Here is a 57,671-nt window from a genome sequence, read left to right on the forward strand (position 1 = left end):
TCGTCCGGAACATCACGGAGCTGTACGAGTGCGCCGAACGCGGCGAGGAACTGCCGACCGCGCTGCGTACCCGCACCCGCCGCGACCAGGTGCTGGCCACCGAGCGCGCGGTCGCCGCCGTCGACCTGCTGATGGAGAACGCCGGCGGCAGCGCCATGCGGACCGGCGGCAATGCCATCCAGCGCGCCTGGCGCGACGCCCACAACGCCCGCGGCCACGCCGCCAACGACCCCGAGCGCGCGCTCGTCCTCTTCGGCCGTGGAGCCCTCGGCCTCGACACCCAGGACACGATGCTGTGATCGACGACGCCTCCACCTCACGCACCGCCGAAGCCGCCGGACTCACGCTGCACTACCACGAGGCGGGCCCCGCAGGCCCCGGCGCGCCCGTCGTGATCATGCTGCACGGCGGTGGTCCGGGCGCCTCCGGCTGGTCAAACTTCGGCGGCAACCTGCCGGTCTTCGCCGAGCACTTCCGCACCCTTCTCGTCGACCAGCCCTGCTTCGGCGCATCCGACAAACCCGAACTCGACAAGGACTTCTTCAGCTACAGCGCGGACGCCGTGGCCGCCCTGATGGACGAACTCGGCATCTCCCGTGCCCACTTCATCGGGAACTCGCTCGGCGGCGGCACCTCCGTACGGATGGCGCTCGACCATCCGGGCAAGGTCGACAAACTCCTGCTCATGGGACCCGGCGGGATCTCCCTCAACCTCTTCGCCGCCGACCCCACCGAAGGCATCAAACGGCTCTTCGAGTTCAGCGCCGCGGCGGAGCCGACCAAGGACCAGCTGCGCACCTTCCTCACCACCCTCGCCTACGACCCGGCCATCGTCACCGACGAACTGATCGAGGAGCGCTGGGTACAGGCCACCGGCCCCGGCGCCAAGCTCGGCAACGCCCGGATGGCGGCCTCCTTCGCCAACCCGGCCTGGCAGCAGGACACCATGCTGTGGCGCGAGGCCCACCGCATCACCGCGCCCACCCTGCTCACCTGGGGCCGCGAGGACCGGGCCAACCCGCTCGACGGGGCACTGGTCGCGCTCAAGGCGATCCCCGACGCCCGGCTCCACGTCTTCCCGCACTGCGGCCACTGGGCGCAGACCGAACAGGCCGACGAGTTCAACCGGCTCGCCGTCGACTTCTTCACGCACTGAGAGGCACCTGGGTCATGGAAATTCGCGCACTGGGCTATCTGCGTCTGGAAACCGCCAGGTTCGACGAATGGAGTGCCTTCACGCTCGGCGTCCTCGGCATGATCGAGGCACCCGGCTCGACCGAGGACACCCTGCGGCTGCGCCTGGACGACCGCGCGCACCGCATCACCATCGTGCGCGGCGCCACCGACCGGCTCCTCGCCGCGGGCTGGGAGGTACGCGACGCCGCCGCGCTCGCCACCGCCCGTACGGAACTCGCCGCGGCCGGGGTCGAGGTCGAGGACGCCAAGCCGGACGAGCTCGCCGACCGGCGGGTGCAGGGCATGTTCCACTGCCAGGATCCGGCCGGCAACCACCTGGAGATCTTCTGGGGCCAGGCACAGGACCACACCCCTGCCGTCACCCCGTACGGCAACCGCTTCGTCACCGGAGACCTGGGCCTGGGCCACGTGGTGCTCCCCGCCCCTGCCATCGAGGAGGCGTACGACTTCTACGAGGGGCTGCTCGGCTTCACGCTGCGCGATTCGATGCGGCTGCCCGCAGCGATCGTGCCCGGCGCCGCCGGCGGCCGCGATTTCCACTGGATGCACTTCATGGGATGCAACCCCCGCCACCACAGCCTGGGGCTCTACCCGGGCCTGATGGAGCCCGGCATCGTGCACTTCATGGTCGAGGTGGCCACGCTCGACGATGTCGGCCGCGGGCTGGACCGCCTCCACGCGGCCGGCATCCCCGTCGCCTCCACCCTCGGCCGGCACACCAACGACCTGATGGTGTCCTTCTACGCCCAGGCTCCTGGCGGCTTCCAGGTCGAGTACGGCACCGAAGGCCGCCTCGTGGACGACACCACGTGGGTCGCCAAGGAGATGACGGCCGACAGCTTCTGGGGCCACCAGTGGAACGGCTGACCGGGCAGCCGGCCCCGGCTGTCTTCCGCGAGGTACTCGGCCGGTTCGCGAGCGGCATCACGGTCGTCGCGTCCGCCGACGGCAACGGCAGGCCGGTGGGCCTGGCCTGCCAGTCCTTCGCCTCGCTCTCCCTCGACCCGCCGCTCGTCATGCTGTGCGTCGGCAAGAGGTCGACCAGCTGGCCCCTCGTCGCCGGCACCGGCCGGTTCGCCGTCAGCGTCCTCGCCGAGGAGCAGCGCGAGGTCTGCGCCGCGCTCGGCAGCCGCGGCGGCGACAAGTTCGACGGTGTCGGCTGGACGGCTTCGGAGCACGGCACCGTACGGATCGACGGCGCCCTCGCCACCGTGGACTGCGCGCTGCACAGCGTCCAGGAGGCGGGCGACCACCTCGTCGTCACCGGAGAGGTGCTGGAACTGGCCGCCCGGCCGGACGGATCACCGCTGCTCTACTTCGGCAGCGCCTACGCGGCAGGTGACTTCCGATGAACCCCGGCGCGTGGCACCGCGGCGCGGAGCGGCCCGACGGCCGCGTCCGGCCGCCGCGCACCACAGCCGTGAAACGTGACCGGGCGCCGGCAGCGACCGGCGCCCGGCCGGAGAGGAAAACCGCCCCATGAACACCCGCTGGGACCACAGTTACGACGTGGTCGTCGTCGGATCCGGCGCCGCCGGACTCGCGGCGGCCATCACCGCACGGCTGCGCGGCCTGACCGCCCTGGTGATCGAGAAGACGGAGCTGTACGGCGGCTCGACCGCCCTGTCAGGCGGCGCGATCTGGGTACCGGGCAACTTCCATCTGGACGCCGCTGGGCTGGGCGACACCCCGGCCAAGGCGCGTGCCTACCTCGATGCGACCGTCGGCGACCGGGTGCCCGCCGAGCGCAAGGACGCCTATCTGGAGCACGGCCCGCGCATGGTCCGCGAGTTCCACGACCGCACCACGGTCCGGTTCGCCTACACCCCCGGCTACTCCGACTACTTCCCCGAGGCACTCGGCGGCTACCCGCAGGGCCGGTCCATCGAGCCGCTGGTCTTCGACTTCAAGAAGCTCCCGGCCGACCGCCGCGCCACCATGCGCCGGGCCGGCCTGCCCACCTACGGGCTCACCATCACCTCGTACGACTTCCGCTTCCTCAACATGGTCGCCCGCACCTGGAAGGGCCGGAGGACCTCGCTGAAGGTCGGCATGAAGGCGGTCGGCGCGCTGGCGTCCGGCGCGAAGCCGATCGCACTCGGGGAGGCCCTGATCGCGCGGATGCGCCAGTCGCTGGACGAGCTCGGCGGCGAGCTCTGGCTCTCCACCCCGCTCACCGGTCTGGTGGAGGAGGACGGCCGGATCGCCGGCGTACGCGCCGAGCGCGACGGCTCGCCCGTCACCATCCGGGCGTACGGCGGCGTCGTCCTCGCCTCCGGCGGCTTCTCGCACGACCAGCAGCTGCGCGAGAAGTACCTGCCCGCGCCCACCTCGACGGCCTGGACCTCGGCGTCGGACGGACAGACCGGCGACGCGCTGCGTCTCGGTGTCGAGGCGGGCGCCGCGACGGACCTGCTCGACAAGGTGTGGGGCGCACCGTCCGTCGTACCGCCCGGCTCCGGCGAGAAGCCTTTCTTCCTCGTCGCCGACCGGGGCATCCCCAGCATGGTCATCGTCAACGGAGCGGGCGAGCGGTACGCCAACGAGGCGGCCCCGTATCACCAGTTCGTCGACGAGATGTACGCCAACGACCGCCCGGACGCCTCCACGGTGCCGTCCTGGCTGATCCTCGACGCCCGGTCCAAGGCCCGCTACATCTTCATGGGGCTCTTCCCGGGACAGTCCTTCCCGAAGGAGTGGCTGGCGAGCGGTTTCGTCAAGAAGGCGGGCACGCTGTCCGAACTGGCCGCCCGGATCGGAGCGGAACCGGAACGGCTGCGCACCACCATCGGCCGGTTCAACGGCTTCGCGCGAACGGGCCGTGACGAGGACTTCCAGCGGGGCGAGAGCGTATACGACCGGTACTACGGCGATCCGACGCTGCTCAACCCCAACCTCGCCCCTCTCGACAAGGCCCCCTACTACGCCATCCCCGTCCACCCGGGCGACATCGGCACCAAGGGCGGTCTGGTGGCCGACGGGTCGGCGCGGGTCCTGCGCGAGGACGGCTCCGCCATCAAGGGGCTGTACGCATCGGGCAATGTGTCCGCGGCGGTGATGGGGGAGACCTATCCCGGCCCCGGAGCGACCATCGGGCCCGCCATGGCGTTCAGCTGGGCGGCCGTGGCGGAGATCGCGCGGGAACTGAAGGGCGTACGACGGCGGTGATCCCGGCCGGGCTGTGCGGGGGGAGGGGGCGGTCGACATGACCGGCCCCTCCCGCTTTTCGCACAGTGTGCAGTCGATACATCGGACAACTGGACTCCAGAGTAGCGAGATTGACCCGGCGTCACACCTCTTGACACCTGGATGGGGTGAATAGCAGAGTTCCGCCGACCGTTGAGTTCATCGATACATCCGATGAAAGTTCATCGAGGCAGAGATATCTGCTGGACAGTCCGCCCTACCGTGGCAGGGAGTCAGAAGTGCACCGAAGCTCGGACACCGGACCAGGAGGCAGGGCCGTCCCGAAACGGCGGCTCGCGACGGCGGCGGTCCTCACGGCCCTGACCGTGGCCGCGGCCCCCACGCTCACCGCGGGGACCGCGACCGCGGCCCGCACCCCGTCGGTCACGAACATCTACGTGTCGGCCTCCGGGAGCGACCGGAGCTCAGGGCAGTCCACCCGCACACCCCTGCGGACCCTGGCGGCCGCCCAGCTCTCCGCGCGAAAGGCGGCCAGGTCGGGCCGCCCGGTCCACGTGTGGGTCCGCGGCGGTACCTACCACCTCACGTCCACCCTCACGTTCGGCGCCGCGGACTCGGGCAGCGCGGCCGCCCCCGTGACCTACTCCTCCTACCCCGGCGAGCGGGCCGTGCTCAGCGGCGGCCGCAGGGTGACGGCCGCGTGGACCACCGACCGGCACAACAGCGCGGTCCGGGTCGCGGACATCGGGGCGCACCACAGGATCGACGGGCTGTTCGTGGACGGCGCCCGGCAAGTGCTCGCCCGTTACCCGAATTTCGACCCGGACACGGCCGTACTCAACGGCTCGACCACCATGGCCAACCTGAACACCCGTTCGGCACAGTGGAAGACCCCGGCCACCGGCGACATCCGCGGGCTGCACTCCTCCCACTGGGGCGGCAATGACTACACGATCACCGGACGCAACGAGTCGGGCCTGCAGCTGAAGTGGGTCGGTGACAACAACCGGGGCGGTGACGTGGACACCGCGCACGTCGTCGCGGAGGGCGAATTCGAGGAACTCGACGCGCCGGGCGAGTGGTTCTACGACAAGGACGCCGGGAAGCTGTACATGATCCCGCCGGCCGGCGTGGACCTCAACAGGTCCCCCGTGGACACCGCGGAACTGGACGAACTCGTCCGGGCCGAGGGCCCGTCGGCCAACCGCCCCGTCCATGACCTCACCTTCGACGGGTTCACCTACACCGCGACGCACCGGACCCTCTTCGACACACCGTACGAGCCACTGCAGCTCGGTGACTGGGCGGTGGCACGGGCCGGCGCCGTCCACATCAAGAACGCCAGGAACATCACGGTCTCCGGTTCCTCCTTCGCCCAGGTCGGAGGAAACGGTGTCTTCATCGACGGCTACAACAAGGACGAGGCCGTCACCGCAAACAGCTTCGCCGGCTCAGGCGCCAGCGATGTGCAGGTGGTGGGCTCCACCGCCGCTGTCCGGGACCCCTCGACCTGGGCGCACATGGTCGATCCCCCCACGGACCTGACCCCCGGACCCAGGACCGACGACTACCCGCGCGACATCGACGTCAGCCACAACAGCATGGCGGACATGGGCCGGTTCGAGAAACAGAGCGCCGGTGTCAACATCTCCATGAGCAGCCGGGTCACGGTCGCCCACAACACCATTCACGGCAGTCCCCGGTCCTGTGTCAACGTCAACGACGGCACCTGGGGCGGGCATCTGATCCAGTACAACGACATCTTCGACTGTGTGAAGGAGACGTCGGACCACGGGCCGGTCAACGCGTGGGGCCGGGACAGGTACTGGCCCATCGCCGGGCCGAGCGCCAACCCCAGCGCGGAGTCCGACGCCCTGCAGAAGAGCTACTCGCTGCTCGACGCCGTGCGGCCGATCACGATCAGCAACAACCGGATCTGGCACAACAGCGAATGGGCCGTCGACCTCGATGACGGTTCGAGCAACTACGTGGTGAAGAACAATCTGCTGCTGGGCGCGGGCATCAAACTGCGCGACGGTTTCAAGCGGACGGTCACGAACAACATCCTCGTGGGCGGATCGGTCTACGAGCAGATCTCGCACCGCGACAACGGTGATGCCATCACCCGCAACATCGTCCTGGCGGATACGCCCTACTCACTCACCGGCAGCGACCCGGCCGCCGCGAAGTACACGGCGGACCGCAATCTGTTCTGGGACAACGGCCGGGCGGTCGCACTGTCGGACATCTGGGGCGCCAGTGGTCTGGACGCCCACTCGGTTACGGCGGACCCGCGGTTCGCCGGTGGATCGCCGTGGGAATCGCCCGGTATGACGGACTACACGCTGCCCGCGGACTCTCCCGCGACGGCTCTGGGATTCGTCGACTTCCCGATGAACCGGTTCGGCACCGGGAGGAAGGGGGAGGCGACGCCGCCCCCCGTCAGCTGGCCGGCCGCCCCCGCACCGGACACGGTGATCGAGACCCAGCCCGAGCCGCTGATGGGCGCCACGGCCCGCCAGGTGTACGACAAGGCCACCCAGTCGGCCGTCGGCCTCGGCGACTTCGACGGGCTCTACCTCCAGAGCGTCCCGTCCGCCTCCTATGCCTACGGACAGGGGTTGCGCTCCCTCGATGTGATCCGGGAAGTGAACGGGACCGGAGTGACGGACCGCGCCAGCTTCTGGGCCGTCTACAACAAGCTGGCTCCGGGCAGCACCCTCACCCTCGGGGTGTGGCGCGCGCAGTCCTCCACCACCGTCACTCTGGTCAAGCCCACCGGGCCGCAGGAGTACAACAACACCGCGGGCGTCAGCTACACGGGGACCGGCTGGGGATGGCGGGGCGCCGAGGCCGGCGGCCAGGGCTCGTTCCAGAACGACATCGACGCCACCACCACCGTCGGTGACTCCTTCACCTTCACGTTCCATGGCACAGGAGCCGACTTCCTCACCGAACTGAACGCGGACGAGGGAGCGATCGACATCTCCGTCGACGGGGTGCACCGGGAGACCGCCGACGCCACGAGCGCATCCCGCCAGTACCAGCAGAAGCTCTGGTCGGTCAGCGGTCTGCCGGCGGGGGTGCACACTCTCACCGGAGTGATGAAGAGCGGGCAGTACATGATCGTGGACGGGTTCACCGTACGGAGCTGAGCTGAGCTGAGGGGCGGGCCGGGCTGGCCGGCCCGCCCCTCGCCGCCGGCCGGGCCGGAACGCGTCCGGCCGGCGGCAATCCGGCCGCCGGCAGCTCAGCCGGAGGAACGGACGGCGAAGGTGTGCGTCCCCGATCCGGTGCGGAAGACGGCGCAGCCGTCCTCGGTCCGCAGGAACTCCGCCTGTCCGTGGTCGACATCGGACGCCCGGTCCGCGGCGATCCACACCTCAGCGGACGTGTTGGCCGGCAGTGACACCGTGAGGCGGAACCCTCCGGAGGTCGTCCAGTGAGTGGAGATCGGCCCGTAGCGGGAGTCGAAGCGGCCCTCGGCCTCTGTCACCCCGCCACCGGGACGCGGCCGGATGACCGTCTTGCGGAATCCCGGTCCGCCTGGGGCGATGCCCGCGATGTTCGCGTACATCCACTCGCCGACCGATCCGTAGGCGTAGTGGTTGAAGGAGTTCATCGCGGCGTCCTGGAAGCTGCCGTCGGGCTTGATGGAGTCCCAGCGCTCCCACATCGTCGTGGAGCCCTTGTCGATCTGATACCCCCAGCTCGGGAACGTCCGCTGGAGCAGCAGGCGGTAGGCGACATCCGTGTGCCCGGTGGCGGTGAGCACGGGGAGGAGCCGCGGCGTGCCGAGGAACCCCGTCGAGAGGTGCCAGTCCCTGGCCTTGATCAGCTCGACCAGCCGGTCGGCGGCCGGCCCCCGTTCGGCGTCCGCCAGCAGGTCCATGGAGAGAGCGAGGACATAGGCGGTCTGGGTGTCACCCTTGACCCGTCCGGCGGCGGAGACGTATGCCGTGCGGAAGGCGTCGCGGATCTGCTGGAAGAGGGCTTTGTGAGGCGCCGGGTCCTTGCCCAGCGCCTCGGCCGCCTGGGCCACCAGGTCGGCACTGTGCGCGAAACAGGCTGTTCCGATGACGTCCTTGGGCGTCTCGTCGTCGGTGTTGAGCCAGTCCCCGTAGCCCTCGGCCGGCCTGAGGAGGCCCTCGCTGTGCTGCTGCAGATAGCCGATCCACTGGACCATGGAGTCCCAGGACTGCTCCAGCACCCGGGTGTCCCCGTACGCCTGGTAGAGCGCCCAGGGAACGGTGACCCCGGCGTCGCCCCAGCCCGCCGAGCCGTTGCCGATGTTGCCGACCAGGGGGGCCACATCGGTGAAGCTGCCCTCCGAGGTCTGGCTGCCGCGCATGTCGTACAGCCACTTGGTGAGGAACCGCGCCGACTCCATGGTGTACGTGGCGGTGGGGGCGAAGACGTTGATGTCGCCTGTCCACCCGAGCCGTTCGTCACGTGCCGGAGTGTCCGTGGGAACCGACAGGAAGTTGCCGCGCTGGCCCCAGGTGATGTTGCTGTGCAACTGGTTGAGCATCGGGACGTTCGTCCTGAACTCCATGGTGAACGGCGCCGATGTGTGGATGACCCGGCCGACCACAGCACTCAGCGGCGGCCGCCCCGGATAGCCCGTCACCTCGACGTAGCGGAATCCGTGGAAGGTGAACCGCGGTGCGTAGGTCTCGGTGCCGCGGCCCGCCAGGGTGTACGTGTCAGTGGCCGCCGCGGTGCGCAGGTTGGCCGTGTAGAGCGTGCCGTCGGGGTTGAGCACCTCGCCGTGGCGCAGCTGGACCGAGGTCCCGGCCTTGCCCGAGACCCGTAGCCGGACCGAACCGACCATGTTCTGGCCGAGATCGAAGATGAAGACGCCCGGCTTCGGCTCCGTGACATCACGTGCGGGGATCTCACGCTCCACGCGCGCGGGAGCGTCGACCTCCGCCACCAGCTGAGCCGTGACCTTGTCGACGACGGTGACCGGTTCCCACCCCGAGTCGTCGAAGCCGGCGCTCGTCCACCCGGGAGTCTCCCGGCGGGCGTCGTAGTGCTCACCCATCAGCAGATCGGCATCGGTCACGGGCCCCGTCGCGACGCGCCAGCCTCCGTCCGAACCGACACGGTCGGTCGTCCCGTCCGTGTACGTCACTTCCAGCTGGGCCAGTACCGCGGGTGTCTCGCCGTACTGGTGCGGACCGAACATGCCCACGTGCCCCGCGTACCAGCCGGCCCCGACGGTCAGCCCCAGCGCGTTGGTCCCGGACCTGACCAGCTTGGTCACGTCGTACGTCTGGTACTGGACGCGCCGGTTGTAGTCGGTCCAGCCCGGCGCGAGCTGGTCCTCGCCCACGCGCTCGCCGTTCAGACCGGCCTCGTAGACCCCCAGTGCCGTGGAGTACAGCCGTGCGCGGGCGACCGGCTTGCGCCGTACCGGGAATTCGTGGCGGAGCTGGACGGCCGGGGCCGAGGAAGCGGCCACCTCACCCCAGGGCGCCGCGCCCCATGCGCCGAGCGACTTCGCTGCGGACCATGAACTGGCGTCGAAACCGGCGGACGTCCAGTCGGTGGCGGGCTCCTCGGCGACCGTACGCCAGGTGCCGTCGGTGACGAAGGTCCGCGTGCCGTCCTTGGAGGTCATCTCCAGCAGGCCGAGCAGTCCCGCTGCGCCTGTCAGCGCGTTGACCGCGGCGACGGCCACCACATTGCCGCCGGGGCGCAACTGCCCGGTGACGTCGACGACAACGGGACGGCGCCAGTTCTCCGCGGGTCCGTCCGCCTCGGTGTGCGCGACCTGGGTGCCGTTCACGTACACCGTGAACGCGTCATCGGCGGTCATCACGAGGCGGGCCCGGGTCACGCCGTCGGCCACGTCCACGTCGGCGCGGAACCAACGGGTCCCCGCCGGGGCGCTGTCCGCCGGGTCACCCTCGGGGAACCAGATCCATGTCGCGCCGTGGAGCGAGGGGGAGGCCACCAGCGCGGCGGGTGCCGATATCCACTGTGCGGACCAGTCGGACGCCGCGGTCAGTCCGGTCTCCCACCAGGACGGCTCACTCCACTCGGACACCTCGCCCTTGTCGTCCCAGACACGCACCGACCAGTGGTAGCGCGTACGGGCGCGCAGCGGCGGACCCGCGTACGGCACCAGGAGTGAATCGGACGAGGCCACCCTGGCGCTGTCCCACACATCGGGTTCCGCCAGGCGCCGTGGGTCGGTCGCGACCCGGATCTGGTACGCGGTCTGCGACCGGTCCTGACCGCCGGACGCGAGCGGCCAGCTCAACCGCGGCCGTGCCACGTCGAGTCCGAGCGGCTGCCCGGCGTACTCCACGGTCGGCCCGGTGACGCGGAAGGCGTCCGCCGCGCCCTTGCGGCCTGAGGCGGCTCCGGCCGTCCCGGCGGCGCGGGCGGCCGGCGCCGCCCCCACGACCGCGGCCGCTGCCATGGCCGCTCCCGTGGTACTGAGCAGTCGTCTTCTGCTGATCATGTTCGGCTCCGTCCCGGCTCCGTCACGACTCGGCAAATGAATCGTTTCATGAACGGCGAAGCTAGGGTTGCGCCTCTGGCCTGTCAAGAGTTCTGTCCGAACTCCGGTAAACCTCTGGGATTCAATGCCTTGGGCGTTGACGGGCGGACTCAGGGCCACTAGCTTCCCCCGGTTGAAAGCATTCACTCCTGGCGGCTTCCATGGCTACCGGTTCCGGCCACACCCATGGAGTGGCAGGTGCGGCTGTCCTCCGGCAAGTAACGTGACGTACAGGGGGGTTGGAGCGCGACCCGTCCCGCTCGTCCCCGTGTGTCGTATTCCGGATGTTCCGCGGTTCTCCGGACGGAGCCCGGGTCTTCTACTGGGGGGTTCATGAAGAGATCAAGAACGCTGTCCGCCGCACTCGCCATGTCGTTCGCCACGGCCGGACTGGGAGTGATCGCGGCGCCCGGCGCTTCCGCCATCACACCGCCGGTGGCGTTCACGGCTGACGCGCTGCCGACATGGCAGACCAACGGGATCGTCTGGGCGCTCGCGCAGAGCGGCAGTGTGGTGTTCGCGGGCGGTACGTTCTCCGCGCTGCGGCCGCCCGCCGGAGTGTCGGGCAAGGCGCGGTCCGCCGTGAACTTCGCCGCGTTCAACGCCGCCACCGGCGTGCCCACGAGTTGCACCCTCTCCTTCACGGTCGGCAGCGGTACCGCCACCGTGCGGGCCCTGGCGGTGTCGCCCGACAAGAAGACGCTCTACGCCGGCGGGTACTTCGGCGCCGTCAACGGCACCAAGGTGTCCTCGCTCGCGGCGATCGACATCGCCACCTGCAAGCCCAAGACCTCGTTCCGGCCCGCTTTCGCCGCGACCGTGCGGGCGCTGACGGTGACCAAGGACACGGTCTACGCGGGCGGCGACTTCGGCACCGTCAGCGGACAGAAGCGCCAGCGGTTCGCCGCTGTCAAGACCTCCGACGGTTCCGTGCTCCCGTTCACCGCCGACGCGGACGAGCCGGGCCGCGCGCTCGCACTGACCCCGGACGGCAAGAACGCGGTGCTCGGCGGCGACTTCTTCAAGGTCAACGGTGCGGCGTCACACGCCCTGGCCGTGGTGGACGCCAAGTCGGGCAAGGTGACGAAAGCCTACCCGGGCTTCATCGAGAACAACTCGGTGGTCAAGACCCTCGACACGGACGCCACCGGAATCTACACCGGCAACGAGGGGACCGGGTTCGCCGTGTTCGACGGGCGGATCGCACTCGACGCCGGCACCCTCAACCAGCGCTGGCGCGATACCTGTCTCGGCGCCACCCAGTCCGTGAAGTCGTACAAGGGCGTGCTCTACAGCGCCTCGCACGCCCACGACTGCTCCAGCGTCGGGGAGTTCCCCAACGGACCGCGTCACCACTTCCTGGCGGAGCCCACCACCGGGACCGGCAAGCTCGGCTGGTTCCCGGACACCAACGACGGCAACGGCGAGGGGATCGGCCCCCGCGCACTGACCATCGCCGCATCCGGCTCCACCCAGTACCTCTGGTCGGGCGGGGAGTTCACCACCGTCAACAAGTCCGCGGCGCAGAGCCTCACCCGGTTCGCGTCCACCGGCGACAAGGGTGCGCCGACTGTTCCGGTGGGCGCCGCAGCCAGTGCGAAGCCGGGAGAGGTCCAGATCAGCTGGCGCGCCGCCTTCGACACCGACGACTCGAAGCTGACGTACAGGGTCTACCGCGACGGGGCCACCAAACCCATGGCGACCGTGCAGGCGGATTCACTGATGTGGGCCCGGCCCCAGGTGTCCGTCAAGGACACCGCGGTCACCAAGGGCAAGAGCTACAGCTACCGGATCACCGCATCCGACGCCGCGGGCAACACCAGTGCCAAGTCGGCTGCCGTCACCGCCACAGCCGCGACCGCCACCGAGCGCTACCCCACCGCGGTACTCGGTGACGGCGCGTCACTGTACTGGCGCTACGACGACGCCGCACAGCCGTACGTGGCGGACGCGTCGAGTGGAAACCGATCCGGGGTGGACGTCAACGCTCCCTCGCTGCGGCGGACTCCGGGAGCCGTCAGCGGCCCGTCCACCGCGCTCGGGTTCAACGGGACCAACCAGTGGGTGTACAGCGACCGCCGTTACGCCGCTCCCGTCAAGTACAGCCTGGAGACCTGGTTCAGAACGACCAGCACGTCGGGCGGGAAACTCATCGGGTTCGGCGACAACACGACAGTCGCCAGCAAGAAGTACGATAAGCAGGTGTACATGACCAATGCGGGCAAGCTTGTCTTCGGAGTGAGCGGAAGCGGGTTCAAGACACTCGTCAGCCCGAAGGCGTACAACGACGGCAAGTGGCACCAGGCCGTCGCGACCCAGGGCCCGACCGGTATGCGACTCTATGTCGACGGCCACCTCCTGGAGAGCAATACCGTGACGAAGAGCGAGAGCTCCAGCGGCTACTGGCGGATCGGGGGCGACACGCTGGCCGACTGGCCCTCACACCCCACGAGCAACTTCTTCAAGGGCGAGCTGGACGAGACAGCCGTCTACCCGGGGGTGCTCAGCGCCGCGCGGGTCGCCGACCACTACTCGCTCGGGAAGGGCACCGGATGATGAGCGGGGGAGACCAGGCCCGGCGCGACGCCAGAACGGTCGAGATCGGCTACGCGCTCGCCAGCGCGGGGTTTCTCGGCGCGGTGGCGTTCGGTGTGATCGCCGGCCCGGCGGCCGTGTGGAATCTGCCGCACCGTGTCACGACAGCACTGCTGCTGACCGGGGCGACGGCCGCCGGGCTGCTCGCCGTGGTCCGCGTGGTCCATGTGCTGCTCACGTACGAACGCGCGAGGGGCCGGAGAGGGTAGCGGGCGTCCCCTGCCGGGGCCCGCGGGGGCGGGCCCCGGCACCACCACCCTCGGTGGACCGGCGGGACACGGCCGCATGCCCTCGCCCCCGCGCCGGACCGACGGGGATTTGTGCATGTCACGGGCGTGCCATAAGAATGCGACGGCGCGCCCGCGACCAGCGGCAGGAGCACTCACTGCCGGCGGGCCCGGCTCCGTACCGCCCCGACCGCCCGATCCGACCCGTGAGGAACCCCGGCTGTGGCCCCCGCACCGCCCCCGACCCCCGCCCCGGCGCCGCACGTCACCGTCGTCGGCATCGGAGCCGACGGCTGGGACGGACTTCCCGCCGCGTCGCAGGACGCTCTGCTCAGCGCCCAGGTCCTGGTCGGCGGCGCCCGTCAACTGGCCCTGCTCCCCCCCGGATGCACCGGCGAGCGGGTCGAATGGCCCTCGCCGCTGCGCCCCGCGGTGCCCCGGATCCTCGCGGCGCATGCCGGGCGGCGTGTCTCCGTACTGGCCAGCGGCGACCCCATGTTCTACGGCATCGGGCGCGCGCTGACCGAGGTGCTCGGCGAGGGCACTGTCCACGTGCTGCCGTACCCGTCGTCCGTCTCGTATGCCTGTGCCCGGCTGGGCTGGCAGGTCGAGGACACAGAGGTCGTCACCCTGGTCGGCCGTCCCACCGCCCGGCTCACCGCGGCGCTGCACGACCGCCGGCGGGTGCTGGTACTCAGCGCGGGCGCAGCGACGCCGTCCGACGTAGCGGCCCATCTGAGCGGCCTCGGCTTCGGCGCGAGCCGGATGCGGGTCCTCGAACAGCTCGGCGGTGAGCGGGAGAACATCGCCGAAGGCACAGCCGCGGCCTGGCCGCACCCGCCCGGCGACCCGCTGAACGTGATAGCGGTCGACTGCCGCCGCGACCCCGGCGCTCCGAGAGCCGGCGCTGTACCCGGGCTGCCCGACGACGCTTACGAACACGACGGCCAGCTCACCAAGCGCCATGTACGCGCCGCCACACTCGGTGCGCTCGCACCCGCCCCGGGCGAACTCCTGTGGGACGTCGGCGGCGGTTCCGGGTCCATCGCCATCGAGTGGATGCGCACACATCCCTCCTGCCGTGCTGTCACCGTCGAGCGTGATCCCGTACGGGCCGAGCGCATCGCCCGTAACGCCGCGCGGCTCGGCGTGCCCGCGCTGCGTGTCGTCACCGGCGCAGCCCCGGACGCACTCGGCGGGCTCCCCGCGCCGGACGCGGTGTTCGTCGGGGGAGGACTGACCGTCCCCGGACTGCTGGACGCGTGCTGGGACGCCCTGCCCGACGGGGGACGGCTCGTCGCCAACACCGTGACGCTGGAGTCGGAGGCACTCCTGGCCGACCGCTACCGCAGACACGGCGGCGACCTGGTGCGTCTCGCCGTCGCGCATGCCGTACCCGTCGGGGGTTTCACCGGCTGGCGGCAGGCCATGCCGGTCACCCAGTGGGCTGTTGAGAAGAACCCGTACCGTCCCCTTCCTGGAGAAGACAGATGACCGTGCACTTCATCGGCGCCGGACCCGGCGCGGCGGACCTCATCACGGTGCGCGGCGCCCGTCTGCTCGCCGCCTGCGGCGTCTGCCTCTACGCCGGCAGCCTGGTACCGCGTGAGCTGCTCGCCGAATGCCCTCCTGACGCCCGGCTGATCGACACCGCGCAGCTCAACCTGGACGAGATCACCGCCGAGCTGGTGCGTGCCGACCGGGAGGGGCAGGATGTGGCCCGGCTGCATTCCGGAGACCCGTCGGTCTTCAGCGCGGTGGCCGAGCAGATGCGCCGGCTCGACGCGGCAGGCGTGGATTACGCGGTGGTGCCCGGCGTCCCCGCCTTCGCCGCCGCGGCCGCGGCGCTGAAGCGTGAGCTGACGGTCCCGACCGTCGGCCAGACCGTGATCCTCACCCGCGTCGCGCAGCGTGCCACGGCGATGCCGGACGGTGAGGACCTGGCCACACTCGGCCGCAGCGGCGCCCTGATCGTGCTGCATCTGGCGGCCCAGCACGCCGAGCGGGTCGTGGCCGAACTGCTGCCGCACTACGGTGCCGACTGCCCGGCCGCTGTCGTGGCCCTGGCCAGCCGGCCCGACGAGGTCATCCTCCGGGGCACCCTCGATACCATCGCGGGCCAGGTCGAGCAGGCGGGCATCCTGCGTACGGCGGTCATCATGGTCGGCCGCACGCTCGGCGCCGCAGAGTTCCGCGACAGCCACCTCTACTCGGCGGAGCGGGAGCGTCACGTCTCCTAGGCCGTGCCCGCGAAGTCGCGCCCGGCGTACGACGCCCGGTACGCAATCCCGCCGCACCGGACGAATGCCCGAGTGCTACGAACGGGCCGTGCTCCGGCCAACGACGTTGCCCGCCCGGTCGATACAGATGACATCGACCGCGACAGGTGCGCCCCGCAGTACCGCCAGTGCCTGGTCGCGGGCGGTTGCGGCCACCAGGTCGCCCAGCGGGACACCCGCCGCGCGGCACAACTGCAGGGCTGCCAGTCCGGTGTTCGCCCCGGCGACCTCCGCGGCCAGCGCTTCGCCCGCGCCGCCCCGCCGGGCCAGGCCGGCCAGGAACGCCTTGTCGACCTGGGAGCGGCCCGAGTGCAGATCGAGGTGTCCTGCTGCCAGCTTCGAGAGTTTGGCGAAGCCACCGCAGACGGTGAGCCGGTCCACCGGATGGCGGCGCACGTACTTGAGCACGGCCCCCGCGAAGTCGCCCATGTCGAGCAGGGCGTCCTCGGGGAGCCCGTACTCGGCGACGACCGTCCGCTCCGACGTGGAGCCGGTGCACCCGGCCAGATGCGTACGCCCGGCGGCCCGTGCGACGTCGACACCACGCCGGATCGAGTCGATCCATGCCGAGCACGAATAGGGCACCACGATGCCCGTGGTCCCGAGGATGGAGAGACCACCCAGGATGCCTAGCCGGGGATTCCAGGTGGAGCGGGCGATCTCCTCGCCATGATCGACGGACACGGTGATCTCGGCGTCCGCGCCGGCGCCGTAGCGCTCGGCGACGCGCGCGATGTGTTCGCGCATCATCTGCCGCGGCACCGGGTTGACGGCAGGCTCGCCGACATCCAGCGGCAGCCCGGGGCGTGTGACGGTGCCTACCCCAGGGCCCGCTCTGAACGCGACGCCCGAGCCCGGCGGCAGCCGCCTGACGGTGACGCGTACCAGTGCCCCATGGGTGACGTCCGGGTCGTCGCCCGCGTCCTTGACCACTCCCGCGGTGGCCCGTCCGTCACTCAGCTCCTCGACGGCCAGCGCGAACGACGGCGTCTGCCCCTTGGGCAGGGTGATCGTCACGGGGTCCGGGAAATCGCCGCTCAGCAGCGCGGTCCAGGCGGCCGTGGCGGCAGCCGTCGCACAGGCACCCGTGGTCCAGCCGGGCCGCAGCCCGGTGTGCTTGAGTTGGGCGCTGCGGCCACCAGTTCCCTCAGTCATGAAAGGCTCCGATGCACGTACTGATACTCGGCGGCACGACCGAGGCCCGCCGTCTTGCCGCGGCGCTGCACCCCGTCGTCCGTGTCACCAGTTCACTGGCCGGGCGGGTCGCACAGCCCGTGCTGCCGCCCGGAGAGGTCCGTATCGGCGGGTTCGGCGGGGCCGGGGGACTGGCGCAGTGGATGCGCGAGCACGAGGTCGGCGCGCTCATCGACGCCACCCATCCTTTCGCCGGAACCATCAGTTTCAACGCGGCCTCAGCCGCTGCCACCGCCCATGTTCCCCTGCTCGCTCTGCGCAGGCCCGGGTGGGTGCCGGGCAGGGGTGACGACTGGCATCCGGCGGACTCCCTGGAGCAGGCCGCCGGAATGCTCCCCGCGCTCGGACGCCGGATCTTCCTCACCACCGGAAGGACCGGTCTCGCCGCCTTCGCCGCTCTGGACGAACTCTGGTTTCTCGTACGGTCGGTGGACGCGCCGCAGCCGCCGCATCCGCTCCGCATGAGGACGCTGCTCGACCGGGGACCCTTCGCGCTGGAGGACGAGAGAGCGTTGCTGCGCGACCACGGCATCGACGTGATGGTCACCAAGGACAGCGGCGGATCGGCCACCGCCGCCAAACTCACCGCGGCCCGGGAGGCCGGCCTCCCGGTCGTGGTCGTCCGCCGCCCGGCCGCCCCCGAAGGCGTGCCGGTCGCCCGCGACCCCGGCGAAGCTCTCCAGTGGGTACGGGAGTGCCAGGCCGGAAAGTGGCCGGCCTGACCTCCGGGCCCCGGCCTGCGGGCGGCCTTCCCCCGCGGACTCACCCCTGCGGATAGCTCCGGGGAGTCCAGACGATCTCCTCACCGTCGCCCCGCCGGACCGTCCGGGTCCGGGAGGAGCCGACGAGCAGGATCGTGCGCATGTCGACATCGGCCGGATCGAGCGCGGCCAGCCGTACGATCCGCACACTCTCCTGCGGCCCGCCGATGTCGCGCCCAAGCACCACGGGGGTGTCCGGGGACCGGTGCTCCAGGAGCAGGTCGCGGGCCTTGCCGACCTGCCAGGTGCGGCTGCGGGAGCCCGGGTTGTACAGCGCCAGCACCAGATCGGCGGCGGCGGCGGCGCGCAGCCTCTCCGCGATGACCTCCCACGGCTTGAGCCGGTCCGACAGCGAGATCGTGGCGTAGTCGTGACCGAGCGGCGCACCGGCGCGGGCGGCAGCCGCGTTGGCGGCGGTCACCCCCGGCAGCACCCGCACGGGAACATCGCGGTACACGTCCTGCGCCGCGACCTCCAGTACAGCGGTGGCCATGGCGAACACGCCGGGGTCACCGCCGGACACCACGGCGACCTTCCTGCCGCGCCGGGCCAGTTCGAGAGCGAACTCGGCGCGCTCCGACTCCACCTTGTTGTCGGAGCCGTGCCGTCGCTGCCCGGAACGCACCGGGACCCGGTCCAGATATGTGGTGTAGCCCACCAGGTCGTCCGCCGCGGCCAGCGCGCCGCGGGTCTCGGGTGTGAGCCAGAGCGGTCCGGCCGGTCCGGTGCCGACCACGACGACGTCACCGTGTTCCCGTACCGGTTCGGGCGCCCCCACACGGCTCGGCAGCACAGCCACCGAGAAGTACGGCACCGATCCGGCCTCCACGCCGGCCAGTTCACCGGTACGCTCCCCGGGCATCGTGGCGCGCTCCACATAACGTGCTTCCGCCATCCGTCCCGACCGCTCGACCGCCCGGTGAACAGCGGGGAAGGTGCGGCCGAGCTTCATGACCACCGCGGAGTCCGTCGAGGCCAGACGTGCCGTCAGCTCCTCCTCCGGCAGGGTGCCGGGCAGGATCGTCAGCACTTCCTCGCCCTCGACGAGGGGCACACCCAGCCGGGCGGCGGCCGCGCTCACCGACGTCACTCCGGGGATGACCTCGGTCGGATAGCGGTGCGCCAGCCGTTTGTGCATGTGCATGTACGAGCCGTAGAAGAGCGGATCACCCTCGGCGAGTACCGCGACGGTGCGGCCCGCGTCGAGATGCGCGGCGAGCCGGGCTGCCGCCTCGGCGTAGAACTCCTCCATCGCGGCCCGGTATCCGCCGGGATGGTCGGTGGTCTCCGTGGTGACCGGATAGACCAGCGCCTCCTCGATGTGGTCGGCGCGCAGATGCCCGGCAGCGATGGACCGGGCTATGGACCGGCCGTGCCGGGCGCTGTGAAAGGCGATGACCTGCGCCTGGGAGATGACCTCCACGGCGCGTACGGTCATCAGCGACGGGTCACCGGGGCCGAGCCCGACCCCGTACAGCCGACCGGTGCTCAGCTCGCTCATGCTCGAGTTCATTCCTCTTCGCTCGCAATGGCGTTGACCGCGGCCGCCGCGATGGCACTGCCGCCCCGCCGCCCGCGTACCACCAGGTAGTCAAGGCCCGCAACGTCGTCGGCCAGCGCGTCCTTGGACTCGGCCGCGCCGACGAACCCCACCGGGACCCCGATGACCGCCGCGGGACGCGGTGCGCCCTCGCGGATCATCTCAAGGAGCCGGAAGAGAGCGGTCGGCGCGTTACCGACCGCCACCACCGCGCCCTCCATACGGTCACGCCACAGTTCCAGTGCGGCGGCGGTACGCGTCGTGCCGAGCTGCGCGGCGAGGTCGGGCACCGACGGGTCGGACAGGGTGCACACCACGTCATTGCCGGCGGGCAGCCGTTTACGGGTCACGCCACTGGCGACCATGGCCACATCGCACAGTACGGGGGCCCCCGCGCGCAGCGCCTGCCTGGCGCGCGCGACCACCTGCGGGGTGTACGCGAGATCGCGGACCAGGTCGACCATCCCGCAGGCGTGGATCATCCGGACAGCGACCTGGCTGACATCGGCGGGAAGCCCCGAGAGGTCCGCCTCTGCGCGGATGGTCGCAAAGGACTGGCGGTAGATCGCCGGGCCGTCCTTCTCGTAGTCGAACACTGTCTTCTCGCTCATTTCGTCACTGCGGGAGGGGCGTGGTGCGGGCTTCCGCCACGGTGGCGGCGAACTCTGAGGGGTCGTTCATGGTGTCGCGCAGCCGCTCTCCGCGTACGGAGATGTCGTAACCGCCGGCCGTGGCGACCACGTCCACCCAGTCGCCGTGCGGGTGTCCGCAGCGCCGCGCGCACCCCGACCAGTACACGGGCAGACCACGGCCAGTACCGGGAGCGGGCGCGGCGTCGGCGCGCACGTCGGCCAGGGACTTGGCACAGCCGGGGCGTCCGATGCATGCCCCCACCCCGTGCCAGGGCGAGTCGGCCGCGGTGATCATCCCTGCGGCCGAGAGCTCGGCGAGGCGGGTGCGGGCGCTGTCCGGGCCCAGACCGGGGAGTACCACTCCCCGCCAGGGGGTCAGCCGCAGCTCACCGGCGCCGTCGTGCAGTGCCGTGCGGGTCAGCAGGCTCCACTGGCCGGCCGTGATGAGGCCCAGCGGCGCCTCGACGGAGAGTGCTGCCCGACCGTCCGGCGCCGGCACGACGCCGGGCTCAGGGCCGGTACCGGATGTCAGCGGTTCTGCCCGTTCCCGGGCAGCGGCCGTGATGCCGGCGGCTGACAGCCGCTCCGCGACCGCCCGTACGAACGCGGAAGGCCCGCCGGGAAGTTCAGCCACCCGCCAGGCGCCGGTACCGGCGTCACGGGCGGCGCCCAGGAAGGTCTCGGCCGCCAGCAGCGCGCAGCGGGCAGCGTGTTCGGGCGGCACCACGAGCACCTCCCGCGCCCCGCCGGCGCACAGCAGGGCGCCGGCGTCCGGAGAAGCGATCAACGTCACATCGGCGCCGAGCCCGGCCACATCGCCCCGGCCGTCGTCGAACGCGAACAGAAAGCGGCCGGACAGCTCGGCAGCCGCGTCGCACGCGCAGAGCAGCGAGTCCAACTCACGTGCCCAGGCGTGCACATCGGCCGCTGCCGGTGATTCGAGTCCGGACAGCGGGGAGGCCACGATGTTGCGGGCCCGCTCGTGGCGCACGGAGGGCAGCAGTCCGGCGTCCGCGAGTACGCCGGCGAGCTCCTGGCCGCAGTCCGGCGCCAGCCCGCGCAGCTGCACGTTGCCGCGTGACGTCAGGTGGAGTGCCCCGTCGCCGAGCCGTCGCGCCGCATCCATCAGCGTCCGGGCCTGGGACACCGTCAGTACGCCCGCGGGGATCCTGACCCGGGCGAGCGCGCCGTCGTCCGCCGTGTGCAGGCGCAGACTCCCCGGACACGCGTCACCGCGGTCACGCCGGGGGACCGGCTGCCGTGGCGGCGGGGGTGCGGAAGTGCGGGGCATGGCGGCGAGCATACCGATCGGTCCGCAGCGGGTCCGTCCTGCGCCGACGTGACGGTCCTTACGACCCGGTGTGCGCGGGGCCGGGTCCGCGGATCCGCCTCCGGCCGCCCGTCAGGTCGTTACTATGCTTGTCGGCGGGCTGATCGGCCCGCAATCGCCTACGACGGCGACAGGGGAGGAAGCCCGGTGAAATCCCGGCGCGGTCCCGCCACTGTGAGCCCGGCTCTCCGAGCCGGGTGAGCCAGGAACTCCCGCCGTCTTAACACCGCCCGGGGCGCGGACACCCCGAGGAAGGCCTGACGCCGCATGCTCCTGCTTCTGTCGACGTCCGACACCGACCTGCTCAGCGCCCGTGCAGCGGACGGACCGGTGGCTTACCGCTTCGCCAACCCGGCCCGTCTCCAGCTCACCGACCTGCCCGCTCTCCTCGAAGGCGCCGACCTCGTCGTCGTGCGCCTCCTCGGTGGGATCCGCGCCTGGCAGGAGGGCCTCGACCTGCTCCTCGCGGACGGCCGGCCAGTCGTCGTCCTCACCGGTGAGCAGGCCCCCGACGCCCAGTTGATGGAGGCGTCGACCGTCCCGGTCGGGATCGCCGCCGAGGCCCACGCCTATCTGGCGCACGGCGGGCCCGCCAACCTCGATCAGCTCGCGCGATTCCTCTCCGACACCGTGCTCCTCACCGGCCACGGCTTCGAGCCCCCGGCGCCGGCACCCAGCTGGGGCCCCCTGGAACGCACTGTCCGCACCACGGACGGCCCGACCGTCGCGGTGCTCTACTACCGGGCCCACCACATGAGCGGCAACACCGCCTTCGTGGACGCCCTCTGCGAGGCCGTCGAGGACATCGGGGGCCGGGCGCTCCCGCTCTACGTCGCCTCGCTGCGGGCCCCCGAGCCGGAGCTCATCGACACGCTGCGCGCCGCGGATGTCATCGTCACCACCGTGCTGGCGGCGGGAGGGACGAAACCCGCCGAGGCGTCCGCCGGGGGCGACGACGAGTCCTGGGACGCCGGCGCGCTCACCTCGCTGGACGTGCCCATCCTCCAGGCGCTCTGCCTGACAGGTTCGCGGGCCGCCTGGGAGGAGAATGACGAGGGCGTGTCACCGCTCGACGCTGCCAGCCAGATCGCCGTGCCCGAGTTCGACGGCAGGCTGATCACGGTGCCCTTCTCGTTCAAGGAGATCGACCAGGACGGGCTCCCCGCCTATGTCGTCGACCCCGAACGGGCCGCCCGCGTCGCCGGGATCGCCGTGCGCCACGCTCGTCTGCGGCACATAGCCCCGGCCGACAAGCGCCTGGCCCTGGTGCTGTCCGCGTACCCGACCAAGCACTCCAGGATCGGCAACGCCGTCGGTCTCGACACGCCCGCGAGTGCCGTCGCCCTGCTCCGCCGGCTCCGTGACCAGGGCTACGACTTCGGCCCTCAGGAGGTACCCGGCCTCGCGTCGGGAGACGGCGACGAGCTGATCCGCGCGCTGATCGAGGCCGGCGGCCACGACCAGGAGTGGCTCACCGAGGAGCAGCTTGCCCGCAACCCGGTCCGTATCCCCGCCGCCGACTACCGGCGCTGGTACGCCACCCTCCCCGCCCCGCTGCGCGCGGACGTGGAGGAGCACTGGGGCCCGGCGCCCGGCGAGATGTTCCTGGACCGCAGCCGCAACCCGGAGGGCGACATCGTGCTCGCCGCCCTGCGCCACGGCAACCTGCTGATTCTCATCCAGCCGCCGCGCGGGTTCGGCGAGAATCCGATCGCGATCTACCACGATCCCGATCTGCCCCCGTCGCACCACTACTTGGCCGCCTACCGGTGGATCGCCGCATCGGCTGACGACGGCGGCTTCGGGGCGGACGCCATGGTCCATCTCGGCAAGCACGGCAACCTGGAGTGGCTGCCCGGCAAGAACGCGGGACTGTCCGCCGCGTGCGGTCCTGACGCGGCACTCGGCGATCTTCCGCTGGTCTACCCGTTCCTGGTGAACGACCCGGGCGAGGGAACCCAGGCCAAGCGACGTGTCCACGCCACGCTGGTCGATCACCTGATCCCGCCCATGGCACGCGCCGAGTCGTACGGCGACATCGCGCGCCTGGAACAGCTGCTCGACGAATACGCTCAGATCGCCTCCATGGACCCGGCGAAACTCCCCGCCATCCGGGCACAGATCTGGACACTCATCCAGGCCGCCAAACTCGACCACGACCTGGGCCTGGAGAACCGTCCGGACGACGAGGGCTTCGACGACTTCATCTTCCACGTCGACGGGTGGCTGTGCGAGATCAAGGACGCCCAGATCCGCGACGGCCTGCACGTTCTGGGTAATCCGCCCGCCGGAGCCGACCGGGTCAACCTGGTGCTCGCGATCCTGCGCGCCCGCCAGATCTGGGGCGGCACCGCCTCACTGCCGGGGCTGCGCGAGGCCCTCGGCCTCGATGAGGCCAACGCCACACGTATCAGCGCCGACGCGACCGAGGAACAGGCACGCGTCCTCGTCGAGGCCATGGAAGCGGCGGACTGGGACCCGGAAGCCGCTGTCAAGGTGGCGGACGGCCACCCGCGGGCAGTCGTCGACATCCTCCGCTTCGCGGCCCGCGAGGTCGTCCCGCGGCTGGCGGCCACCACGGACGAGATCGACCACGCGCTCCACGCGCTGAACGGCGGATTCGTCCCGGCAGGCCCCTCCGGTTCCCCGCTGCGCGGGCTGGTCAATGTGCTGCCGACCGGCCGCAACTTCTACTCCGTCGATCCCAAGGCCATTCCTTCCCGGCTCGCCTGGGAGACCGGCCAGTTGCTCGCCGACTCACTACTGGAGCGCTACCGCACGGACAACGGGGAGTGGCCGGCATCCGTGGGACTCTCCCTGTGGGGCACCAGCGCGATGCGGACCTCGGGCGACGATGTCGCCGAAGCCCTCGCCCTCCTCGGTATCCGCCCCGTGTGGGACGACGCCTCACGCCGGGTCACCGGCCTGGAACCGGTGCCGCTCGACGAGCTGGGCCGTCCCCGTGTCGATGTCACCCTGCGGATCTCGGGCTTCTTCCGGGACGCATTCCCGCACACCATCGGCCTCCTGGACGACGCGGTACGGCTGGCGGCATCACTGGACGAGCCCGACGACCAGAACTTCGTACGCGCCCACACCCGGGCCGACCTCGCCGAGCACGGCGACGAACGCCGGGCCACCACCCGCATCTTCGGCTCGCGGCCGGGCACCTACGGCGCCGGGATCCTGCAGCTCATCGACAGCCGGGACTGGCGCACCGACGCCGACCTCGCCGAGGTGTACACGGTGTGGGGCGGTTACGCCTACGGCCGGGAACTCGACGGCCGCCCGGCGCGCGCCGAGATGGAGACGGCGTACAAGCGCATCACGGTCGCGGCGAAGAACACCGACACCCGTGAGCACGACATCGCGGACTCCGACGACTACTTCCAGTACCACGGTGGCATGGTCGCCACGGTCCGCGCGCTGCGCGGGAGCGCCCCCGAGGCGTACATCGGCGACTCCACCCGCCCGGAGACGGTCCGCACCCGCACCCTCGTGGAGGAGACCTCACGGGTCTTCCGCGCGCGGGTGGTCAACCCCCGGTGGATCGAGGCGATGCGGCGGCACGGCTACAAGGGTGCCTTCGAACTCGCCGCCACCGTCGACTACCTCTTCGGATACGACGCCACCACCGGTGTGGTCGCCGACTGGATGTACGACAAGCTCACCGAGACCTACGTACTCGACCCGGTGAACCGCGACTTCCTCCAGCAGGCCAACCCCTGGGCGCTGCACGGGATCGCGGAGCGGCTGCTGGAGGCCGAGTCCCGGGGCATGTGGGCCGAGCCGGACCCGGGGACACTCGAAGCCCTGCGCCGGGTCTATCTGGAGACCGAGGGGAATCTGGAGGGCGAGGACTGACGGGCGCGCTGCCGGCGGTGGTCCCTGGCCCGGGGTGGTGGTGACAGGCATGAGCGTCACCGCTACCGTCGGCGCCGCAGCGGGCCACCCGGCCGAGCGCAGGTGTGTTCTTCCTGCTCTGTCCAGGTGTTCGCGGTTGCGGCCGGTGCAGGCCCGAACCTGGGCCGGCGTAGCGTTCTCGACGTGGTGATGGGGGCGGGGAGGCGAGCCGACTCCAGATGGAGACAGCCGCGGCATGACGGCCAGTACGCACAGCGGACTGGTGAGGCCTCGCAGACAGGAGCGCTGCGAGGCCTCGTACCGGTCAACGGGTGGACGCCGTCACGCGGTTCCGTGGTTCAGCCGTGCGGCGCCGCCCACCCCTCAGCTGCGGCCTCCATGAGATCCGGACGCTCACCATCGGCACCGGAGCAGGCCATGACCACTACTGCGCCGTGATCGCGAAGAGATGCAGGGCATCCTCGTCCGGGAGAGTCACCGTGCGGATTGTCTTGCCTGTGTCAAGCGGTACGGAGTTTCCGAACAGCTTGTAAGCGCCGCCGAAGTTGGCGGGTCCCTGCGGTGTGTTGCGGTGATCGGTCGTGGCGACCGTCGTGGCGCCGTACTCGGTGCCGGCCGTGCAGCACCAGTTGGGCAGCCCGAGATCGCCGTTGCTGGTGGTGCCGTCCGTGTACGTGACGGTCACCTTGCCCTCTGCCGCACCTGCCTCAGCGCCGAGGAACCACAGCTTCGTCCCGCTGCCTGCCATGTTGATCACCTGACCCGCTGTGGTCACGTTGTCCGGCGCGCCGGGTGCAGTCTTCGGGAACGTCCAGCTGACGCCGTCCTTGGTGACCGTGCCTCCCGGTGTCACACCCGCGGTGGCCAGTGCCTGGGCGGAGTAACTGTCACCGCCGCCGTCGAAGTTGCCCAGTGTGTAGTTGCCGTCCGCCGGCGGGGCGTCCTCACTGGTGATCCCGACATTGTTGAAAGCGTCGGCCAGAGCGGGGTAGGGCACGACCGACACGACGGAACCCTGCCCTGTCGTGCGTGACTCGCCGGCCGATCCTGTGCGGTACCGGGCAGTTGCGCTCAGCGTGACGGTCGTTGTTCCCGGCTTCGTCTCCGGGCCCTTCACTGTGAAGTTCGCTCTGGCCGAGCCACCGGGGGCGATGCGGCCGAGCGATGCCTTCGACGGGCTGACGGACCATCCCTGCGGCACGTTGACTTCGAGCGCGGCCGCGGACAGCCCCCCGGGGCCGTGGTCGGCCAGACTGACCTGCCAGGTCGAGGACGTCCCCTCGCTCCCCGTCCGCTTCCAGGTGATCGCGGTGGCCGGCGGGATCTTGTGCGCCTGCCCGGCGTGTATCCGGTACAGGACGGTGCCATGAGCGGGGACATTCGCCGCGACAGTACCCGTGGACTGTGTTGTCCGCTTCGACCAGAGGTCCTTCAGCAGATAGGAGGAGCCCTTGGGCAGCCCGGCCTTGGACGCCGTGGTCGTGATGGTCTGTGCCTGGTCCGATGAGTTGAAGAGTGCCACGGCCCTGTCCCCGCCGCGGAGTTTTTTCGACAGCACGTCATAGCCGTCGCCCTGCTGGACGATGCGGCCCTGCAGACCTGTCGGATCCTGGTCGACCGCGATGACGTCACGGTTACCGAGCACGGACAGGGCGTCAGGGGATGCTTCGGCCAGGTCGGTGCTGGAGATCAGCGGCGCGGCCATCACCGACCACAGTGACATCTGGCTCCGGATTTCGTCGCCGGTCAGCCGGGACTGGCCTGCGAGCAGGAAGTCCGGGTCATTCCAGCGGCCGGGGCTCTGCAGGTCGGCGAGCGGCACGTTGTAGCCGTAGTTGTACTTGATCGAAGACCACTTGGAGCTCGCCGAGGCCGATTCCATCGCGACGTCGGCTCCCTCTCGCCACAGATTGCCCACCTGGGCAGACCAGGCGATGACGTTGTGCCAGTCCTTCTCGCCCTCGAAGTACGCGGGGGCGGAAACGGAGAAGGTGATGGGCCTGCCGGTGTGCAGGAGAGCAGTGCTCATATCGCCGTAGAGGGAGTGGTAGACCTCGTCGGGCGTCTGGCTGTCACTTTCGGGCACGTTGCAGCCGTCGAGCTTCAGATAGTCGACGCGCCACTGGGCGAAGAGATCGGCGTCCTGCTGGATGTGGCCGTACGAGCCGGGATATCCACCGCAGGTGGAGGTGCCAGCGTCCTCATAGATGCCGAACTTCAGCCCCATCGCATGAAGTTGCTGACCGATGTAGGCCATTCCGTGGGGGAAGCGGTCGGGGTCGGGGACCAGGTCGCCCTTGGCGTTTCTGCTGTGTGACATCCAGCAGTCGTCGGTGGTGACAGTGTTGTAGCCCTTCGCTGCGAGTCCGGAGGTGACCAGGGCCCGTGCGTTGGACAGGACAGTGGCCTCGTCGATGTCACAGCCGTAGTAGGACCAGTTGTTCCAGCCCATGGGCGGGGTCGGGGCAAGATTCGGGTAGGAACTCTCCGAAGCACTGGCGCTTCCCGCACCCTGCGCGGGAAGCGGGGTACCCGCCGCCGCAGCGGACGGGCCGGCGAGCCCGCCCAGGGCGAGCGCGGTGGCCGTCGCCAGGGCATAGAGGCTCCGTCGCAGGGATGCAGGGGTCGGGGTCGTTCTCGCGGACAAGGCGTCTCCCGTCATCGAGCGCGCCTCAGTGACGGCGCGATGGCCAACACCGTGCCTCCGTAGGTTCATTTGTGCAAGATGCCATCGTGTTTCTTGCACAAACAGTCATCTTGGCTGCCTGGGAACGGAGCCGTGATCCGGCCCGTACCCAGGACGGCGAGCACCTTCAGCGCGGCCTCGGAGGTCAGCCCACCCGGCCGCCCGCGCCGCCGGCCGGCCGGGAGGTTCTTCTGTGGAGGCGCCGGAACCCTCGACGGACGCTTGCGGATGTGAGGCGCGCTTGGTGCGCGGGTCGTTCCCAGGATTTGCGGAGGTCTTTTCCGAGGGGCCGGGCGAGACGGAGCAGGCACAGGCACCTATGGCGAGCAATGGGTCCAGGCACTCCTGAGTCTCCAGATGCACTTCCTCCTCCTGCTGCCCGTCGGCCAGCTGAGCCGAGTGCCGGGGTCAGACCTGCGGCAGGGAGAAGGGGACGTGCCCGACGGCACGGCCGGTGGCGTCGAGGCGCCGGCCCATGCGTTTGCGGGTGTGGAGGAAGACGGTGCGGTCACTGACCCTCAGGTGCGGGAAGCGTTCCGCGAGGAGCGCTTCGAAGGGGTCGACGGCGTGCAGGCCGTGCACAAGGTGCCCAGTCGAGCCCGGCCTCATCGGTCACCCCCGCGGCCGCTTCTGCCGGCCGGCGACGGTGAGCCCCACGCGCACCGGGCAAGTACCTCCGCTCAGCGTTGTCGAAGGCAACGAACGTTGGCCAGCCGTCCTAGGTTCCAACCTAGAGCAATCAGCCGGAGTCCCGCCGGCGTCGTCGTGGTGCCCGTCGGCGGGGACCGGCCCGCCGCGCAGCGTGGCGATGCCCCACCCGGGAGAGATGGGTACGGTGGAGGCGGGAGCCGAGAAAAAGGACATATGACATCATGTGGCGACGTGGCAGCCGGCCGGTCGGCAAGGGCGCTGGCCGGGCAACGGCTTCGTCTCCCCTGCGTACGGGCGCCCGCCGCCCTCGCCGGCCCGTGACACCCGACGATGCGGACCGATGCCGATGACGGACGGCGAGCCCACCGACGCCACCTCGGTACCGGGCACTTCGGTGACCGGCGATCGCGCGTCGTCGCAGCCGGTCGCAGGACGGTGGCCCGGCGCCGGACCACCGCGGGGCCTGCTCGATCTGGTGGATCAGGCGGTGGTGATGTGCGACGGGGACGGCGTCGTACGCGGGTTCAACGGCCCCGCGGCAGAGCTGTTCCCGCGGTTGGGGACGGGGCAGGGGCTGGTCGGGCCGATGGCGACGGCCACCGCCCGACTGGCGGAGCGCTTCGAGTGCGATGTCGCCGGGCGCAGGCTTTCCGGTTACCGGCGGCCGTGGAACGGCGGTGTGCTCTGGCTGGTACGCGATGTCAGCGGTGCCCGGGACCGCGAGCGGGACCTGCTGGCGGCGCGGGAACGCTCGTCGTTCCTCCAGGAGACAGGCGTTCGACTGGGGGGCTCACTGCATCACGGCCGCACGGTACGCGCCCTGGTTCAGGCCGCCCTGCCGGTCCTGGCGGATACCGCAATCGCTGTCCTTCCGGTACTCGGGCGACGGTCCACCTGGTACCTGGCAGGGCCGGGCGGGACCACCAGATCGGGCGACATGCCGGCGGAGACGCTGCTGCGGGTGTCACGGGTCGCGCACGCATTGACCGGGCTCCAGCGCCGGGCGGTTGTCTGCCGCCGGGACGAGCTGGGCGGGGTGGGCGCCCTGATGCCGCAAGGCCAGGACGCAGCCGGCGAGGCGCTGGTGATCCCGCTCTCCGGCAACGGGGTTTCGGCAGGTGCACTCGTTCTGGTGCGGGGACCTGAGCGGCCGGGCTTCGGCGAACAGGACATCGAGCTCGCCGACCAGTTCGCAGTACGGGCCGGTCTTGCGCTCGCCACTGCCTCCCTCTACTCGCAGCAGACACGCATCACCGCCGTGATGCAGGCCGATCTGGCCCCTCGTGCGCTGCCCGATGTCGATGGCATCGCACTCGGCGCGGCCTACCGGCCGGCCGCGGAGGCGCTGCTCGTCAGCGGGGACTTCTATCATGTCGCCCCCGAGGACGGCGGAGGCGTGGAGTTCTTCTTCGGCGACGTGCGCGGCAAGGGCGCCGAGGCCGCGTTGCTCGCAGGCCAGGTACGGCAGAGCCTGCGGACCCTGGCGTTGGTGGAGCGTGATCCGCTCGGTACTCTGCGTCTGCTCAACCGGGCTCTGCTCGACGCTGGAAGCCGCTTCACCACACTGGTGATGGGTTCCGCCCGCCGGGCTCCGGACGGCGGGCTGACCGTGACGACGGCCGGTGGCGGCCACCTTCCGCCGCTGGTGCTGCGCCGGGACGGCCGGGTGGAGACGGTGGCGGTCGGTGGGACTCTGCTCGGCATCCTGCCCGACGCGGAATTCGCACTGACGCAATCCCGGCTGGAGCCCGGTGAACTGATGCTGCTCTACAGCGACGGGGTGACCGAGGCGCGCGGCGGCCCGACCGGGGACGCACTGTTCGGCGATGAGCGGCTCATCCGTGATCTCGCCGGCTGCCTGGGGATGCAAGCAGGAGCCGTCACCGAACGCGTGGAGCTTCTCATCACACGGTGGCTGGCCGGGCGCCCCCACGACGACATCGCCGTACTGGCGATCCAGGCCCCGCACGGCCGGGAGGGAGGGGTCCCCCGATGACGGATGCCGTAACGGGGATCACCGAGGAGGTGCGGGCCGCCTTCGACCACCATCTGACCGATGCGGACGACAAGGCCGCCGTCGCACTGACCGTCCGCCTCGTGGAGGACGGCCTGAGTGAGGAGGAGGTACTGCTCGATCTGGTGGCCCCCGCACAGATCGCGGTGGGCTCCCGGTGGGCGGCCGGCGAGTGGACCGTGGCCCAGGAACACGCCGCCACCCACGTCAGCCAGCAGGTGGTCGCTGCCATCGCCGCGATCCGCCCTCCGGACGGCGTCGCCCCCACGGGTGACATCGCCGTCGCCTGCAGCGACGGCGAGTGGCACACCCTCGCTCCGCGCATCCTCTCCGAGGTCCTGCGGTTGCGCGGCTTCCAGGTGCGTTTCCTCGGCGGTCATGTGCCTCCGGCCCGGCTGATCTCCGATCTGCACTCGAACGGACCGGACGTGGTGGCCCTTTCCTGCACCCTGCCGGCCCGCCTGCCGCTCGCGGACCGTCTCTTCGAGGTGTGCAGGACGGCAGGTGTACCCGTTCTGGCCGGCGGGCCCGGCTTCGGTCCTGCCGGTATGTGGGCCCGCACCCTGGGTGCGGACCTGTACGCCCCCGACGCCCGGAGTGCAGCGGAGCTGCTGCGCACCGGGTGGCCACCTCGGCGGACGGGCAGGCCCTCGGTGGACGACCGGTCCGCCGAGACCTACGCATGGCTCGTCCAACAGCGCCCGGCACTGCTGCGGGGCCTGCTGGAGCATCTGCCCGACGGACTCGCCCTCGCGGCCGACCCGGCGGATCCCCAGTTCGATGCCACTGTCGAGCAGCTGGGGTACCTGACGGATTCGCTCGCTGCCGGGGTCTTCGTCGATGATCCGCGGATCTTCACCGACTGCCTCGGTTTCGTCCGCGGTTACTGGTCGGCACGTTGCTCGTCGCCCGATCACCTGGACACGGTGGTGGCGGCCTACGCTTCCCTGCTGCACGACTCGCCCAGGACGCTCGCGCACGTCGTCGCCGGCCAGGAGTGGCTGGCCGGCCCGCCCGGCGATGGGTCGGGCTGAGGTCTCAGGATCCCGCGCCGTCCAGCTCGGACAGAGTGTCCGCATCGCGCACCAGCCCGGCCGACGCCACGTTCTCCTCGATGTGCGCCACCGACGAGGTGCCCGGGACGGCCGGCAGCGCCGGTGACAGGGCCGGCAGCCAGGCGAGTTCGAGCAGCGGGCCGCGACCAGATCGCGGTGAGGACCGGTGTGTCGCCACGTCGCGACGGTGTGAGCCACATCGGTGATGCGTGTGCGCATCTCCTGGACGAGAGGAGCGGCCCAGCTGTGGTCGCCGCCGGAGTAGGGGCGCCCGCGTACGAGAGCGAGCGCCGCCTCCTTGGCCTTTCGCGAGGCCGCGTTCGGCGGGCTGCTGAAAGCGGGGCCAGTCGCAGCGGACTTGGGTGGGCCTTCGGGGCTCCGGTCCCGGCCGGGGCAGCGCGGGCTGCGGGGAACCCGGGCCAGGACTGCCGATGGGCGGGGCCGAACGGGTGGTATCGGCCGTGCTCCGGTGGTGTCGTCCGGGAAATCGCGCGGACGCGTGGCATGACGGTGCCATGAAGTCTGAAAATCATACTAATAGGCAGGGGCGGCGCAGCTTCGTCCGTGGCGCGGTCGGTCTGGGCGCGCTGGCGGTCGGCGGAGTGGTCTCCAGGGCGTGCGGACCGTCAGGACACGCCGCCACGGACGGGTCGGCACCGGCCGCGGCCCCGCCGCACCGTGTTCAGGCCCCGGCGGCCGGGCCTCCGGCGGCCGGGGCCCGGCCGCCCACGTACCGGCTGCGCCCCTTCGCGGGCGAGACGTCCATGGGTGCTCCCGCCGGGAACCCGGCCGTGCGCACCCACGCGGTGTACTTCCTGGAGGACGGCGGCGGCCGGATCGCCCTGACCTTCGACGACGGCCCTGATCCCGTCTACACACCCCAGGTACTGCGCATCCTGGCGCAGTACAACGTGCAGGCGACGTTCTGCGTCATCGGGGAGAACGCCGTCCAGTACCCGCAGTTGCTGCACGACATCGCGAACGGCGGCCACGCCGTCGCCAATCACACATGGACACACCCCCAGCTCACCAAGCTGAAGCCGGCTGCCGCGCGAAGCGAGCTCGAAAGGACCAGCGATCTGATCGAGAAGGTACTCGGCGCGCCGCCCGACTGGGCCCGCGCACCGTACGGCGACTGGAACCCGGCCACCCTCGCCGTCTGCGCCGACTTGGGCATGGAGCCGCTCGGCTGGTCCCTGGACACCAACGACTGGGCGCGGCCGGGGACGAACAGCATCACCAAGTCCGTGCTGCGCGACGTGAAGGACGGCACGATCGTGCTCTGCCACGACGGCGGTGGCGACCGTTCCCAGACCGTGGACGCGGTCAGGGACTACCTGCCCCGACTGCTCGACAGCGGCTACGTCCCCGTCCGGCCCGAGCTCTGACCGCCGGGTGCCGGGACGAACGTCGCCCGCCGCGACACCAGGAGGCCCGTCATGACCGTCGAAGAGGTGCGGGTGGCCAGGTATCCGGCAGGACCGGTACGGGCCGAGGATTTCGAGGTGGCGGGAGCTGGCGCGCCTCCGGCGCCCGGCGACGGACAGGTGCTGGTGGCCCTGCGCGGACTGGGCCTCAACGCCGGTATGGCGACGAGGATCGGCGCCGCGGGTACACCGTACGGCCCGGGGCTCACGATCGGGTCCGTGCCCGCGAGCGACGCCGTGGTCGAGGTCCTCGTATCCCGCAGTGACACATTCCGGCCCGGTGACCTCGCCGTCCGGCCGCGGTCCCCGTGGCGCACCGCCGATGTCGCGGACGCGGGCGAGCTGCGCCGTATCCCGGGGGAGTCGGCGGATCTCCCGCTGGAGACCCATCTCACCGTGCTCGGACATGTCGGTTTCACCGCCTACACCGGCATGGTGCACCTCGGCCGGGTGGCGCCGGCCGAGACCGTCTACGTCTCGGGTGCGGCAGGCGGCGTCGGCAGCTGTGCGGTCCAGTTGGCCAAGGCGCACGGTGCACGGGTCGTCGGGAGCGCCGGCTCGGACGAGAAGGTCGGGCTCCTTACCGGTGAACTGGGCGTTGACGCCTTCAACTACCGTCACGGTGCCGCCCTGGATCTGCTGCGGGCAGCAGCACCGGACGGCATCGACCTGTTCTTCGACAACATCGGCGGCGAACAGCTGGAAGCCGCACTCGAAGTGCTCAACTTCCGTGGCCGGGCGATGATTTGCGGCCTCGCCTCACAGTACGGAACCGCGGGGGCGGCGCGGGGACCGGCCAACTACGCCCGCTTGATCTACCGGGAACTGACGTTGCGCGGGTTCGCGGTGACCGCGCACGAGGACCTGCGCCCACGGTTCGAAAGAGAAGTGGGCAAGCTGGTCAGGGAAGGGATGCTGCGCAGTGTCCATACATCGGTCGTCGGCTTCGAACGCACGCCCGACGCGTTCGCCACCCTCCTGGCCGGCGGGAACAGCGGGCGCATGATCGTGACCTGTGCGCGGGGAATGTGACCTGGTTCCGGGTGATTGTTACGCTCGGCCGATGGAATTCGGCGTCAACATTCTCAACTTCGGCCCCGGCACAACCCCCGCCTCACTCCTCCAACAGGCCCTGGCGGCAAGGGAGTGCGGCTACTCCTTCGCGATGATCTCGGATCATGTCGCCGTGACCGCCGATGTGCACGAGGCGTACCCCGCGCCCTTCTACGATCAGTTCGTGCTCGCGGCCCACCTCGCAGGACGGGTGCCGGGTCTCACCCTCGGTACGACGGTGACCGTGGTCCCCTACCGCCATCCACTGCACACCGCCCGGCTGGCGGCGAACATCGACTGTCTGAACCCGGAGGGCTTCATCCTCGGGGCCGGGACCGGCTGGTCGCGTCCCGAGTACGCAGCGCTGGGCGTCCCGTTCGCCGAACGCGGCCGCATCGCGGACGAGTACCTGGCCGCCATTCGCGCTGCTTGGGCAGAGGATCCCACGACCTTCCGGGGCGAGTACGTCTCGTACGAGAACGTGCACACCGCCCCGGCCCCGCGAACGGAACCGGGCCTCCCCGTCTGGGTGGGCGGCAACTCGCCCGCCGCGCTCAGGCGTGCCGCCCGGCTCGGTGAGGGATGGCACCCCTATCTGGCGACGCTGCCCGCAATGCGCGCGGCCCTTCCGGTGCTCGCCGAGGAGGCGGACCGCGCGGGACGGGCAACGCCCGCTCTGGTGCCCCGGCTCCAGGTGCGGGTCACCGAGACCAGGCTCCGCGGGGAGCACCCGGTGGGCCACGGAACAGTCGACCAGATCCGCGAGGACCTCGCGGCCCTGGCCGCCCTGGGCGCCACTCATCTGCTCCTGGACACCAACCCGGACCTTCCCGGCCTGCGCGGCACAGCCGCCGACGACCGCCGCCTCCTGGAACTGCTGGCCGAGGAGGTCCTGGACCCGGCATCGGGAACCATCCGCTGACCGACGGCTGCGGCCTGTGCTCCCGCGGGACTTCGGACACGCGCGTGAGCCGGTCCAGGATTCCTGGGTCCCTGGGGTTAATCGGGTTGCCGCCCGGATGCGCCCCGGGGTGGGATGGCGGCTGTTCCCGACCGGAGAAGGTGGCTGTTGCTGTGGTGAGGATGCACGCCGACGAGGCGGACGTCGATGCGTCCCTCGTCCGCAGGCTGCTCGGGGCGCAATTTCCGCGGTGGGCCGTCCTGCCCGTCGAACCGGTCCTGCCCTGGGGGACGGACAACGCCGTCTACCGGCTCGGTGAGGACCTGTCGGTACGCCTTCCCCGTATCGCCGGGGCCGTCGGCCAGGTGGAGGTGGAGCACCGGTGGCTGCCACGGCTCGCGCCGCACCTTCCGCTCCGCCTTCCCACGCCGGTCGGCCGCGGCGCACCGGCCGAGGACTATCCGTGGGAGTGGTCGGTCCACGACTGGATCAAAGGAGAGTCCGCGGCAATCGACCGCCTCGCCGATCCTTGCCGGGCGGCGGCTGACCTCGCCGGTTTCGTCACGGCGTTGCAGCGGATCGACACCACGGGCGGGCCGGCCGCCGGCCGGGGTGTGCCGCTGGCAACGCGGGACACGGTTACCCGCGAGGCGATCGCCGCGCTGGCGGGCATGATCGACACCGCCGCTGTGACGGAGGCCTGGGAAGCAGCGCTGCGTGCTCCGGTCCATGACGCACCGGCTGTCTGGATTCACGGAGACCTCACACCCGGGAACCTTCTTGTGGAGGACGGCCGGCTGAGCGCGGTCATCGATTTCGGTGCCCTGGGAGTCGGCGATCCGGCCTGCGACCTGATCGTCGCCTGGAACCTCTTCTCGGGGGAGGCCAGGGATGTCTTCCGTTCCGCCTCGGCTGCCGACGAGGCGACGTGGCGCCGAGGACGTGGCTGGGCGCTGTCCATCGCTCTCGTCGCGTTGCCCTACTACCTGGAGACCAACCCTGTGATCGTGGAGTCCTCGTGGCGGGTCATCGATGAAGTCCTCCACGGGCGCTGAGCCCCGCCCGCTGAGGGCAATGGCCCCCCGGATGTGAGCGGTTACTGCTGTCCGCCTGCACTCCGGTCATAGTAAAAGACAGAAACAAGGCCATGCCTCTTGCGGCAGGACAGCAATCGCTTACATGCTGACGCGCAACCGGAACGCGAACACCAGGAGATGACATGCGCATGCCATACACTACGGGCGTATCCGCGGGCGTATCCATCAGCAACACCGGACGCCAACTCGTCAGATCCGGCACCGTTGCCGCAGTCACCGCGCTCCTCGCACTCGGAGCGGCCGGACAGTCATGGGCATCCACACCCACGCTGCGCTGGACCACCGGTGCGCCGACCCCGGTGACCACGCTGAAGCTCCCGATGTCCGTGGACTCGGCTCCTGACGCAGCCGGCGTCTACTTCGCCTACTACACGACACTGGAGAGCGGCACCCGGCCGTACGCCGGATTCCAGCCGGAGCCCGTGGACGCCGACGGACACCACTCGCTCCAGGCGGTCTTCAGCTCCTTCAGCGCGGACGCCACCACCACGGATACCCACTGCACGCACGGCGCCGACGGCGGCGCGGGGGTGAGCTGCGCGGTCCGGTTCGCCTATACGCCGGGAACGATGTACTCGCTCGTCCTCAAACGCGCCGGCGTCACCGGGGACACGCAGCTGATGTCGGGTGACGTCGTGCGGACCGCGACCGGTACGTCCGTGGCACACATCGGGAGCTTCAGCCTCCCGTCCGGCTCGGGGCGGTTCAAGGGTGCCGACCAGGGCTTCATGGAGCCCTACCTCACAGCCGGCTGCGGCCAGCAGGTCACCGTGACCTACGGGAAGCCGGTCGGTACGGAGGCGGGCACGGACTACGTGGGAGGCCTCCCCGCCGTCACCGACCCCGCGTCCGGCAGCTGTCTGAGCACCACGTCGAAGGCCACCGCGCAGGGGCAGCAGGTCACGGTGCGGGGCAACGCGGCTGCGGCGGCCGGGCGCTGACCTCGAAGGCCACGGGGTGGGGGCGGGGACGATCGGGCCGTACGGATTCAGCGGGCGTGAGGCGCCCGGCGGGCACGAGTTCGGAGCCGGTGTCGAACGAGGGCTCGTCCCGGCGAGGAAAAGCATCGGCGAGGCGATCTCCGCGGCGCTGCCCGCACTGCGCAGGGGTGTGCGCACGATGTCGGGCTGCTGGTCGCGCTCCTAGCCCGAAGCATTCGACGTACGCGACGCACCCGCCACCCGCGGGCGGTACGGGAGCAAGGCCCTGTATGCGGTTGCCGGGCGCGTCGCCATGGAGCACGATGCGGGGATGCGCTTCTCGGTCAATATTCCGAACTTCGGCGATTTCGCCGATCCCAGCACCGTGGCAGAAGTCGCCGAAGCCGCGGAACAGGCGGGCTGGGACGGGCTGTTCGTGTGGGATCACGTGGTGCATGACAAACGCGCGCGGCAGGGCCGGCCCTTCGGTGACCCCTGGATGCTGTTGACCGCTGCGGCGCTGGCCACCTCCACGATCCGGCTGGGCACCCTGGTCACCCCGGTGGCCCGGCGGCGCCCGGAGCAACTCGCCCGCCAGGTGGCTACCCTGGACAACCTCAGCGGCGGACGGGTGATCTTCGGTGCGGGACTGGGCGGCCCGATCGAGGACGAGTACGGGAGCTTCGGTGAGACGACCGACCCGAGGGTACTGGCCGAGCGTCTGGACGAAGGGCTGGAGTTGCTGCAGGGCTACTGGTCCGGCGAGCCAGTCAGCCACGACGGACAGCACTACACGGTCCGGGACGTCACTTTGCTGCCCGCCACGCTCCAACGGCCGCGCCCGCCGGTGTGGATCGGCGGATTCTGGCCGAACAGGCCGCCCATGCGCCGTGCTGCCCGCTGGGATGGTGCGGTGCCCCTGTTCGCATCCGCCAAGCACGGGCATGTACCCCCTGTCGACGAGGTGCGCGACCTGGTGGCCCACCTGCGCCGGATGCGTGACGGCCGGCAGAACACCCCCTTCGAGATCGTGCTGGGCGGCGCCAGTCCCATGGACGCCGCACGGGCGCACGACGTGATCGGACCCCTCATCGACGCCGGTGCCACCTGGTGGGACGAGCGGCAGGTGCAGAGCAGCGAAGACATCGACCGGCTCGCACCGGTGCTGCGGCGCATCGAAGCGGGTCCGCCGGTCTTCTGAGCGGACACCGGGGCCGTCCCCGTCCATCGGCTTGCGCCGGTGGACGGGACGGTCCCGGTGTGCCGTGGGGCGCCCTACTTCACGACGACGGCCCACCGCGTGTCACTCAGCCCGGTCCGTATGTGCAGCAGGGCCGTGCTGGTGGACTGCGAGGAGGCGACTGCCAGTGGCAGCGTGGTGCTGAACTTCGCACCCGGCGCAAGGGATGGCACGCTCCAGTACTTCCAGCTGCCGCTGAATCCGGATCTGCCCGTGAAGGACTGCATCTGGGTGGCCGCCGTGGTGGAGCCCGAGGTGTTCGTGATGGTGACGGGCACATCGGTGGTGGTCCCGCGCGGCACGGTGCAGTCGCCGCTGGGCGGGGTCGCGGTGGCAGTCAGCGGGCCGCTGCTGGGCGTCCCGGCGAGGACGCCCATCTCGTACGCGTTCTGCGCGACCCAGTTGCAGGCCGAGGCGTCGTTGGCGGACGGTTCCCACACGACCGCACCGTCGGTCTTCGCCTTGAGCTGGTCGATGGTGTAGCCCCAGGTGCCGCCCGACATGTACGCACCCCCGGGACTGCCGTCCCAACTCGGCGAGATGTACGGGTATATGGGCTGCCCCGCCGCGAGGGAGTGGTCGTTGGCGACGGAGGCGTCGAGTGTGCTCGTCCACGCGGCGTCCGTCTGCGAGCTCCCGCGGTAGGCGCGGGGTGAGAAGAAGTCGAACAGACCGTTCTCGTGCAGCTGTTGGGTGAGGCTGTTGTTGACGTTCGACGAGTCATACCCGTACATGCCGACAGGGGCGGACGGGGCGGCCGCGTGAGTCCAGGTGATGAGCTGTTTCCAGAGGTTGAATGCGTTGGTCGCGGCTTTCCCGGAGAGGGCCGTGAGCACGATGTTCTCGAAGTCGAGTACGACCGGGGCCGTAGCGCCGCCGCCGAACTGGCCCGCGCTCATGTAGTCCTTGACCTTGCTCTCGTAGGCCGCCTCGGTGGGCAGGGCACCGCCGTTCGAATAGCACCCGTCGGTGTCGCAGGTCAGCGCGAAGTAGTCGTAGACCACCGTGGACTTGACCGCGCCGTACTGCTGGAGGCCGGGTGTGTCCGTGCCCCGCTCATTGGTGTAGACGGCGAAGCCGGAACTCGCGCCGGCCGTCGGAGCGAAGACCGTCAGCATGGCTACGGCGACGGAGAGGGTGACGGCAGCCCAGCCGCGCCCCTTCCTTCTCGGGCTGCGCCCGGCGGCTCGGGCGGTGCCACGCCCGGCAATACGGGGGGCGGAGCAGTTCGTTCTTCCGAGGCGCATCCCTGGTCCTCTCGCCGCTGCGGGAATCCGGTGTGGATCACCTGACGCGCCCCCAAGGGAGAAAGCGCTTTCCCGAGGGGAAGGTAGGGTCGGCCCGCTGCCGGGGTCAAGGGGTCCGGCTGTGTGGGGAATGTGGAGTACCGCGGCCGGGCCGCCCGGCGTGCGTGGGGTCGCGGTCAGTGGGCGAGGAAGTCCCGCACCCCCTGGGACACTCCGTCGTCGCCGAGCAGGTCGTTGTGTTTCAGGCAGCCCGCGTCCGTGTTGACCGCACCGTCGAGGGCGACGCTGCTGTCCGGGTCGATCACCTCGTCGCACTCCGACCAGAAGGTCGCGTACTTCACGGCGCCGGGCGTCTCGTCGCCGGCGGCCAGCTGGTCCTGTACGTACGAGCCAGGGGACATGTCCCGGCAGGCCTGGTCCCAGATCACGCACGCCCAGGTCAGATAGGTGCCGTGGTTGGGGCCACCGAGAGACACCCAGTGGTCCACCGTGGTGGTGCCGCCGAGGAACTTGACGTACCAGCGGGTGGTCAGGCTGCCGAAGGAGTGCGCGACCAGGTCGACCTTCGATGCTCCGGTCGTGCGCAGCACATCGTTGACGTAATCCTTGAACTGCCCGGCGAGGACTTCGTTGACGGACTGGTGTGTGTCGTAACCCCAGCTGAACAGTGAGTCGTCGGGGTAACCGGCGGCCTTGAAATCGCTGATCATGCCGCCCCATACCCCTGGGTCGGCGTTGTAGCCGTGGACGAAGATCACGGGGTTGTGGCTCACCGGCGCCGCGGCACGCTGCGCGGCGAGGGAGGCGGGGGCGGTCCCGAACAGCAGCGCCAGAGCGCCGAGTACGGACAGCAGTACGGTGGATCCGCGTCGCATGGTGTATCTCCTGCGGGGTGGGGGGAGTGGGCATGCGCCGAGCTGCCGTGCGGTTGCTGACGTTTCGTCAGTTCCAACGTGGAGAGGCATCCTAGACCGCATCACGCACTTCGCACCACCGGTGATCCGGCCGGTCCGCGCTCCGCCGGCCCCGGCGTGGCCCGAGGTGTTCAGCTGATCTTTACCGAGAGCTGGTGGCATGGGTCTAGCTGTGGACCCGGTCAATCCTGCACTCTTGTGCGCGATATGGCGCAGAGGCGATCACGTATGCGCAGATGATTCCTGAGGTGAGGGCGGGGCGGATGACACCGATCAGTCGAAGAGGTTTCGTTGCACTCGGGGCGGGGGCGGTGGCCGGCGCTGTCGTTCCGATGAGTGCGGGAGCCCGTGCCGAGGCCGCGAATCGAACGGCCGGCGCGACCGGGACGGTCAGGGACGTCAAGCACGTGGTGATCCTGATGCAGGAGAACCGCAGCTTCGACCACTACTTCGGCCGGCTCAAGGGTGTCCGGGGCTTCGGCGACCGCAGTGGCCCTTCACTCTCCGGCGGGCAGTCCGTTTTCAATCAGCCGAACGGCGCCGGGCGGCAGTACCCGTGGAAGCTCAGCTCCACCCCGGCGGCCGGAGGGGTGGACGGCGAGACGCTCGCCCAGTGCAATGGCGACCTGCCGCACAGCTGGTCGTCTCAGCACTCCGCCTGGAACAAGGGCCGCATGGACAGCTGGGTTTCGGGGGTCGGCAACGTCCGTACACTCGGCTACCTCGACCGCGGCGACATGCCGTTCCACTATGCGCTGGCCGACAACTACACGGTCTGCGACGGGTACTTCTCGTCCACCCTCAGTGCCACCGGGCCCAACCGTACCTATCTCTGGAGCGGCAAGGTCGACTCCTCCAGCAATGACGGTGGCGACGAGTCCGGACTGACGTGGGAGACATACGCGGAGGCGCTGCAGCGCGCGGGAGTGAGCTGGAAGCTCTACCAGAACGCCGATGACAACTTCGGCGACAACGGCCTCGCGTACTTCACGAAGTTCACCGGCGCCAAGCCAGGCGACCCGCTGCACGACCGGGGTATGGGCTCCGTACCGGCCACCACCGGCTCCACCCCGGACGACATCGCGGCTGCGATCAAGGCCGACGTCCTGGCGGGCACGCTCCCGCAGGTGTCCTGGGTGGTGCCGAACCAGGCGTTCTCCGAGCACCCTTTCGCACCGCCCGGCGACGGTGCCCACTTCGTCGACCTGGTCTACCGTGCGCTCGCGGCCGACCCCGACGTGTTCGACTCGACCGTTCTCTTCCTCAACTACGACGAGAACGACGGCTTCTTCGACCATGTGCCCCCGCCGTCGCCTCCCGCGAACGAGCCGGGTGAGTTCCTGAACGGTATCCCGTTCGGCCTCGGCTTCCGTGTCCCGATGGTGGTGATGTCGCCGTGGACCCGGGGCGGCTGGGTGTCCTCGGAGGTCTTCGACCACACCTCCGTACTGCGCTTCCTCGAAACCTGGACCGCCGCTATCGGAACTCCGGCCACCTGCCCCAACATCAGCGCATGGCGCCGCAAGGTCACCGGCGACCTCACCGGGGTCTTCGACTTCACCGCTCCGGTCTACGGGGTGCCCTCGGGCCTGCCGTCCACCGCGAAGGTGATCGGAATCGACACCTGTACCTCGCTGCCGAACCCGGCGCCGCAGACCAACGCCCTCCCCGCGCAGGAGAGCGGAACGCGCCGGGCCCGTGCGCTCCCGTACCAGCCGAACGCCAACCTCGACCGTCTGGAGTTCGGTTCAGCCGGAAAGATCCTTGCCTGGTTCGGTATGTCCAACCAGGGTGCTCCGGCGAAGAGCGCCGCGCACTTCTCGATCCACCCCAACGCCTACCGGGCCACGGACCCCTGGCAGTACACCGTGGCGGCGGGTGCGACAGCGACGGACTCGTTCAACATCGGCGCGGGGTACGGATCGGGGCGGTACGACTTCACCCTGATGGGCCCCAACCGGTTCCAGCGCCGCTTCGCCGGGGACGCGTCGAAGGCGGGGAAGGATGTGGAGGTGGCCGCCAGGTACGCCGTGGCTGCGGACACCGGCAAACAGGCGATCTGGTTCACGTTCGCCAACGCGTCGCAGGCTGCCGTCAAGTTCACCGTCACGTCCACCAACTACCGCACGGACGGGCCGTGGACGTACACGGTGCCGGCGGGCGCGTCGGCGGAGGACCACTTCAACGCGGTGACCGTCGCGAACGGCTGGTACGACTTCACTGTCACCGCCGACTGCGACACCACCTGGTCCCGCCGGTACACCGGACATATCGAGACGGGCACGCCGAGCGTCACCGGCTGACCCTGGAGCGCACGTACAGCTGCACTCCTACCCCGCGGCTGTACGTGCGTTCCTGCCCCGCCGGTGACGCTCGGCGTGCGGAGGTCAGGCCACCGGTCGGTTCCGCAGAGCGAAGTCGAGGGTGTCCAGCGTCCAGGCCCAGGAAGCGTCAGCCTCGCGCGCCGTGTGGCGGAAGCCGCCCACTCTCTCCAGGCTCACGTACCCGTGAAAGGTGCCGTGCAGAAAGCGGATCGCGTCGGTCTGGTCGGGCTCCGGCAGGTTGTAGTCGCGCAGGAGCGCCCGCGTCATCTGTGACTGACGGGGTGCGGCGCTCTTGAGGGCCGTCTCCGTGTCGAGTTCGAACTGGGCGGCTGCGTAGCGGCCGGGGTGCGCTTTGGCGTAGTCACGGTAGGCGTTGGCGAACGCGACCAGTGCGTCCTTGCCGGCGCGCCCGGCCAGGGCCGCGCCCGCCGCGTCGGCCAGCTCCTCGAGGGCCAGCAGGGTCACCCTCACCTTCAGCTCGCGCCCGTTGCGGATGTGCGCGTACAGGCTCGGATCCTTGACACCGAGCCTGCGTGCCACGGCCGAGACCGTCAGGTTGTCGAACCCGATCTCGTCCGCGAGCTCCGCCGCAGTGCGGGTGAGGCTTTCGGGGGTGATGCCCATGCGTGCCATGCGTCCTCCGCGGGCTAATGAAATAAAGAGTTTGCCTAATCATATTAGGCCAGCTAGCGTCGTTCTACGTGAGACACCTCAGTGAGACTGACATCCGCACATCGTTCGTCAACTGTTCCAAGGGCGAGGCCAAGCGTCTCAGTGTCCCGCGGGACCTGGAGGAGCAGCCCTGGGGCGACCTCGATTTCCTCGGCTGGCGCGATCCCGGAGCGCCCGACCGCGCCTACCTCGTCGCCGAGGGGGACGGCGGCCTCCTGGGCCTCGTCCTGCGTGCGCCGGCGGCGGCCAGGCGCGGCTTCACCGCCCGCAGCATGTGCACGCTGTGCCTGACGACCCACACCAGCGGCGGTGTGGCGCTGATGACGGCGCGGCGCCCCGGTGAAGCCGGCCGCCAGGGGAACACGCTCGGTCAGTACCTCTGTACTGATCTGGCCTGCTCCCTCTACATCCGTGGCAAGAAGCAGGCGGGTACCGGCTGGGGATACGAGGAGACCCTTTCCGTGGACGAGAAGATCGCCCGCACCCGGGGCAACGTACTGGCTTTCATCGACAGGGTGATCGCCTGACCGGGCCGGGAGCCCCTGGCTTCCCGCCTCGGTAGGTCCCGTCCGCCCCGGTGGTCCCGCTCTCCCGTCCGTCGCCGTGTGCGGGACGTACGCCGCGCCGACCATATGTTTCGCTGAGGTTACGCCACCTGCGGCTCGGGCTCCGGCGCTCTGGCCAGGGGGTGGGCGGGATGGGAGAACCGTTCCGCCGCCCATGCCCCGAGCAGGGAAATCCCGTATGCCGGAAGCCTTGTTCCGCTTGTTGGCGTGGTTCTAGTGTCGGGCCACCCGGCGCGGCCGATCTCGCGGACCGGTGGTTTCCGGCTCCGTCATGTGCGCGGCACACTCCGCTGCTCCATGTGCGGATGCCTCAGTACGGACGGGCAGTTGGGAACAGGAAGCAGGCGAGCGGGTTGGCGAACGACAGGTACCGGGATCCCTCCAACGGCGGCGGGCGGGGCCCTGACGAGGGCGGCTCCGGTGGGCCGGCGCAGGACCGAGGGCCGGAACCGGCAGGAGAAGGCGGCCACGAGGGGGTCGGGCGGCGCGGTTTCCTCGCCGGGCTGACGGGCGCGGGCGGACTGCTCGGCGCGTCATTCGTCGCCGGTCCGAGCGCCGCTGCCGCCCCGGTCCCGGACGCTTCCGTCGCCGGAACGGGACACGGGGCCTTCACGGCGGCGCAAGGGGACGAGCCGCGGACCGCCGGTGCGCGTGCTCCGCAGCGGGGCCAGTTCTCGGGCAAGCGTCTGCTGCTCGTACCCGAACTGCTCCTCCTGGCCGACGGACCGGTCCGGGGCCAGGCCGTCCTCGTCGAGTCCGGGAAGTTCCGCGAGATCGGCCGGGCCGAGCGGCTCATCGCCTCCCACAGCGACCTGCGCCCCGTCCGGCTGGACGGACACGTGCTGATGCCGGGATTCGTCGACGCGCACCACCACCTCACCCAGAGCTTCGGGAAGGCCCAGTCGTTCGGGCAGCCTTCGGAGATCTTCAAGACGATCTGGGAACCGCTGGAGCACACGCTGGACGACGAAACCGCGTACCTCTCAGCGAAGCTGGCCGCGCTGGAGGCGCTGCGAGGCGGCTTCACCACGGTCGCCGACGCGGGCACCCGTGCCCCGGTCGATGTCGCGGCGCTGGCCAGGGCCACCGAGGAAGCCGGGATCCGCTGCGTGCTCTCCAAGATCGTCTCCGATGGGAAGGGCGGGCCCGAACACCTCGGGCGCTGGGGCGGCCACCCGCTGATCCACCCCTCCCTGGCCATCGCGGTGCCCGAGGACGCGACATCTCAGGTCATCAAGAAGACCGCGGATCTCTGCTCTGAAGCCGGCGCGGTGCTGCAGATCCACGTCAACGAACATCTCGCTTCGGTGGAACGCTCGTTGAAGAGCGTCGGGCGCCGCCCCGTCGACTATCTGCACCACATCGGCGCACTCGGGCCGCACGTTCTGGGCGCTCACGCCACTCTGGTCACCCCCGCCGAGACGCGTCTGCTCGCCGACTCCGGCGCGGCTGTCAGTTATAACCCGGTGGCCAGCGCCTGGAAGGGTAACGCCGTCGCGCCGGCCACGATGATGGCCGCGATGGGTGTGCGGTTCGGCACGGGCACCGACGGCACCCGCGGTGACGGGTTCCGGCTGGTCGACGCGGCGGAGTCCGCTCAGCGCCTGACGTCCGGCCTGGCGACGGGAGACTCCTCGTGCGGAGCCGGACGGCTGTGGCTCGACCATGCCACGAAGCTGAGCGCCGACGCTGTCGGACTGGGACGGGTGACCGGCGAGATCGCGGTCGGAAAGGCGGCCGACTTCCTTGTGGTGGATGTCAACGTGCCGGAGCTCACCCCCTCCTACGACCTCCGGTGGGAACTCGTGCGCCTCTCGAACCGTGATCAGATCACCGCCGTGGTCGTAGGAGGCCGGCTGCGCCTGTGGCACGGCTGGCCGCCGGACTGGGACGGCCCCGCGCTGGTGGCGCGGGCGGCCGAGGTGGGCCCCCGGGTGGTGCGCCGGGCCAAGCTGCAGCGAGTCGAACCTACGTAGCACCCGGCGCCGGGGCTCCCCGGGCGGGCCGGAGAGTTGTGCGGGTGTTCAGCGGGCGTGCTTTTGGGGCGCCTGGCCGTGGTGTGCTCCGGGGGTGTGTCCGAAGGTCCGGTGGAAGACGTCGATGAACGCACTGGCGGACGACCAGCCGCACCGGTGCGCCGTGGTGGTGACGGGGGTGTTGTCGGCGAGGAGGACGAGCGCGTGGTGGAGGCGTAGCTGGGTGCGCCACTGGGGGAAGGTCATGTTGAGGTCGGTCCGGAAGAGCCGGGACAGGGTGCGGCTGCTGGCGCCGACGTCCTGGCCCAGCCGGGTGAGCGTGCGGTTGTCACCCGGGTCGGCCTTCAACAGGTCGCAGAGGTCCCTGAGTTGAGGGGCGGTGGGAGCGGGCAGGTGGAGGGGCTGGTGAGGCGAGACGCGCAGCTGATCCAGGAGTACGGCGCGCAGCCGGGTGCGCTGGGGGCTGTCGTCGAGTGGGGACTCGGTATAAGCGAGGATGAGTTCACGCAGAAGGGGACCGACGGCAAGCACGGTCGGCTTCTCGATACCGATGGGGTCGTCGCTCGTGTCCAGGCCGACCAGGTGCATGTCCAGATCCCCGTGGGCCTGGTGGGAGTGGACCGTTCCGGCGGGAATCCAGATGGCGCGGGTGGCCGGCGCCACCCAGATACCCGCACTGGCTGTCACGCTCAGCACGCCTCGTCCCGCGTAGACGATCTGGTGGTCGTCGTGCCGGTGCGCGTCGATTTCCGCTCCGGTCGCCAGTCTCTGGGTCCGGGTCGGTGCGACGGGCTGATGGCGGATTTCCGGCATGACCGCTCAGTCTAGGGGAAGTGAGCCAGGCGCGTGGTGGGACCGTGGGGCCCACGGCCCCGGATGGGCGTGGGCTACTGGTCGCCGCTGAGCCGCTCCATGACCTGAAGCAGCACCGAGTGGTCGAGATCGCCCCATCCCTGTGCACGGGCCGAGGCGATGAGCTGGGCCGCCACGGTGCCGGCCGGCAGAACGGCTCCGACCGTACGGGCGGCTTCGGTGACGATCCCCATGTCCTTGTGGTGCAGGTCGGTCTTGAAGCCGGGCCGGAAGTCGTGGAGAAGGAAGTTTTCCGTCTTGCGGTCGAGCACCGCGGATCCGGCGAGGCCCGCGGACAGCACCTGGAGGGCTGCCTTGAGGTCGACGCCCGACTTGTCGAGGAAGTTCACGGCTTCGGCGCAGGCTTGGAGGTTGAGGGCCACGATGAGCTGGTTGGCGGCCTTTACCGTCTGCCCCGCGCCGTGCGGGCCGCAGTGCACGACGGTTGCCGCCATGGCCTGGAGCACCGGCACGACGCTTTCGAAGACTTCCGCGTCGCCACCGACCATGATCGAGAGGACGCCTTCGACGGCTCCCGCCTCGCCGCCGGAGACGGGCGCGTCCAGCACCCGGATGCCCTTGTCGGCGGCGCGCTTCGCGAGGTCGATCGAGGTCTGGGGTGTGATGGAGGAGTGGTCGATCAGGGTCGCGCCGCGCCGTGCGTTCTCCAGAATCCCATCCGGGCCATAGGCGACGGCCTCGACCTGTGGTGATGCCGGGACCATGGTGATCACGACGTCGGCGTCCCGTACGGCGTCCGCGATACTGGAGGCGGCGCTGCCGCCGGCCGCGACCAGGGCTTCGGTACGGTGCGGGCTCCGGTTCCAGCCCGTCACCGCGTGTCCGGCCCGCACGAGGTTGACCGCCATCGGGCTTCCCATGATCCCGAGACCGATGAATCCGACCTTCGCCACAGCACTCACACTTTCATTATGCGGAAAGTTCTATCCGTACAACGGAATCACGTGGTAACTGAGTGGTCAAGTGGAACGCCGGCGGCCTCGGCCGGCCGGCCATCCACACCGTGGGCGTGGCGCCGGGTCAGTGACCTGCGGTGAGTTCGCCGGTGAGGTTCCCGTGCATCCTGGCGCTCTCCTCGTTGAGGCCGACCACGGTGACGGTCTTGCCGCGGGCGGCGTATTTGGTGGTGATGGTGTCGAGGGCGGCGACGGAGGACGCGTCCCAGACATGGGCGTCGGTGAGGTCGATGACGACGGCGCTGGGATCTCCCGCGTAGTCGAACCGGCCGGCCAGATCGTTGGAGGAAGCAAAGAAGAGCTCCCCGGTGACGGCGTACACGACGCTGTTGCCGTCGGGGTCGGCGACGGCGGTGACCCGGGTGAGGCGAGCGACCCGGCGGGCGAAGACGACCGTCGCGGTGAGGGTGCCGACGACGACGCCGATGGACAGGTTGCCGGTGGCGACCACGACGGCGACGGTGATGACCATGACGCTGGTCTCGCCGACGGGCATTCGCTTGAGGGTGGCGGGCTTCACCGAATGCCAGTCGAAGGTGCCGACCGAGACCAGGACCATGACCGCGACCAGGGCGGCCATCGGGATGTCGGAGACGACCGGGCCGAGGGCGATGCAGAGGATCAGCAGGAAGAACCCGGCAAGGAACGTCGACAGGCGGGTCCGGGCGCCGTTCTTGACGTTGATCATGGTCTGGCCGATCATCGCGCAGCCGCCCATGCCTCCGAAGAACCCGGTGACGATGTTGGCGATGCCCTGGCCGATCGACTCGCGGGTCTTGTTGGAATGGGTGTCGGTGATCTCGTCCACCAGCTTGGCGGTCATCAGCGTCTCCATCAGTCCCACCAGCGCCATCGCCAGCGCGTAGGGCGCGATGACGGTCAGGGTGTGCACAGTGAACGGCACATCCGGCAGCCCCGGCACGGGCAGGGACGAGGGGAGGCGGCCCTTGTCGCCCACAGTGGGCACAGCGAGGCCGGCCGCGACGGTGATGACCGTGAGGATCACGATGGATACCAGCGGCGCGGGGACCGCCCTGGTGAGGCGGGGGAAGAGCACCATCAGTGCCAGACCGGCCACGACCAGCGGGTAGACCGGCCAGGGGACGTTGTGCAGATTGGGAATCTGTGCGGTGAACAGCAGGATGCCCAGTGCGTTGACGAAACCGACCATCACCGAGCGCGGTACGAACCGCATCAGCGCGGCCACACCGAGAGAGCCGAGAACGATCTGGAAGATCCCGGCCAGGATGACGGTCGCGATCAGGTAGCCCAGGCCGTGTTCGCGCGCGACGGGCGCGACGACCAGGGCGACAGCACCGGTGGACGCGGAAATCATCGCCGGGCGCCCGCCGACGAAGGCAATGACCATGGCCATGGTGCATGCGGCGAACAGGCCGACCTTTGGATCGACACCGGCGATCACGGAGAACGAAATAGCCTCGGGGATCAGAGCGAGCCCCACGACCAGGCCGGCCAGTACCTCGGTGCGGAACACCTTCGGGGACAGCCATGCGGGACGGCGCGCTCCGCGCAGCAGTGCGGCCGGGGACAGCGGAGATGACAAGGTGGTCTGCCTGTCGGGTCGGCGCGCCCCCGCCGGTGAGGCGGTGGCGCTGGGGTCGATGCGGCCGGGCCGGATGGTGCGTGCGCGCACCGGCGCAGGTGATCCGTTGGCAAGCGACTGCGAGTAGCTTCAGCCGAGCCGGCGGCCCGTGACACGCGCGCGTCTCCCGGACGACTCCGGTGTTCTGCCCGGGGCCGGCACCGGCCCCAGAAGTCGATGCCGGGCAGTGCGGACAGTCCGCGCACCGCCGGGGGGAGCGGCGCATGCAGGCGACCGGCATTGCGCGTTCAACTCTACCCTGACGTTAGGGTAGAGATTGCCGGAGGCGCTGGGATGCGCCCCGCATCACACCACGAGGAGAGCTGTGGCAGCCATGGCGCACATGCAGATCGGCGAGGTCGCCGCACGCACCGAGCTGTCGCTGCGCACGATCCGCCACTACGAGGAGACGGGCCTCGTCGTCCCGTCGGCCCGCTCACAGGGCGGTTTCCGCCTTTACACCGAGACCGATGTGGCCCGCCTCACGGTCATCCGCCGGATGAAGCCGCTCGGTTTCACCCTGGACGAGATGCGCGACCTGCTGCAGGCCACCGACCGGCTCGATTCCGCAGTCGAGCTGTCACGTCCGGAGCGCGAAGCGCTGGTGGCCACAGTGCGCGGGTTCCACGCACTCGCCCGGGAGCGGGTGGCGGACCTGCGTACCCAGCTCGCCCGTGCCGAGGACTTCGCAGCAACCCTTGCCGACTGCCTGGCCGTTGCCGACGAGGCCGGTCCGGAGCGGGACGACGGGGTGGAGGCCCGCTGATGAACCGGCCCGGCACGGGGGCGCACATACGTACGGACAGAGCCCCGGGGCGTGTGAACCGCCGCCGCGCGCGGGGTGGTTCCTCTGTGTCTGTGCCAGCGCGCTACTGCGCGTAGAGGAAACGCGCCGTCCGCCATCCGTTTCGTCCTGGCTCACGCTCAAGGTCAGCCGCCTGACGGGCATCACACCCCGCCGGCGCTGCTCAGGCAATGGTGAAGTCCGACGGGGTGTCAGCGGAGGGTCGAAGTGAGACGGGCATAGGCGACGACATCGCCGGAGTGACCCTCCGCCCTGCCGTAGCCGGCGCAGCCGATCACCCGGAGCTCTGGGATTCGGGCGTTCCCGTAGACCCTCTTGGCAGGGAAGCGGTCCCCCGGGTAGACGGCGACGGCGTAGACGGTGAATGTCGCCCGGGTGCGGTCCTTGCGCGTGACGTCGATGGTGTTTCCCTTCCGCAGGGCTCCCAGGTCGTGGAACACGGCGGGGCCCAGCCGCGTGGCGACACGGCCGAGGACCACGGAACTGCCGCTCTCGCCCGGTGTCACAGACCCGTCGAGCCAGCCCGCACCGTTTCCCTCAACGCCGAGCAGCGCGGCCGGCGACCCGCCGCCCCCGCGGTGCACGGCTGTCACTGAGGCATCGACGTCGATCGAGGCGATGCTGACCCGGCTGGGCGCCGACGGCTGCAACGCGGGCACCGCTGCCGTGCGCGGTCCGGCATCCGGCCGGGGAAGCGCGGCATCCTGCGGCCGCGGCTGCGGAGGCCGGCTGCTTGCCCGCGGAGCGTCGTACGTGGTGCCGACACCCGCGAATGCGGAGATCACCAGCGCGGCGACGACAGCCCTGCCAGATCTGGTCACCTGATGACTCCTTGTCGCGTCCTGCCTCGTGGAACCGCGTCGCTGGCCCCATGACAAGCACGTGGCCAGTAGGGCGGCGCGCCCCAGGAACAGGTCGCGTTCCGTCGAACGGGCCATCCGGCGACATGAACGCACTGGTCACGTGTATCGAGCCTGCCGAAAAAGCAGGAAACCCAAGTGCGCCGGGAGAGTGAATGCCCGGCCACTGCCCGGCAGGAAGCCAACTCAACCGCGGAGGACCGCGCCGACCGGGCGGACCCGAGTGGTGCCTGTACATCCGGCCCGTTCAGGCAGTGGGGGAGTGGCAGCAGCCATACGGAACAGAGGTGACAACGGCAGATGGGCGAATGTTCACCAGGCAGATCGGTATCGCGTACACCTAATGTGACGGGATGAGCTCAGGTGGTGACGGAGACCGGCTGGCGGCGTGGACACGGTTCCGACGGCGGGTCCCGCACCGCTTCGCCGTCTTCTTCAGCGCCGTGGCGGCCTACTGCGCCCTGACGGCTCTGATCAGTCCATTGCGCCATGGACTCGGCACCGTGACCTACTGGTTGAACGCCTTCACCATCCCGGTTGCGTCCAACCTCGCGTACGCAGCCTTCCTCTTCCTGCTGGGCGCGGCGACGGCGGCGCGCAAGCGGGTCGCTCTGTGGTTCGTCGTGGTCTACCTGGTGTTGGTGACTCTCGCCGACGTGCTGGTCCTGCTGACCGACTGGGACTGGGAGTATCTCGTCTCCCTCATCCTGTGCGCGTCGGGCCTGGGGCTCCTGCTGATGTCCCGCCGTGAGTTCTACGCGGTCACGCGGCGCGGCGCGGTACGGCGCGCCGCGGCGGTACTGGTCGCCGGGCTCGCGCTGGCGTCACTCGTCGGCTGGGGCCTGGTGGCGCTCTTCCCCGGGGACACGCACGACGGGGGCGCGAGCCGGCTCCTGTGGGCCGTCAACCGTGTCTGCGGTGGGCTGGTCGGGGGCGAGCACTTCAGCAGGCACCCGCACTGGATCGCGACCCTCCTCGGTCTGTTCGGCGCGCTGGCGCTGCTGAACGCGGCGGCCGCTCTCTTCCGCTCGCAGCGGATGGAGGCATCGCTGCACGGAGATGAGGAGGCACGCATCCGCGCACTGCTCACGCGCTACGGCAGTGAGGACTCCCTCGGCTACTTCGCCACCCGGCGGGACAAGGCGGTCGTCTTTTCCGCCAGTGGCAAGGCTGCCATCACCTACCGCGTCGAAGCCGGGGTCTGTCTGGCGAGCGGTGACCCGATCGGGGACCGTGAAGCCTGGACGCAGGCGATCGACGCCTGGCTGAAGGTGGCCACCCGCTACGGCTGGCAGCCCGCGGTCATGGGAGCCAGCGAGGCAGGGGCCAGTGCCTTCTCCCGCTCCGGTCTCAGCGCACTGCAGCTCGGCGACGAAGCGATCCTGAAGGTGGCGGGCTTCGACCTCAACGGCAGGGACATGCGGGTGACCCGCCAGGCAGCCAACCGTGTGGAGCGCGGCGGTGCCACCTTCCGGCTGCGCCGCCACTCCTCGGTGTCCCCGGACGAGATGACGCAGGTCGTTCAGCGGGCGGACGCCTGGCGCGGCACCGAGAACGAACGCGGGTTCTCGATGGCACTGGATCGTCTGGGTGACCCGGCGGACGGCGACTGTCTCCTGGCCGAGGCCTTTGACGGCAAGGGCGAACTGATGGCCCTGCTGTCGTTCGTGCCCTGGGGCAAGGACGGCATCTCACTCGACGTGATGCGCCGCGACCGTACCGCCCCCAACGGTGTCATGGAGTTCATGGTCGCCCAGCTGTGCGCCCAGGCGCCCACCATCGGAGTCCGCCGGGTATCACTCAACTTCGCTGTCTTCCGCGCCGCCTTCGAGGAGGGCGCCAGAATCGGCGCGGGCCCGGTGCTGAAGTTCTGGCGCAAGTTGTTGCTGCTCTTCTCCAGGTGGTGGCAGCTGGAGGCGCTCTACCGCGCGAACGTGAAATACGCCCCCGAGTGGTATCCGCGGCTCCTGTGCTACGGGGACGCCGCGGCGCTTGCACGGATCGCCCTTGCGTCCGGCATCGCGGAGGGCTTCGTGGCTCTTCCGAGTCTGAGCAAGTGGACCGGCCGAGGGCACAGCCGACGCTCCCCGACCCCGGCCGACACCGCTGGACTGCCCTCGCTCACCGAACTCGGCCTGGACGGAGCGGCGCCGAGCGCTGCAGAGCTGCACGAGCGGGAACTCGATGCACTGCCCGAGCAAGTACGTCTGCGTCACCGCACATTGGAGAGGCTCCAGGCGGCCGGCGTCGACCCGTACCCGGTGGGAGTACGCCGCACCCACACCTTGAGCGAGGTCGTCGCGGAACACCCGGCCCCGGCCGCCGGCACCCGCACGGGTGACACGGTGCGGCTGGCCGGGCGGGTCCTGCTCGTCCGCGACCACGGCGGGATCGTGTTCGCGACACTCCGCGACTGGTCGGGAGACCTGCAGGTGGCACTCACCAGGGACGACAGCGGATCAGAGGTGCTGCGGACCTTCGGCGCCGATGTGGACCTCGGTGACCTCATCGAGGTGGAGGGGGAGGTCGGAGCGAGCGACAGCGGACGGCCGACCGTGTTCGTGACCCACTGGCGACTGACCGGAAAATGCTTGCACCCGCTGCCCGACAAGCGGCACGGCCTGTCCGATCCGGAGGCCAAGGTCCGTCAGCGATACGTGGACCTGGTCGTGTCGAAGAGCGCCCGGGAGACCGTACGCGCGCGCAGCACAGCTGTGCAGGCGCTGCGTCAGGGGCTGCTCGACCAGGGGTATATCGAGGTCGAGACGCCGATGCTCCAACAGATCCACGGCGGTGCGAACGCCCGCCCCTTCCGCACTCACATCAACGCCTACGACCTCGATCTCTATCTGCGGATCGCCCCCGAGCTGTATCTCAAGCGGCTGTGTGTCGGCGGTGTGGAGAAGGTGTTCGAGATGGGGCGGACCTTCCGCAACGAGGGAGTCTCCTACAAACACAACCCCGAATTCACGATGCTGGAGGCATACCAGGCGTTCGCCGACTACAACGTGATGCTCGACCTCGCCCGGGAACTGATCCAGGGTGCGGCAACCGCGGCGTTCGGCAGTGCCACAGCGCGAAAAGCCGACGAGAACGGCAGACTCGTCGAGCACGACATCTCAGGTGTGTGGCCCGTCAAGACCGTCTACGGGGCGATCTCCGAGGCCCTGGGGGAAGAGGTGGACGCCGGTACGGACCCGGAGAAACTGCGCCGGCTGTGCGGCACTGCCGGCGTACCGGTGCGGCCGGAGCACAGCCGCGGCGACCTCGTACTGGAAATGTACGAGCGACTGGTGGAGGAGAGGACCAAGCTCCCCACGTTCTACAAGGACTTCCCGACGGATGTCTCCCCACTGACCCGCCAGCACCGCCTGGACCCGCGCCTCGCCGAACGCTGGGACCTGGTCGCCTTCGGCACGGAACTGGGCACCGCCTATTCGGAGTTGACCGACCCGGTCGAGCAGCGCCGACGGCTCACCGAGCAGTCGCTGCTGGCGGCGGGCGGCGACCCCGAAGCGATGGAACTGGACGAGGACTTCCTCCAGGCACTCGGATACGCCATGCCGCCGACCGGCGGACTGGGCATCGGTGTGGACAGGCTGGTCATGTTCCTCACCGGTCTGTCGATCCGCGAGACGCTGGCGTTCCCACTGGTACGGCGCACCTGACAGAGCGAGGAATGGAGCAACTGACATGACACAGCCGGTGTGGGACAGCAAAATGCCCCCGGAGGCCGACGAGTGGCTTCCGGCACTCGACATTCCCGAACCGCAGGCACAGCGCCGTCTCACGGTTCTGGTGCGCTGGCTCCTGCTGCTCCCCCAGTTCATTGTGCTGTTCGTACTGGGCATCGTGGCTTTCCTCGCGACGGTGGCGGGCTGGTTCGCTGCCCTGTTCATCGCCAGGCTGCCCGGCGCCGTCGCCCGATACCTGAGTGGATTCCTCGCCTACGAGACCCGAGTGCACGCGAGCGCGCTGCTCCTCGTCGACACATACCCTCCCTTCGCGCTCACGCCTGCGCGCGCCTATCCGGTCCGGATCGAGGTGCGGCCCGGTCGGCTGAACCGGCTCGCCGTGCTCTTCCGGATCATCCTGATGATCCCGGCAGCCATCGTGCAGGGCCTCTTCGTCTCGGGCTGGTACGCCGTGTCTTTCGTGAGCTGGATCGTCGTACTCATTCTGGGTCGCATGCCCCGGCCGCTGTTCGAGGCCACCGCAGCCCTGCTCCGGTTCACCATGCGCTACAACGCGTATACCAGCATGCTGACATCGGCCTACCCCAAGCGTCTGTACGGAGAACGGGACACCCCCGGCACACCGGACCAGGCTCCACCCATGTCGGCCACCAGACCCCTTCGGCTGAGCACCACAGGCACGGTGCTGGTCACGGTGTTCCTGGTGATCGGACTGATCGTCAACATCTTCGGCGGCACCGCGACGCCGTCGGACAGGACGGACGAGGTGTCGTTCTCGTCGGCGCACTGGGCGACCGGGTTGTGACGAGGGGGAGCGTCGTCCGGCAGAGGCCCCGCTGTGCCCGGACACCGGGAGCGCCTGTCGCTGCCACGCACTGCGTCCCGTCGGCTCGACGGCCGGGGGAGCCGTTTGCTGAGCCATCTCCCGGGCACACGGCCGACATGTCTTTCCTCACCAACCTCAAGCGCAAGAGGGCCGAGCAGATCGAGCAGCGGCGTACGGCGGCCACATTGGAAGCGGCGGCCCGGGGGGAGTCTCCTGAGCAGGCTCGGCGCGCCGGGGAGCGCGCCGCCCGCCGCGGCAACACCAACGCCGCGATCACCGGCGCGATCAACAGCTGAACCCCGGCAGGCGGCGGCCCGCTGGCGGGATCGTGCAGGCCCGACAACACGTCGGCATGTGGTCGCGGATTCGGACGCGGGCCGGACGTCGCTTCGCGCACCGTCACCCGGCTGGTGGCGCCGGCGCCCGTGCGCCGATCCGCCGGGCGGGCGCCCCGCTCCGACGTGCCGCGCGCGTCGGACCGGGAGGCCGCCGGTTCCCGCTTACGCTTTCGCCGCCGCTTTCCGCACCAGACAGCACGCACAGCAGCACTGACCAGATGGGAACTTCCTGTGCCGAACCAGTTCGCCCTCGACCTCTCCAAGATCCGAGAGGACGCCCGGAAGCACCTCAACAAGGGCCCGGTCACCTCGGCCAACACGTCCGACCTGCGACGCCTCATCGACGTACTCAACGAGGTCGTAGCCACTGAGATGGTCTGCTATCTGCGGTACACGCAGAATGCGATCGTCGCACAGGGCATCAACCGTGAACAGGTGGCCGCACTGTTCCGGGAGCACGCCGACGAGGAACTGGACCACTTCAAGCGGGTCTCGGACCGGATCAACCAGCTGGGCGGGACCCCGGACCTGGACCCGGCGACCCTGGTCGCCCGCTCGCACACCGAGTACGAGGCGCCCGCGGAGAACGACCTTCAGGAGATGATCCGGGAGAACTTCGTCGCGGAGCGCATCGCCGTCGAGACGTACACCGAGATCGTGCGCTGGATCGGCGACAGCGACCCGACCAGCCGCCGGCTCATGGAGGACCTCCTCAAGGAGGAGGAGGACCACGCCGACGAGCTGAGTGACCTGTACGAGCCGAAGTCCTGACCCTGGGGGGTGGCGGGGGAGCCCGAGGCAGTTGCTGTTGAGCTGGCTGGTCCGTTGGCCTGCTCGTGGAGGGGCGGGGGCCGGGACGCCGGTCGCGCATAGGGGTCTCGACCAAGGTGTTCACGCCGGAGCTGGTGGACGCGACCGTGGTGGTCCTGAGAATCCGGAGCGGCCGCAGTGAGGTCGCACCGGGGCGATGGGCGCACAGCCAGACCACCAAACAGCGCAAGCACCGGGGTGCCGGACAGCCCCGAGCCGCGAGCTCAACCGCCTTGATCTCCCTACAGCTGGTCCCCCCTGCTGGGTGGTTCCGGAGGATGCCTCCCGCCACCGTCCTTGATATCCGCTTCGCAGGTGCGTCGGTCATAGGACTGGTCATTGGGGATCAGCAGCACGCCGTCAACCTGCTCAGGGTGCTCGACGGCGAGCCATTCGTTGCCCGTGAGGGGATCGTCGGCCGGCCCGAACGCCTGGGACGAGGAAACCGTCTGACATCCCAATGTCACGCGTTCCTTGTCGACCGCGCAGGCGTCCACCGCGGGGTCGGAATATTCGTCGGCGCCGTCGAAGCGGAAGCGGAAATGGACCTGGTCACCTTCGGAGGGCACCTGCGGGTGGGGCTCAAGGCTCCAGCCAACGACCGCGGCGGTGACGCCGAGAGGCTGCCCATCCGTGTCCACGACCTGCACCCTGACACCGGCCCTACCGCGCTCCGCCGTCGTGTCGGTGCAGCCCCAGGAAGAGCAGCCGGACAGGGCGAGAATCACCAGAGCCGGCGGGGCAATGGCGAGTACCCGTGCGGGGAACACCGAGATGACCTCCGGTCGGGGTGGGGCGGGCAGTGTATCCCGGGGCCCGGTAGCCGCGGGTGCTGGGCGGCGAGCGCCTGCGGCGGCGAAGAGCCGAAGCGCAGAGGAGCCC

General features: G+C 70.1%; 44 protein-coding genes and 1 riboswitch (1 of these 45 cut by a window edge). Of the genes, 28 read left to right on the forward strand and 16 right to left on the reverse strand.

Features of this window, described 5'->3' with window-relative positions; translation table 11 throughout:
* The 6 genes from hsaA to OG584_RS33555 all read left to right on the forward strand — a co-directional run.
* Positions 1-299 carry the final stretch of a 3-hydroxy-9,10-secoandrosta-1,3,5(10)-triene-9,17-dione monooxygenase oxygenase subunit gene (gene hsaA, locus OG584_RS33530; RefSeq protein ID WP_405783476.1) on the forward strand. It extends 871 nt beyond the left edge of the window, so the window shows 299 of its 1,170 coding nt (coding positions 872-1,170); the start codon falls outside the window, past its left edge; the stop codon is at positions 297-299.
* The gene (gene hsaD / locus OG584_RS33535) at positions 296-1,156 is read left to right on the forward strand and encodes a 4,5:9,10-diseco-3-hydroxy-5,9,17-trioxoandrosta-1(10),2-diene-4-oate hydrolase (RefSeq protein ID WP_405783478.1); all 861 of its coding nucleotides are present in this window, start codon (positions 296-298) and stop codon (positions 1,154-1,156) included. Before hsaA ends, hsaD begins: the two co-directional genes overlap by 4 nt.
* A gap of 14 nt (positions 1,157-1,170) precedes the next feature.
* A complete protein-coding gene (locus OG584_RS33540; protein ID WP_405783479.1) occupies positions 1,171-2,064 on the forward strand; it encodes a VOC family protein in 894 nt (297 codons plus the stop codon).
* Entirely contained in the window at positions 2,052-2,549 is a 498-nt protein-coding gene (locus tag OG584_RS33545; RefSeq protein ID WP_405783480.1) for a flavin reductase family protein, read from the forward strand. The genes OG584_RS33540 and OG584_RS33545 overlap by 13 nt, the downstream gene beginning before the upstream one ends.
* A 127-nt stretch (positions 2,550-2,676) precedes the next feature.
* Positions 2,677-4,365, forward strand: a complete 1,689-nt coding sequence (locus tag OG584_RS33550; RefSeq protein ID WP_405783481.1) for an FAD-dependent oxidoreductase — start codon at positions 2,677-2,679, stop codon at positions 4,363-4,365.
* A 257-nt stretch (positions 4,366-4,622) separates the two neighbouring features.
* Entirely contained in the window at positions 4,623-7,499 is a 2,877-nt protein-coding gene (locus tag OG584_RS33555; RefSeq protein ID WP_405783483.1) for a PDZ domain-containing protein, read from the forward strand.
* A 95-nt stretch (positions 7,500-7,594) separates the two neighbouring features.
* Here OG584_RS33555 and OG584_RS33560 read toward each other — a convergent pair whose 3' ends face one another.
* The gene (locus OG584_RS33560; protein WP_405783484.1) at positions 7,595-10,819 is read right to left on the reverse strand and encodes an alpha-L-rhamnosidase; all 3,225 of its coding nucleotides are present in this window, start codon (positions 10,817-10,819) and stop codon (positions 7,595-7,597) included.
* Between the two features lie 372 nt (positions 10,820-11,191).
* On the opposite strand from OG584_RS33560, the gene OG584_RS33565 reads away from it, so the two are divergent.
* The 4 genes from OG584_RS33565 to cobM all read left to right on the forward strand — a co-directional run bounded on the left by OG584_RS33565 (position 11,192) and on the right by cobM (position 15,920).
* The gene (locus tag OG584_RS33565; protein WP_405783485.1) at positions 11,192-13,414 is read left to right on the forward strand and encodes a LamG-like jellyroll fold domain-containing protein; all 2,223 of its coding nucleotides are present in this window, start codon (positions 11,192-11,194) and stop codon (positions 13,412-13,414) included.
* Positions 13,414-13,662: a DUF6332 family protein gene (locus OG584_RS33570; RefSeq protein WP_405783486.1), complete on the forward strand. Its 249-nt coding sequence runs from the start codon at positions 13,414-13,416 to the stop codon at positions 13,660-13,662. The genes OG584_RS33565 and OG584_RS33570 overlap by 1 nt, the downstream gene beginning before the upstream one ends.
* A 240-nt stretch (positions 13,663-13,902) precedes the next feature.
* Positions 13,903-15,174 (forward strand): precorrin-6y C5,15-methyltransferase (decarboxylating) subunit CbiE, encoded by a 1,272-nt coding sequence (cbiE, locus tag OG584_RS33575; RefSeq protein ID WP_405783487.1) that lies wholly within the window; start codon positions 13,903-13,905, stop codon positions 15,172-15,174.
* A complete protein-coding gene (gene cobM / locus OG584_RS33580; RefSeq protein ID WP_405783488.1) occupies positions 15,171-15,920 on the forward strand; it encodes a precorrin-4 C(11)-methyltransferase in 750 nt (249 codons plus the stop codon). The genes cbiE and cobM overlap by 4 nt, the downstream gene beginning before the upstream one ends.
* 75 nt (positions 15,921-15,995) lie before the next feature.
* On the opposite strand, the gene OG584_RS33585 is transcribed toward cobM, so the two are convergent.
* A complete protein-coding gene (locus OG584_RS33585; protein WP_405783489.1) occupies positions 15,996-17,114 on the reverse strand; it encodes a cobalt-precorrin-5B (C(1))-methyltransferase in 1,119 nt (372 codons plus the stop codon).
* 11 nt (positions 17,115-17,125) lie between these two features.
* On the opposite strand from OG584_RS33585, the gene OG584_RS33590 reads away from it, so the two are divergent.
* Positions 17,126-17,875, forward strand: a complete 750-nt coding sequence (locus tag OG584_RS33590; RefSeq protein ID WP_405783491.1) for a cobalt-precorrin-6A reductase — start codon at positions 17,126-17,128, stop codon at positions 17,873-17,875.
* Positions 17,876-17,915: 40 nt separating this feature from the next.
* Here the strand turns inward: OG584_RS33590 and OG584_RS33595 are convergent, their stop codons facing one another.
* Genes OG584_RS33595 through OG584_RS33605 form a run of 3 tightly spaced genes read right to left on the reverse strand, consistent with a single transcriptional unit; the run spans position 17,916 to position 21,389 of the window.
* Positions 17,916-19,415: a precorrin-2 C(20)-methyltransferase gene (locus OG584_RS33595; protein ID WP_405783492.1), complete on the reverse strand. Its 1,500-nt coding sequence runs from the start codon at positions 19,413-19,415 to the stop codon at positions 17,916-17,918.
* 8 nt (positions 19,416-19,423) lie between these two features.
* Positions 19,424-20,065, reverse strand: a complete 642-nt coding sequence (locus OG584_RS33600) for a precorrin-8X methylmutase (RefSeq protein WP_405783493.1) — start codon at positions 20,063-20,065, stop codon at positions 19,424-19,426.
* A gap of 4 nt (positions 20,066-20,069) precedes the next feature.
* Positions 20,070-21,389, reverse strand: coding sequence for a cobalamin biosynthesis protein CobG (locus OG584_RS33605; protein ID WP_405783494.1), 1,320 nt, complete (start codon positions 21,387-21,389; stop codon positions 20,070-20,072).
* A 105-nt stretch (positions 21,390-21,494) separates the two neighbouring features.
* A riboswitch (cobalamin riboswitch) is annotated at positions 21,495-21,649 on the forward strand.
* A gap of 34 nt (positions 21,650-21,683) precedes the next feature.
* On the opposite strand from OG584_RS33605, the gene cobN reads away from it, so the two are divergent.
* Complete coding sequence (gene cobN / locus OG584_RS33610) at positions 21,684-25,280, forward strand: cobaltochelatase subunit CobN (protein WP_405783495.1); 3,597 nt, start codon at positions 21,684-21,686, stop codon at positions 25,278-25,280.
* A gap of 424 nt (positions 25,281-25,704) precedes the next feature.
* On the opposite strand, the gene OG584_RS33615 is transcribed toward cobN, so the two are convergent.
* Together OG584_RS33615 and OG584_RS33620 are read right to left on the reverse strand one after the other, a co-directional pair.
* Positions 25,705-27,927: an NEW3 domain-containing protein gene (locus tag OG584_RS33615; protein WP_405783497.1), complete on the reverse strand. Its 2,223-nt coding sequence runs from the start codon at positions 27,925-27,927 to the stop codon at positions 25,705-25,707.
* A 447-nt stretch (positions 27,928-28,374) separates the two neighbouring features.
* The gene (locus OG584_RS33620; protein ID WP_405783498.1) at positions 28,375-28,548 is read right to left on the reverse strand and encodes a hypothetical protein; all 174 of its coding nucleotides are present in this window, start codon (positions 28,546-28,548) and stop codon (positions 28,375-28,377) included.
* Between the two features lie 409 nt (positions 28,549-28,957).
* Between OG584_RS33620 and OG584_RS33625 the strand changes: the two genes are divergently transcribed.
* Both OG584_RS33625 and OG584_RS33630 read left to right on the forward strand, forming a co-directional pair.
* Complete coding sequence (locus OG584_RS33625; RefSeq protein WP_405783499.1) at positions 28,958-30,613, forward strand: PP2C family protein-serine/threonine phosphatase; 1,656 nt, start codon at positions 28,958-28,960, stop codon at positions 30,611-30,613.
* Positions 30,610-31,665, forward strand: a complete 1,056-nt coding sequence (locus OG584_RS33630) for a B12-binding domain-containing protein (protein ID WP_405783501.1) — start codon at positions 30,610-30,612, stop codon at positions 31,663-31,665. The genes OG584_RS33625 and OG584_RS33630 overlap by 4 nt, the downstream gene beginning before the upstream one ends.
* A 4-nt stretch (positions 31,666-31,669) precedes the next feature.
* Here OG584_RS33630 and OG584_RS33635 read toward each other — a convergent pair whose 3' ends face one another.
* On the reverse strand, positions 31,670-31,864 hold the full coding sequence (locus tag OG584_RS33635) for a hypothetical protein (RefSeq protein ID WP_405783502.1): 195 nt from the start codon (positions 31,862-31,864) through the stop codon (positions 31,670-31,672).
* 337 nt (positions 31,865-32,201) lie between these two features.
* On the opposite strand from OG584_RS33635, the gene OG584_RS33640 reads away from it, so the two are divergent.
* The 6 genes from OG584_RS33640 (at position 32,202) to OG584_RS33665 (ending at position 38,285) form a co-directional block, all read left to right on the forward strand.
* Positions 32,202-33,074, forward strand: coding sequence for a polysaccharide deacetylase family protein (locus OG584_RS33640; protein ID WP_405783503.1), 873 nt, complete (start codon positions 32,202-32,204; stop codon positions 33,072-33,074).
* 51 nt (positions 33,075-33,125) lie between these two features.
* Positions 33,126-34,145: a zinc-binding dehydrogenase gene (locus OG584_RS33645; RefSeq protein ID WP_405783505.1), complete on the forward strand. Its 1,020-nt coding sequence runs from the start codon at positions 33,126-33,128 to the stop codon at positions 34,143-34,145.
* A 31-nt stretch (positions 34,146-34,176) separates the two neighbouring features.
* Complete coding sequence (locus tag OG584_RS33650) at positions 34,177-35,088, forward strand: TIGR03619 family F420-dependent LLM class oxidoreductase (RefSeq protein WP_405783506.1); 912 nt, start codon at positions 34,177-34,179, stop codon at positions 35,086-35,088.
* A 161-nt stretch (positions 35,089-35,249) separates the two neighbouring features.
* On the forward strand, positions 35,250-36,122 hold the full coding sequence (locus OG584_RS33655; protein ID WP_405784416.1) for an aminoglycoside phosphotransferase family protein: 873 nt from the start codon (positions 35,250-35,252) through the stop codon (positions 36,120-36,122).
* 164 nt (positions 36,123-36,286) lie between these two features.
* Positions 36,287-37,105 (forward strand): hypothetical protein, encoded by an 819-nt coding sequence (locus OG584_RS33660; RefSeq protein WP_405783507.1) that lies wholly within the window; start codon positions 36,287-36,289, stop codon positions 37,103-37,105.
* Between the two features lie 310 nt (positions 37,106-37,415).
* Positions 37,416-38,285 carry an LLM class flavin-dependent oxidoreductase gene (locus OG584_RS33665; protein ID WP_405784418.1) on the forward strand — a complete coding sequence of 290 codons (870 nt, stop codon included), beginning with the start codon at positions 37,416-37,418 and terminating at the stop codon, positions 38,283-38,285.
* 74 nt (positions 38,286-38,359) lie between these two features.
* Here OG584_RS33665 and OG584_RS33670 read toward each other — a convergent pair whose 3' ends face one another.
* Together OG584_RS33670 and OG584_RS33675 are read right to left on the reverse strand one after the other, a co-directional pair.
* The gene (locus OG584_RS33670) at positions 38,360-39,571 is read right to left on the reverse strand and encodes a hypothetical protein (RefSeq protein WP_405783508.1); all 1,212 of its coding nucleotides are present in this window, start codon (positions 39,569-39,571) and stop codon (positions 38,360-38,362) included.
* 176 nt (positions 39,572-39,747) lie between these two features.
* Entirely contained in the window at positions 39,748-40,446 is a 699-nt protein-coding gene (locus tag OG584_RS33675; RefSeq protein WP_405783509.1) for an esterase/lipase family protein, read from the reverse strand.
* Between the two features lie 302 nt (positions 40,447-40,748).
* Here OG584_RS33675 and OG584_RS33680 point away from each other — a divergent pair, with 302 nt between their 5' ends.
* Positions 40,749-42,788 (forward strand): phosphocholine-specific phospholipase C, encoded by a 2,040-nt coding sequence (locus OG584_RS33680; protein WP_405783511.1) that lies wholly within the window; start codon positions 40,749-40,751, stop codon positions 42,786-42,788.
* An 84-nt stretch (positions 42,789-42,872) separates the two neighbouring features.
* Here OG584_RS33680 and OG584_RS33685 read toward each other — a convergent pair whose 3' ends face one another.
* On the reverse strand, positions 42,873-43,442 hold the full coding sequence (locus tag OG584_RS33685) for a TetR/AcrR family transcriptional regulator (protein ID WP_405783513.1): 570 nt from the start codon (positions 43,440-43,442) through the stop codon (positions 42,873-42,875).
* Between the two features lie 68 nt (positions 43,443-43,510).
* On the opposite strand from OG584_RS33685, the gene OG584_RS33690 reads away from it, so the two are divergent.
* Together OG584_RS33690 and OG584_RS33695 are read left to right on the forward strand one after the other, a co-directional pair.
* The gene (locus OG584_RS33690; protein ID WP_405783514.1) at positions 43,511-44,008 is read left to right on the forward strand and encodes an FBP domain-containing protein; all 498 of its coding nucleotides are present in this window, start codon (positions 43,511-43,513) and stop codon (positions 44,006-44,008) included.
* A 725-nt stretch (positions 44,009-44,733) separates the two neighbouring features.
* Positions 44,734-46,023 (forward strand): amidohydrolase family protein, encoded by a 1,290-nt coding sequence (locus OG584_RS33695; protein ID WP_405784420.1) that lies wholly within the window; start codon positions 44,734-44,736, stop codon positions 46,021-46,023.
* Between the two features lie 48 nt (positions 46,024-46,071).
* Here OG584_RS33695 and OG584_RS33700 read toward each other — a convergent pair whose 3' ends face one another.
* The 3 genes from OG584_RS33700 to OG584_RS33710 form a co-directional block, all read right to left on the reverse strand.
* Positions 46,072-46,836 (reverse strand): AraC family transcriptional regulator, encoded by a 765-nt coding sequence (locus OG584_RS33700; RefSeq protein WP_405783515.1) that lies wholly within the window; start codon positions 46,834-46,836, stop codon positions 46,072-46,074.
* 74 nt (positions 46,837-46,910) lie between these two features.
* Complete coding sequence (locus OG584_RS33705; RefSeq protein WP_405783516.1) at positions 46,911-47,798, reverse strand: 2-hydroxy-3-oxopropionate reductase; 888 nt, start codon at positions 47,796-47,798, stop codon at positions 46,911-46,913.
* Positions 47,799-47,916: 118 nt separating this feature from the next.
* The gene (locus tag OG584_RS33710) at positions 47,917-49,416 is read right to left on the reverse strand and encodes a SulP family inorganic anion transporter (RefSeq protein ID WP_405784422.1); all 1,500 of its coding nucleotides are present in this window, start codon (positions 49,414-49,416) and stop codon (positions 47,917-47,919) included.
* Between the two features lie 382 nt (positions 49,417-49,798).
* On the opposite strand from OG584_RS33710, the gene OG584_RS33715 reads away from it, so the two are divergent.
* Positions 49,799-50,221, forward strand: a complete 423-nt coding sequence (locus OG584_RS33715; protein WP_405784424.1) for a MerR family transcriptional regulator — start codon at positions 49,799-49,801, stop codon at positions 50,219-50,221.
* A gap of 230 nt (positions 50,222-50,451) precedes the next feature.
* Here the strand turns inward: OG584_RS33715 and OG584_RS33720 are convergent, their stop codons facing one another.
* Positions 50,452-51,081 (reverse strand): sortase domain-bontaining protein, encoded by a 630-nt coding sequence (locus OG584_RS33720; protein WP_405783517.1) that lies wholly within the window; start codon positions 51,079-51,081, stop codon positions 50,452-50,454.
* Between the two features lie 392 nt (positions 51,082-51,473).
* Here OG584_RS33720 and lysX point away from each other — a divergent pair, with 392 nt between their 5' ends.
* From lysX to OG584_RS33740, 4 genes are all read left to right on the forward strand, one after another.
* The gene (gene lysX, locus OG584_RS33725; RefSeq protein ID WP_405783519.1) at positions 51,474-54,788 is read left to right on the forward strand and encodes a bifunctional lysylphosphatidylglycerol synthetase/lysine--tRNA ligase LysX; all 3,315 of its coding nucleotides are present in this window, start codon (positions 51,474-51,476) and stop codon (positions 54,786-54,788) included.
* 25 nt (positions 54,789-54,813) lie between these two features.
* Positions 54,814-55,620 carry a DUF4389 domain-containing protein gene (locus OG584_RS33730; protein WP_405783521.1) on the forward strand — a complete coding sequence of 269 codons (807 nt, stop codon included), beginning with the start codon at positions 54,814-54,816 and terminating at the stop codon, positions 55,618-55,620.
* Between the two features lie 137 nt (positions 55,621-55,757).
* Complete coding sequence (locus tag OG584_RS33735; protein WP_405783522.1) at positions 55,758-55,937, forward strand: hypothetical protein; 180 nt, start codon at positions 55,758-55,760, stop codon at positions 55,935-55,937.
* A gap of 273 nt (positions 55,938-56,210) precedes the next feature.
* Complete coding sequence (locus OG584_RS33740) at positions 56,211-56,750, forward strand: ferritin-like fold-containing protein (protein WP_405783523.1); 540 nt, start codon at positions 56,211-56,213, stop codon at positions 56,748-56,750.
* 281 nt (positions 56,751-57,031) lie between these two features.
* On the opposite strand, the gene OG584_RS33745 is transcribed toward OG584_RS33740, so the two are convergent.
* The gene (locus OG584_RS33745; RefSeq protein ID WP_405783525.1) at positions 57,032-57,559 is read right to left on the reverse strand and encodes a hypothetical protein; all 528 of its coding nucleotides are present in this window, start codon (positions 57,557-57,559) and stop codon (positions 57,032-57,034) included.
* Between the last annotated feature and the right edge of the window lie 112 nt (positions 57,560-57,671).

The sequence above is a fragment of the Streptomyces sp. NBC_00859 genome, from assembly GCF_045161865.1.
Classification (GTDB): domain Bacteria; phylum Actinomycetota; class Actinomycetes; order Streptomycetales; family Streptomycetaceae; genus Streptomyces.

Coding starts and splice junctions, on each gene's coding strand:
- OG584_RS33715 (WP_405784424.1), top strand. CDS start 49,799: ATGCAGATCGGCGAGGTCGCCGCACGCACCGAGCTGTCGCTGCGCACG.
- OG584_RS33550 (WP_405783481.1), top strand. CDS start 2,677: ATGAACACCCGCTGGGACCACAGTTACGACGTGGTCGTCGTCGGATCC.
- OG584_RS33600 (WP_405783493.1), bottom strand. CDS start 20,065: ATGAGCGAGAAGACAGTGTTCGACTACGAGAAGGACGGCCCGGCGATC.
- OG584_RS33675 (WP_405783509.1), bottom strand. CDS start 40,446: ATGCGACGCGGATCCACCGTACTGCTGTCCGTACTCGGCGCTCTGGCG.
- OG584_RS33660 (WP_405783507.1), top strand. CDS start 36,287: ATGCGCATGCCATACACTACGGGCGTATCCGCGGGCGTATCCATCAGC.
- OG584_RS33540 (WP_405783479.1), top strand. CDS start 1,171: ATGGAAATTCGCGCACTGGGCTATCTGCGTCTGGAAACCGCCAGGTTC.
- OG584_RS33685 (WP_405783513.1), bottom strand. CDS start 43,442: ATGGCACGCATGGGCATCACCCCCGAAAGCCTCACCCGCACTGCGGCG.
- lysX (WP_405783519.1), top strand. CDS start 51,474: ATGAGCTCAGGTGGTGACGGAGACCGGCTGGCGGCGTGGACACGGTTC.
- OG584_RS33565 (WP_405783485.1), top strand. CDS start 11,192: ATGAAGAGATCAAGAACGCTGTCCGCCGCACTCGCCATGTCGTTCGCC.
- OG584_RS33670 (WP_405783508.1), bottom strand. CDS start 39,571: ATGCGCCTCGGAAGAACGAACTGCTCCGCCCCCCGTATTGCCGGGCGT.
- OG584_RS33640 (WP_405783503.1), top strand. CDS start 32,202: ATGAAGTCTGAAAATCATACTAATAGGCAGGGGCGGCGCAGCTTCGTC.
- OG584_RS33655 (WP_405784416.1), top strand. CDS start 35,250: ATGCACGCCGACGAGGCGGACGTCGATGCGTCCCTCGTCCGCAGGCTG.
- OG584_RS33665 (WP_405784418.1), top strand. CDS start 37,416: ATGCGCTTCTCGGTCAATATTCCGAACTTCGGCGATTTCGCCGATCCC.
- OG584_RS33645 (WP_405783505.1), top strand. CDS start 33,126: ATGACCGTCGAAGAGGTGCGGGTGGCCAGGTATCCGGCAGGACCGGTA.
- OG584_RS33735 (WP_405783522.1), top strand. CDS start 55,758: ATGTCTTTCCTCACCAACCTCAAGCGCAAGAGGGCCGAGCAGATCGAG.
- OG584_RS33570 (WP_405783486.1), top strand. CDS start 13,414: ATGAGCGGGGGAGACCAGGCCCGGCGCGACGCCAGAACGGTCGAGATC.
- cobM (WP_405783488.1), top strand. CDS start 15,171: ATGACCGTGCACTTCATCGGCGCCGGACCCGGCGCGGCGGACCTCATC.
- OG584_RS33625 (WP_405783499.1), top strand. CDS start 28,958: ATGCCGATGACGGACGGCGAGCCCACCGACGCCACCTCGGTACCGGGC.
- OG584_RS33700 (WP_405783515.1), bottom strand. CDS start 46,836: ATGCCGGAAATCCGCCATCAGCCCGTCGCACCGACCCGGACCCAGAGA.
- OG584_RS33585 (WP_405783489.1), bottom strand. CDS start 17,114: ATGACTGAGGGAACTGGTGGCCGCAGCGCCCAACTCAAGCACACCGGG.
- OG584_RS33605 (WP_405783494.1), bottom strand. CDS start 21,389: ATGCTCGCCGCCATGCCCCGCACTTCCGCACCCCCGCCGCCACGGCAG.
- OG584_RS33730 (WP_405783521.1), top strand. CDS start 54,814: ATGACACAGCCGGTGTGGGACAGCAAAATGCCCCCGGAGGCCGACGAG.
- cobN (WP_405783495.1), top strand. CDS start 21,684: ATGCTCCTGCTTCTGTCGACGTCCGACACCGACCTGCTCAGCGCCCGT.
- OG584_RS33630 (WP_405783501.1), top strand. CDS start 30,610: ATGACGGATGCCGTAACGGGGATCACCGAGGAGGTGCGGGCCGCCTTC.
- OG584_RS33590 (WP_405783491.1), top strand. CDS start 17,126: ATGCACGTACTGATACTCGGCGGCACGACCGAGGCCCGCCGTCTTGCC.
- OG584_RS33680 (WP_405783511.1), top strand. CDS start 40,749: ATGACACCGATCAGTCGAAGAGGTTTCGTTGCACTCGGGGCGGGGGCG.
- OG584_RS33595 (WP_405783492.1), bottom strand. CDS start 19,415: ATGAGCGAGCTGAGCACCGGTCGGCTGTACGGGGTCGGGCTCGGCCCC.
- OG584_RS33650 (WP_405783506.1), top strand. CDS start 34,177: ATGGAATTCGGCGTCAACATTCTCAACTTCGGCCCCGGCACAACCCCC.
- OG584_RS33560 (WP_405783484.1), bottom strand. CDS start 10,819: ATGATCAGCAGAAGACGACTGCTCAGTACCACGGGAGCGGCCATGGCA.